Origin of the sequence: Pseudomonas sp. ME-P-057 (assembly GCF_030208975.1) — a bacterium.
Lineage (GTDB): Bacteria > Pseudomonadota > Gammaproteobacteria > Pseudomonadales > Pseudomonadaceae > Aquipseudomonas > Aquipseudomonas lutea.
In genome coordinates this window covers 1-55898 of sequence record NZ_JARVSX010000039.1, presented here as the reverse complement: position 1 = coordinate 55898, position 55898 = coordinate 1, and the positions used below count along the sequence as shown (strand labels likewise).

The window sequence follows — 55898 nt, the reverse complement described above, 5'->3', positions numbered from 1 at the left end:
GGAAGGCCAAGTACGAAATCCTTCCGGGCAAGGAGAAAGTGATCGACGAGCTGCGCCGCCTGGCGAAAGACGCCGACACCATCTATCTCGCGACGGACTTGGACCGCGAAGGGGAGGCTATTGCCTGGCACCTGCGCGAAGCCATCGGTGGTGATGATGCCCGCTACAAGCGTGTGGTCTTCAACGAAATCACCAAGAAAGCCATCCAAGAGGCGTTTTCCAAGCCGGGCGAACTCGACATCGACCGTGTGAATGCCCAGCAGGCGCGCCGTTTCCTCGACCGGGTTGTCGGGTACATGGTATCGCCGCTGTTGTGGCAAAAGATCGCCCGTGGGCTGTCCGCCGGCCGCGTGCAGTCCGTGGCCGTCAAACTGGTGGTGGAGCGCGAGCGTGAAATCCGCGCGTTCAACCCTGAAGAATATTGGGAAATCCACGCTGACCTCGGCACCGCCAAGGGCGCCAACGTGCGCTTTGAAGTCGCTCGGGAAAAGGGCGAGGCGTTCAAGCCGCTGAACGAAGCGACCGCCATGGCGGCGCTGGAGAAGCTCAAGGCTTCGGCCTACAGCATCAGCAAGCGTGAAGACAAACCGACCAGCAGCAAGCCGTCGGCACCCTTCATCACGTCTACCCTGCAACAGGCAGCGAGCAACCGCCTGGGCTACGGCGTGAAGAAAACCATGATGATGGCCCAGCGTCTGTACGAAGCCGGTTACATCACTTACATGCGTACGGATTCGACCAACCTGTCGGCCGATGCGGTGGCCATGGCGCGCACTTACATTGAGACTGAGTTCGGCAAGAAGTACCTGCCGGAATCGCCGATCGTTTACAGCAGCAAGGAAGGCGCTCAAGAGGCTCACGAAGCGATTCGTCCCTCCGATGTGAATACCCATCCGAGCAAGCTGACCGGCATGGAACGTGATGCAGAGCGCCTGTACGAGCTCATCTGGCGCCAGTTTGTGGCCTGCCAGATGCCGCCTGCGCAATACCTTTCGACCACGGTCACTGTTGCCGCCGGCGATTTCGAACTGCGCGCCAAGGGCCGCATTCTCAAGTTCGACGGTTACACCCGCGTCTTGCCACAAATGACCAAGCCGGGCGATGACGACGTGCTGCCGGACATGGCGCAGGGCGACAACCTGAAGCTGATCAAGCTTGACCCCAGTCAGCACTTCACCAAGCCGCCTGCGCGGTATTCGGAAGCGAGCCTGGTCAAGGAGATGGAAAAACGCGGTATCGGCCGTCCATCGACCTACGCGGCGATCATTTCGACCATTCAGGACCGCGGCTACGTGGCCCTGCACAACCGTCGCTTCTATTCGGAAAAAATGGGCGACATCGTCACCGAGCGCCTGTCCGAAAGCTTCTCGAACCTGATGGACTACGGCTTCACTGCCGGCATGGAAGAGAACCTCGACGACGTGGCCCAGGGGCAGCGCGACTGGAAGAACGTGCTGGACGAGTTCTACGGTGACTTCAAGAAGAAACTCGAAGTCGCCGAGGCCCCGGACAGCGGCATGCGCGCCAACCAGCCGGTGATGACAGACATTCCGTGCAAGGTGTGCGGTCGTCCGATGCAGATTCGTACGGCGTCCACCGGTGTATTCCTCGGCTGTTCCGGTTACAGCCTGCCGCCGAAAGAGCGTTGCAAGGCCACGGTCAATCTCACGCCGGGAGACGAAATCGCTGACGACGATGAGGGCGAGTCCGAATCACGCGTGTTGCGTGGCAAGCACCGCTGCCCGATTTGCAGCACGGCGATGGACGCTTACCTGCTGGATGAAAAGCACAAGCTGCACATCTGCGGCAACAACCCGGATTGCTCGGGTTACGAGATCGAAGAGGGCACCTACCGCATTAAAGGCTATGAAGGCCCGAGCGTGGAATGCGACAAGTGCGGCGGCGAGATGCAGCTCAAGACTGGCCGCTTCGGCAAGTTCTTCGGCTGCACCAACTGCAAGAACACTCGCAAACTCCTGAAGAGCGGTGAAGCGGCGCCGCCGAAGATGGATCCGGTGAAGATGCCGGAGCTCAAATGCGAAAAGGTCGACGACACCTACATTCTTCGTGACGGCGCATCGGGGCTTTTCCTGGCCGCGAGCCAGTTCCCGAAGAACCGCGAAACGCGTGCGCCACTGGTGCTGGAAATCGCGCCGCACAAGGACGAGATCGATCCGAAGTATCACTTCCTCTGTGAGGCACCGAAGAAAGACCCAGACGGTCGTCCGGCAGTGATCCGATACAGCCGCAAGTCCAAGGAGCAGTACGTGCAGACCGAAGTGGACGGCAAGCCTACCGGCTGGCGCGCGTTCTACGACGGCGGCAAATGGAAGGTTGAAGACAAGCGTTGATCGCCTGATCTCGCTGCGACTGGTCAGCCTCTTCGCTTTGCGTTAAAAGAATCCTTCGGCGTGTGCAGATGCCCCGAAGGATTTTTTTCATCCTTCGCCGGACTGATTCTCCGCTTGCATGCTGTTGATTGACTCCACTTTCAGAGGCCCCTGTATGGCTCACGAACTTTATACACGCACTAACCAGAAGCTGTTTTTCGCGGGCCTGGCTCTGGAAGCCATGGCCAAAGCCGTGGAGAGTCGCGCGATGAACGCGCAGGGACTTGAGCAGGCAGAGCGTGAGTCGGCCATCTTTCACCTCTATGGGGCGTTGCTGGGCCTGTGTCACGAAATCGCCGGCTATTACCGCCTGCCCCAAGCCGCCACGCCACGTGCCGAGGATCTGCTGTCGCCAAAGGTACTGGAAGCGATTGCCATACCGGAGATGGGTGAGCTGATCGAGCTTGCCCAGCACCGGGAAACCTGGCTGGCGCAGCTTTTAGCTTCGTACCATGCGCTGTTTATGCCGCCGAGCGCACCGCGCAAGCCTAAGGGAGATGTCACCCAGCCGTTGATTATCGCTGTCGGTGCCCAGGAGCAACCCGAGCAGGTGCTGACCCGAGAGGAAATGGAAAGCTGGCGTCAGCAGCTCAAGGGTCTGGCGATCCGCTTCCGCGAAGGCCTGAGCGAGTGCTGATACGGAGTGATCGATGGGCTAGGGGCTGAGTCGTCTGGCTGTTACAATGCCGGCCTTTCGTGGAGAACTCCCCTGATGCCAACCTCGTTTCTGGAAATTGTAGAACTGCCTGACGGTCGCATCGAGCTGCGTCGCGCCGAGGACGAAGGCTCGCTCGTTACACTGAATTTCTCGGAAGACGCCAAGGCGTTCCTGCAAGGCCAACATGTCGAGGTTGCCAAGGCGATGCTCAGCGTAGGGGTCCAGATGGCAGGCCGCCTCGCTGAAGGCGAACTGACCAAGGATGAAGAAGGGCCGCGCGTGCTGCATTGATACCGGGATTCGCTCGATGACCGCTGTCTTGCAGTCTTGATGTGCCAGATCACCGCAACCCCGCTGTTCCGCACGCCATCCCGCTTCCCGAACCTCAAGAAGCGTCTGCTCGTTGAAAAACCTCGAATAATCTCCGCCGCGCTCAGCCCAGACGAATGTTCAGGCTTTGTGCATCACCGCTGCGGGCTGCGCTGGCGAGTTGCTGACGCGCGCCACTGGAGATCGGATTGATCCAGCTGACCACGGTATGACTGCGGCCAAGCCTTAAGACCTCGCGGGTGAGTTCCAGTGGACTTTGAGTACCGCGTGGCTGCATCAAAATAATGCGTTCCCGGTTCAGACCCGCATCCCGTAGCCATGCCTGGGTGACGCTGGCAGGCGGTGCGACCAGGGTCAACCAGCGATCATTGGTGTCCTGGCTCAGCTCACGCAAAACGGGGGCGAGCAGGTTGAGGCAGTTCCCGGCAGCGCCGCGCAATGACAATTCACTAAAGACTTCCGGTTCGTTGCTCCAGGGCGACTCGACAATCTCGGCCAGCGCCGGGACCTGCAGCAGAGGAACGTCGAGCATCGGTACGCCTGGCACCATGAATGCTTCGAACAGTGGCAGTTGTGCGTGTTGCTGCGGTGTGTGTGGGAGCTGCATCTACGTTCTCCTTATCGACGTATAACGCCGACGCTCAAGCCTTCAATGACAAGATCCTGATCTTTCAGATTGACCTCGATCGGCGCGAAGTCGGCGTTCTCCGCGAGCAGCCAGACCTTGCTGCCTTCACGCTTGAAGCGCTTGACCGTGACCTCGTCACCGATGCGCGCGACGACGATCTGGCCGTTGCGAGCCTCCCGTGTGGTATGTACGGCCAGCAGGTCCCCGTCGAGAATCCCGACGTCTTTCATGCTCATGCCGTGTACCCGCAGCAGGTAATCAGCGCTTGGATGGAAAAAGGCCGGGTTGATCGCCAGGGATTCTTCGATGTGTTGCTGGGCGAGAATGGGAGCACCCGCTGCAACCCGACCAATGATTGGGAGGCCGCTGTCGTCGGGTTTGGCTTCAAAACCAGGGATGCGAATGCCGCGGGAAGCGCCCGGGGTCATTTCGATAGCGCCCTTGCGGGCAAGTGCCTTGAGGTGTTCTTCGGCAGCGTTGGGTGATTTGAAACCCAGCTCCTGAGCGATTTCGGCGCGCGTTGGCGGATAGCCGTTGTCTTCGAGGCAGCGCTTGATGAAGTCCAGAATCTCGGCTTGGCGTGACGTCAGTTTGATCATGTGCATCGCTCTGGCTTTTTATACAGTGACTGGGATTATATACAGTGCTTGCCGGTTGGCAATGCTCCTTTTCGGCCTGCTTGTGGTCAAGTGTGGGCGAGTGACGCTACAGGCCCCGGTTTGTATGGTTAAATGCCGTGACTGATCGGGCAGATTGCGGACGCTCAGGGTTGACAGTGATGCGACTGAAACGTATGTTTCAAACAAGTGTTTGTCAGGCGTGGAATCATGGCTCAGTCGGAAACAGTTGAACGAATTCTCGATGCAGCGGAGCAACTCTTCGCCGAGAAGGGTTTTGCAGAAACCTCGTTGCGGCTGATCACCAGCAAGGCGTCTGTCAATCTGGCTGCCGTGAATTACCACTTCGGTTCCAAGAAGGCGTTGATTCAAGCGGTGTTTTCCCGATTCCTCGGCCCATTCTGTATCAGCCTTGACCGCGAGCTTGAGCGTCGTCAGGCCAGGCCTGAACACAAACCCACCCTTGAAGAACTCCTCGAAATCCTCGTAGAGCAAGCGCTGGTGGTGCAGCCACGCAGCGGTAACGACCTCTCCATCTTCATGCGCCTGTTGGGGCTGGCCTTCAGTCAAAGCCAGGGCCACTTGCGTCGTTACCTTGAAGACATGTACGGCAAGGTCTTCCGCCGCTACATGCTGCTGGTGAACGAAGCGGCCCCACGTATTCCCCCCATCGAGCTGTTCTGGCGAGTGCACTTCATGTTGGGCGCCGCGGCCTTCAGCATGTCGGGCATCAAGGCGTTGCGCGCCATTGCCGAAACCGACTTTGGCGTCAACACGTCTATCGAGCAGGTCATGCGCCTGATGGTGCCGTTTCTGGCCGCTGGCATGCGTGCGGAATCAGGCGTCACCGACCCGGCGATGCTCGCCGCGCAACTTCGGCCGCGCACCAAGACGACGCCGCCGGTTCCTGCCAAGGCCTGAGCCCGGCGCGGGCTGACGCCGGCCTGATTTGCATCGCATCCTTCGATCCCTCACCATGCCGGCCTGAGCATTGGTTGTTGAAGGATTTTCCTATGAGTTCTGGCCTGCAAGGCTCCCTGATGGTGGATGTGGCCGGCACCTGGCTGACCGCTGAAGACCGTCAGTTTCTGCGTCAGCCCGAAGTGGGCGGTCTGATCATTTTCGCGCGAAACATCGAAAGCCCTCGGCAAGTGCGTGAGTTGTGCGCGTCCATTCGCGCCATCCGCCCCGACTTGCTGCTGGCGGTCGACCAGGAGGGTGGCCGGGTACAGCGCTTGCGCCAGGGGTTCGTCAGGCTGCCGCCAATGCGCGCCATCGCCGATCAGCCGCACGCCGAGGTTCTTGCCGAACACTGCGGTTGGCTGATGGCAACCGAAGTGCTGGCAGTGGGGCTGGACCTCAGTTTCGCTCCGGTACTGGATCTCGACTACCAGCGCAGCGCTGTAGTGGGGACACGCTCATTCGAAGGCGATCCCGAGCGCGCTGCCACACTGGCTGGCGCGTTCATACGGGGCATGAACGCTGCGGGCATGGCCGCCACGGGCAAGCATTTTCCCGGCCACGGCTGGGCAGAGGCCGATTCTCACGTTGCCATTCCTACCGACGAACGCAGCCTGGAAACCCTCCGCGCCAATGACCTGGTGCCCTTTCAGCGCCTGAGCAAAAGCCTGGCAGCGGTTATGCCTGCTCATGTTATCTATCCCAAGGTGGATTCGCAGCCAGCCGGGTTTTCGCGGCGCTGGTTGCAGGACATCCTGCGTGGCGAGCTGGGATTTGACGGTGTGATCTTCAGCGACGACTTGTCGATGGCCGGGGCACATGTGGTGGGAGATGCAGCCAGCCGTATCGAGGCTGCGCTTACCGCCGGCTGCGATATGGGCCTGGTCTGCAACGACCGGGCAGCTGCTGAACTGGCCTTGAGTGCGGCTCAGCGCCTGAAGATAACGGCGCCCCAGGCGCGATTGAGCAGAATGCGCGGCGCAGGTCTTGCGACCACAGAATACCGGCAGCACCCTCGCTGGCTCGCGGCGCTGACCGCACTGCGCGCAGCCCATTTGATCGACTGAGAATAAGCCATGACTGTTTACGCGATTATCGGCGGCACCGGCCTGACCGAGCTTGAGGGGCTGACGATCCGTCAGTCACTGTCCGTCAACACGCCCTATGGCGTGCCCTCTGGCGACGTTCACGTTGGAGAGTACGCCGGCCGAGAAGTGATGTTTCTTGCCCGCCACGGACACCCGCACCGTTTCCCGCCGCACAAGGTCAACTACCGCGCCAACATCTGGGCGCTGAAGCAGGCAGGGGCGCAAGCGATCCTCGCAGTCAACGCCGTTGGCGGCATTCATCCAGCCATGGGCACTGGTCACTTCTGCGTACCCCATGACCTGGTCGACTACACCAGCGGGCGGGAACATACGTTCTTTGCCGACGATCTGGAGCACGTGACCCACATCGACTTCAGCTTTCCTTATAGCGCAGCACTGCGGGCCCGTCTGATTGCGGCACTGGCGGCCGAGGGTTGCGCGTTCAGCGACTCTGGCGTTTACGCCTGCACCCAGGGGCCACGCCTGGAGACGGTGGCAGAGATCGCCCGGCTTGAGCGGGACGGCTGCGACATCGTGGGCATGACCGGCATGCCGGAAGCCGCGCTCGCGCGTGAGCTTGAGCTTGAATACGCGTGCCTGGCCCTGGTGGTCAATCCGGCTGCGGGGAAGTCGGCGCAGGTCATCACGATGGCCGAAATCGAACAGGCGCTGCGCGACGGAATTGGCAAGGTCAAGGCAACACTCGCCCGGGTTTTGAGCGCTGCCTGATCCTCGCACGGTCTGGCCTACCACTGGCATACCAAAGGGTCATTTGCCGACGGCTGCTACGCCGCGGAGGTATTTAAAGTCAACGTAAATTCGTACAAAAGTTGTCCACGGAAAGCGTGAATATCTCTGTGGATAAGTTTCTGTAAGCCTGTAAATGCAAGGCCTTAGCTGCAATGGTCGTTTAATGATCAGGTTTTGTAATGAGGCGGATGCAGTGGGTCAATCGTCCGAAGTCGCTTCGGATGACGGAGCCTAAGGCTCAAAAAAAGCAGGAGAAAAAGGGGAAGGGGTCCGGGCTGCGCGGTGTTGCAGGCGCGGCCCAGTCCACTTACCTGATGGGGAGTCAGCAGAACAAATCGCCTGGTTCAGTCGAGACTGAGGGTCAGGATTCCGCCCACTCGACATCAGTCAAGCCGAGTTGCTCGGCCTTGGGTTTAGTTACTTTGGGAACGCGATCAGAACGGTATTTGGGGATTTGGCCAAACCCCGCGTCAACTGAAGCCCAATGCCAGGCAGATGCGTTGTCCATGGCTTCGGCGCTGATGTAAAAGCTCTTGTAGCTGCCGTGCAGCAGATAATCGATTCTGAAATGCTTGTACTGTGCCACGCTTGCAAACCTCCCTATCAGTCACTCTCTTTGTAACTGAGTCGTCACCGCCAGGAAAATTCACTCCAAATTGCCGTTTAAAGCCAAATGGTTGCGTTTGGTACACAAGGGTGAGACGGCGGGTCGTTATCCGGACAAATGGATGGCAAACCCCCGGTTTTGAGCGGTCAGGACCCGTGGCGGTCTGGCTTTCACCAGTAGGTAAGCGGCAGTGCAGACCCAAAAGCCCTACGCTGCCGCTCGATCGTGCATCCAAATGGCTACTTGTTGAGGAACTTGAAGACCGTGGTCTGCGTATAGGCCTTGCCCGGGTCCAGGCGCGTCGACGGGAAGTTCGGCTGATTCGGTGCATCCGGGTAGTGCTGGGTTTCGAGTGTGAACGCGCCCCAGTGCGGATAGATCTTGCCGGCTTTGCCTTTCACGGTGCCGTCAAGGAAGTTGCCCGTATAGAGCTGTACGCCTGGCTCAGTGGTGAACAGCTGCAGCCGGCGGCCGGATTTGGTATCGACTACGTCCGCTGCCAGGTTGGCCAGTTTGCCTTTGGTGTCCAGCACCCAGTTATGGTCATACCCGCCCTGCGTCGGTTCTGCGAACTTGAGCTGAGCGTTGTCCTCGCGGATTCGCTTGCCGAACGCGACGGGTTTCAGGAAGTCCATCGGCGTGCCAGCCACGGCAGCGAGTTCCCCGGTCGGAATCAGCTTTTCATTGACCGGCGTGTAGCGGGATGCATGGACCACGGCGACCTGATCAAGGATGTCGCCATTACCCGCACCGGCGAGGTTGAAATAGCTGTGATTGGTCAGGTTGAGGACGGTCGGCTTATCCGTGGTGGCGTGGTACTGGATGCGCAGCTCGTTCTTGTCGTTCAGGCTGTAAGTCACTTCGGTTTTCAGCGTGCCGGGGAAGCCCATCTCACCGTCGACCGAAACGTAGGTCAGCTTGACACCCACTGAGCCTTTGTCTTTGACCTCTTCAGCCTTCCAGATCTGCTTGTCGAAACCCTTGGGCCCGCCGTGCAGTGCATTGGTCTTGTCGTTCAATGGCACCTGATAGCTTTTGCCATCCAGAGAGAACTTGCCGTCGGCCAGCCGATTGCCGAAGCGGCCAATCGTTGCGCCAAAGAACGCGGTGCCTTTCTGATAACCGTCAAGATCATCGAAACCCAGCACCACGTCCTCGGCCTTGCCATGCTTGTCAGGAACCAGCAGCGACTGAAGGGTAGCGCCGTAGGTGATAACGGTCGCCTGCATGCCCTGACTGTTGCGCAGCGTGTACTTCTCCACCGCCGTGCCGTCGGCAAGCTTGTCGAAAACGCCATGTTCGCTGGATAAGCCGGCGGCGTGGACTTGCAGGGCGGCCGCCATCAACGACAGACCAATGGCAGGTATAAGCGTCTTTCTCATTACGTCCTTCCTTTTGTTGTTATGGAGGTTGTTGCAGGTACCGGGTGAAACGCGCACCGCTGTTGCGGGACTCAACTCAGGAGCGAGTGCCCGAGCAGACCAGTGCGAGACGATTTGGTCATACTATTTAGGCAGTGCCGTGCCGATATTTCGAGTTATAGATCAAAAACCCTCGCTTTAAAAATAAATTGTAATACTATTTGGCGAAAGCGGACCTCAAGCCCGTGGCGGACAGGTCTAGCCTGATAGACCAAGGTTTTGCGAGTGTTTGACTCCTAATCATATGATCATTAGCCTCGATTTGCGGAAGTCACCGTAAACAGGGGCGGATCAATGAGCAGCAGTTTTCATGCGTCAACGGTAGACCGCCTCGGCGCCTGGATTGCTCAGGGCAACGTGATGCCGGGGCAGTCGTTGAAAGTTGAAGCAGCATTGGGCGAAGAATTCGGAGTCAGCCGTACAGTGATTCGCGAAGCCATCAAAACCCTGGTGGCCAAGGGATTGCTGGAGGTGGGCCCCAAGGTCGGCACTCGGGTACTGCCGGTGCGCAACTGGAACCTGTTTGACCCGCAGGTCGTGGGCTGGCTTGCGGCGAAGGGCTTGCCGCAGAGCTTTGTGCTGGACTTGCTGGACCTGCGTCGTGCCATCGAACCCATGGCGGTCAGATGGGCCTGTGAAAGGGCTACGCCTGAGCAGATCGCAGGCATTCAGGCAGCCTACGTGCGGCTGGAGGCTAGCGTTGCGGACCAGGTGGATTACAACGTTGCCGACCAGCGTTTTCACGAGGCTGTGCTGGCGGCCAGCCACAACCAGCTGATCGAGCAGATGTTACCGGCGCTCGGCGCGTTGCTGGCGATCTCGTTTGAGGTGTCGTCGGCGGTACCCGGGGAGCTGGGCAGGACACTGCCGCTGCACAAGGATCTTGCGGACGCCATCGCCAATCGTGATTCTGCGCGGGGAGTCTGGGCCTGCATGAGCCTGATCGAGAATGCCGGTGAAGTGATTACCCGCTCCCGGCAGCCTCCTTTGTCCCGCTGTTTATGATGCAACCCGCTGTGATGGCTTGACGGATTCAAGGTGAGACGCTCCAGGCGCCTCGCTGACCCACAATAATAAGCAGGAAGATTCGATGAAATGGCTGCCGGTCTGTGATCAGCGTTTCAAATTGGCCGAAGGGCCATTCTGGGACCACACCCATCAGGCCCTGTATTGGGTCGACATTGCCGGGTTCCGGGCGCTGCGCCTGAACGAGGGCAAGGTCTGCTTTTGGCAATTCAACGAGCCGGTCTCCGCGTTTATTCCCACTCATGCTGGCGACGCGCTCGTCACCCTGGCCAGCGGCGTTTATCGCCTCGACCTTGATTCCCCTTCGAGCCAGCCCGCCCTCAGACTGCTGTGCGCGGCCGATCCTGTGGCCGGCAATCGTGCGAATGAAGCGCGTTGTGACCGTCACGGCCGGCTCTGGCTCGGGACCATGCAAAACAACCTGGACGACCAGGGCGGCGACCTGCCGTTAGAGCGTCGGTCCGGCGGGCTGTTCCGCATCGATGGCCAGGCGTCGGTGACGCCTTTGTTGGCGGGGCAGGGCATCGTCAACACGTTGCTTTGGCCAGCAGACGGTGCGTCAGTGCTGACCGCCGACACGCTCGATGGCGTGATCTACCGCTACCCGATCCACGCTGACCATTCTCTGGGCGAGCGCCAGCTCTGGGCTGCCGAACACCCCCGTGGCGCACCCGACGGTTCGGCGATGGACGCGCAGGGGTTCGTCTGGAATGCGCGCTGGGGTGGCGGCTGCCTCATCCGCTTCGCACCGGACGGCAGCGTAGACCGGGTGATAGAACTCCCCGTCAGTCATCCCACCAGCTGTGTCTTCGGCGGCCCGCAGATGTCGACCCTGTTCGTCACCAGCGCGCGGCCTGCCGAAGGCGCACTCGAGCTGGATGGTTATGTAATTCAAGCCCAGGTAGGTATCGAAGGAATGGAGTCTCACCGCTTTGCCGGGTGATGCCGGCCATGGGTTGGATGGGCGTGACACTCGGTTACATAGGCGTCATTGATAATATGATATGACTGTTTTCAGTCGAGCGGCCTGCCGTTAAAAGCACGGCAAGCTGTTCCGACACTCACTGCTGAACGCTGTAGCTAGTCAATAAAAATAAGGAGTTAGCTATGTTGAGTCGCCACGGGATTCGTTCCCTGTGCTGTGCTGCTGTTGCCACCGCCATTCTGGGCATGAGCGCCGGTGTTTCCGCCGCTGACAAGGTCAAGATCGGTTTTCTGGTCAAGCAGGCTGAAGAGCCCTGGTTCCAGACCGAATGGGCCTTCGCAGAAAAAGCCGGCCAGGAACATGGTTTTGAAGTGATCAAAATCGCCGTTCCGGACGGTGAAAAAACCCTCTCCGCCATCGACAGCCTTGCCGCCAACGGCGCCAAGGGCTTCGTCATCTGCCCGCCTGATGTTTCCCTTGGCCCGTCCATCGTTGCGAAGGCCAAAGCCAACGACATGAAAGTCATGGCCGTCGACGACCGCTTCGTCGATGCCAAGGGCAAGTTCATGGAAGACGTCCCGTACCTGGGCATGGCAGCGTTCGAAGTCGGCCAGAAGCAGGGTGCCGCCATGGCCGACGAAGCCAAGAATCGCAACTGGGACTGGAAAGAAACCTACGCGATCATCAATACCTACAACGAACTCGACACCGGCAAGAAGCGCACCGACGGTTCGGTGGATGCGTTGAAGAAAGCCGGTCTGCCTGAGGATCACATCCTCTTCGCTCCGCAAAAAACCCTCGACGTCCCCGGCAGCATGGATTCCACCGGCGCTGCTTTGCCCAAGCTCCCCGCTGCCGCGAAGAACCTCATCATCGGTGGCATGAACGACAACACTGTTCTGGGTGGCGTGCGTGCAACAGCAGGCGCTGGCTTCAAAGCGCCCAACGTAATCGGCATCGGCATCAACGGTACAGACGCCATCGACGAACTGAAGAAGAAAGACAGCGGTTTCTTCGGCTCGATGCTGCCAAGCCCTGACAAAGAGGGCTACAACACCGCGCTGGCGATGTACGAGTGGGTCACCACCGGCAAAGAACCTGCGAAATACACCGCGATGGACGACGTGACGCTGATCACGCGCGCCAACTTCAAGGAAGTACTGACCAAGATCGGTCTGTACAAGTAAGCGCGGCAGTCGAGTCGGGGCGCCTGTAACCCGGGCGGATATCTGCAAGGCCTCGCTCCACCTGAGAAGGGTGGGGCGAGGTGGAGGTGGTTCATGCAACAGGCATCGGTACAGCAACACGTTCAGCAGGGCGGCAGTCTGCGCTTCAACGGGATCGGCAAGACCTTTCCTGGTGTGAAGGCGCTGTCCGACATCAATTTTGAAGCTCGGCCAGGCAGCGTTCACGCGCTGATGGGCGAGAACGGCGCGGGTAAATCGACGCTGCTGAAGATCCTCGGCGGCTCGTATCAACCCAACAGTGGCGATCTGCAGATTGGCGACCAGCGTCTGGCGTTCAAGTCTACCGCCGACAGCATCGCGGCCGGTGTGGCAGTGATCCACCAGGAGCTTCATCTGGTGCCGGAAATGTCGGTGGCGGAAAACCTTCTGCTCGGCCACATGCCCAATCGCTGGGGCATGATCAACCGTCGGGCCATGGTCCGGCGCGCACGGGACCTGCTCAAAGGCCTGGCCGACGAGATCGATCCCAACACGCGTCTGGGAGACCTGTCTCTCGGTCAACGGCAGTTGGTGGAAATTGCCAAGGCCATGTCACGCAATGCGCATGTCATTGCGTTTGATGAACCTACCAGTAGCTTGTCCGCGCGTGAGATCGACCGGCTGATGGCGATCATCACCAAGCTGCGCGATGAAGGTCGGGTCATCCTCTACGTCTCCCACCGCATGGAAGAAATCTTTCGTGTGTGTGACGCCGTGACCGTGTTCAAGGACGGCCGCTTCGTGCGCACCTTCAACGACATGGCCGAGCTGGACCACGACCGTCTGGTGACCTGCATGGTCGGCCGAGACATTCAGGACATCTACAACTACCGGCCGCGTCAGCATCAGGGGCCTAGCCTGCGTGTCACCGGCCTGATGGGGCCCGGCTTGCAGGAGCCGGTCAGCTTCGCTGTGCAAAAGGGCGAGATTCTCGGCTTTTTCGGCCTGGTCGGTGCTGGCCGCACCGAAATGTTCCGCATGCTCTCAGGCCTGACACGGGCGCAGGCTGGAACGCTGCAACTGGATGGCAAGCCGTTGAATCTGCGCTCGCCACGCGACGCCATCAATGCCGGGATTCTGTTGTGCCCCGAGGACCGTAAAAAAGAAGGCATCGTGCCGCTGTCCAGCGTTGCGGAAAACATCAATATGGGCGCGCGGCCTCGCCACGTGAACCTGGGCTGTCTGATTCAAGGGCGTTGGGAGCGTGACAATGCCGCTCACCAGATCAAGTCCATGAACGTCAAAACCCCTTCACCCGAGCAGCAAATGCTGTTTCTGTCGGGCGGCAATCAGCAGAAAGCCATTCTGGGGCGCTGGCTGTCGATGCCCATGAAAGTCCTGCTGCTGGACGAGCCAACCCGAGGCATCGACATCGGCGCCAAGTCCGAGATCTACCAAATCATCCATAACCTCGCGGCTGACGGCATTGCCGTCATCGTGGTCTCCAGCGATTTGATGGAAGTCATGGGCATTTCCGATCGCATCCTGGTGATGAGTGAAGGGGCGATCACTGGCGAGCTGACCCGCGAGGAAGCCAACGAGCAACGTCTCCTGCAACTGGCACTGCCGCGTACGCGCGGTTAAATCCGGCTATTGAAAACTGGCTATGAAAAATAAAAACGAGGTGCGTATGTCTACCGAATCCAGCCTGACGGCTCCCCGCCAGGGCATGAACATGCGTCGATTCGTCGACGACTGGGCCATGCTCATGGCCGCGCTGGGCATCTTTGTGCTCTGTGCCTTGCTGATCGACAACTTCATGTCGCCGCTGAACATGCGGGGCCTGGGCCTGGCGATTTCCACCGTCGGCATCGCCGCCTGCACGATGCTGTACTGCCTCGCCTCCGGACACTTCGACCTGTCGGTTGGCTCCGTGCTGGCCTGTTCCGGGGTCATTGCCGGTATCGTTATCCGCGACACGGACAGCGTCTTTCTGGGTGTTTCTGCAGCCCTGGCGATGGGCCTCCTGGTCGGCCTGATCAATGGCATCGTGATCGCCAAGCTGCGCATCAACGCGCTGATCACCACGTTGGCGACCATGCAGATCGTACGCGGGCTGGCCTACATCTTTTCCAACGGCAAAGCAGTTGGCGTGGGCGACGAAGCGTTTTTCGTCTTCGGCAACGGGCAGTTGTTCGGCGTGCCGGTGCCGATCCTGATTACCATCGTCTGCTTCATATTCTTCGGCTGGCTGTTGAACTACACCACCTACGGGCGCAACACGCTGGCCATCGGCGGTAACCAGGAAGCGGCGCTGCTCGCCGGGGTTCATGTTGACCGCACCAAGATCATCATCTTCGCCGTTCACGGCCTCATCGGCGCACTGGCTGGCGTGGTATTGGCGTCGCGCATGACCTCGGGTCAGCCGATGATCGGCCAGGGCTTTGAGCTCACCGTCATCTCGGCTTGCGTGCTGGGCGGGGTCTCGCTCAGTGGCGGCATCGGCATGATCCGCCACGTTATCGCAGGGGTGCTGATCCTGGCGATTATCGAAAACGCCATGAACCTGAAGAACATCGATACCTTCTACCAGTACGTGATCCGCGGCACCATTCTGCTGCTGGCGGTGATCATCGACCGGCTCAAGCGCCGCTAAGCGCGTTGACCCTATAGACGATGCGCGGCATTAGCCGCGCATCGTTTGTCAGGCAGGCATGTATACCGCTTAGGGCTGCATCGTTAAACCTCCCGCATAACACCCCTGCGCGGCTACTCGTCGCGATCATCCTTAGACCAGTTTGGACGTCTCGAAGATCAGGCGCATGGTGGCTTGCGCCAGTGACTGTGCCTCCGCCCGGACATTATCGAGCTGGGCATTTGCCTCACTGTACTGAGGATCTTTGGCACGAACGTCGACCAGCCGCGTCAGCTGCAAGGACGCGTCCATCAAGCCAAACAAGTTGCGGTGCAACTGATGACTGACTTGTGTCAGGGGCTGAGAGAGGTCTTCATTTTCTTCGGTAAGAGGGCGGTCGCCCATGCTTTCGAGGTTACGGTGTCTGCTACCCGTCAGGACGAAGTCAAGGTCCACGCCCGCGCCTGCAACCCGTAACAGGTAGTCGGCCTTAGGATAGCGTGCCCCACTTTCGTAGTTTCCCTGAGCGTTGGTTTCGACTCCGCCGACGGCGCCCAACGCGCTTTGCGACAGTTTGAGCCTGGTGCGCTCTTGCCTCAGCCGCAGGCCAATCCCTTTCATGTTATTCAACTCCTGTTGATCACGCGAGACAGGCCCTTCGAGGCGACTCGAGGGTTTTTCTTATTCCAGGAAAGCAAATCAATGCAAGCGCGTGCTTCGGCAGGCGCACAGAACGCCGTGCTGACTACATTCTGGATCCAAACTGTACATCATGTAGGAGATTTCTCAAACAGTTGTATGATCTCACTCCATTTGAATAAGAATAAACAGATAAACCACTTTTTTGAGTGATATGGCCGCCGGCTTTAAACCCGGCTGAAACGAGGGAGTGGGCACGTTATGTGCCCGTACGGATAGATTCAGGAAGGGCAGCGCGTGGAAGGTTGACGCGCCCATTGGGCGGCGGTGCGTGAGACGTTGTCGGCCAGCGTTGCAACAGCGCTCTGATGGGCCAGCACCAGATTTTCCATGCCTACGCCTGCAGGCTGGCGAATCACGCTGCTACACGTCAGCGTCTGACGTTTGCTGCCGGGACCTGCGCCGGCCCCTCGCAGGCTCAGGCTCCAGACCACGTCGATCAGCGCGTACTGGTCCAGCACCGACTCGAAGCGGCGCACGTCGGTGCGTACTGACAGCACGGGTTCGTCCGCCTGCTTTGGCAAGCCTGCCAGGTCACGCGAGCCAAAGCGCCGCTCAAGTTGCCCGGTCAGGGCATCGTGAAATTCGTCGCCCAAAGGCGCGCCCCAACGCTCGTTCTCGAGGATCGCCAGGCTGCCGTTGCCCTGACGAATGACCAGCGGCGGCTGATCGACTTGTACCGCCATCAGCACGGGCTGCATTTCAAACTGAAATGGCGCCTGGGCTGGACTGGCGGGAGATTGGCCGGCTGGCGCGATCAGCGTGTAGTAATGGGTCGGCGTTGACGCGCAGGCCGACAGGCCCAACACGCAGGCGAGTGCCAACAGGGGTTTACGCATTGTCATTGCTCAGGCTCCGGTGCGATTTCGCGGGAAGAGGATGATCCTTTAAAAGAACCAGGCGCCGCGTCGCCCGAGCGGCCGCGAATCAGGGATTCGGGGTGACGGCTGAGGAAGTCGGTCAGCACCCGCACCGAACGCGCCGTGCGCTGTACTTCTTCCATGGCCTGGCCCAGCTGCTGGCGGGCCGGCGAGTCGTCAGACAAGGTTTCGTTGGCCGTACCCAGGGTTTTCTGTGCTTGCTGCAAGGCGCCACGCATCTGTGGCAACACGTCACTGTTGACCTGCTTCATGGTTTTTTGAAGTTCGATCAGGCTGCCGTTGAGGTTCTTCGCCAAATCGTCGAGAGGGATCTTGCCAAGCTTGTCGACGAACGCCTGCAGTTGTTCCTGCAACTTGTCGAAGCTGCCGGGCACGGTAGGGATTTCCAGCGGGCGGGCTTTAGCGTCGTAGGCGACCTTCGTGGCCTTCGGATCGAAATCCATGGCGATATAGAGCTGGCCCGTCAGCAAGTTGCCCGTGCGCACCTGGGCGCGCAGGCCGCGGTCGACGAACTGGCCAATAATCTTCGACGTCTGGGCTTCTTCGTCTCCACCGCCAGCCTGCTCTTTGAGCTTGTCGTTGGCAGCGCCCAGCCGTTGCGGATAGATCACCGCGCCGACGATGCCCGGAAAGGTGCCAGTGGCCGGGTCATAGTCAAGATCCACCGACACGACTCGGCCAACGTTGACCCCCAGGAAGTCGACCGGCGCATTGACCACCAGGCCGCGGAGCGATTGGTTGAAGCGCATGCGGATGTACTTGGGCTCGCCATCGGGGGGTGCCAGTGCGGTGGCCTGATCCTCGAACAACTTGAATTCGGCGTTGGTTTCGGCAGGTTTTGCATCCGGGCTGTACTTGGGCTCGCGGAAGGCAATGCCGCCGGAAATGATCGAGGCCATGGACTGCGTGGAGACCTTGAGGCCTGAGGCGCCGAGCGTCACATCGACACCGCTGGCATTCCAGAAACGTGAGTCGTCGAGCACGTACTGATCATTGGGTGCGCCGACGAAAATCTCGACGTCTACGCCTTTGCCGTCTTTGGCCAGCTCGTAAGCCACGACTTGACCCACTTGAATCCGGCGGAAGTACACCGGCGAGCCGATGTCCAGCGAACCGAGGTCATCGGTGTGCAGGATGAAGCGCTTGCCTTTTTCGCCGAATGTCACGGCGGGTGGGGTTTCAAGGCCGGTAAAGTCCTTCTTGGTTTCCTCCGAACTGCCAGCATCGGCGCTGATGAAGGCACCGGACAGCAAGGTGTCCACGCCCGACACGCCGTGAGCGCCGATGCGCGGGCGCACCACCCAATACTGGGTATCGGCGCGGGTAAACGGTGTGGCCGACTGGTTCAGGTCGATGCTCGCAAGCACGTGGGTGCGGTCATCGCTGAGCTCGATGTCGGTGACCACGCCGATCACCACGTTCTTGTATTTGACCTGGGTTTTCTTGGCTTCCAGGCCTTCGGCGGTGAGGAACGTCACCACCACCTTGGGGCCGACGTTGAGGAAGTCGTGCACCACCATCGACAAGCCGATCAGGGCGGCGACGATCGGCACCAGCCAGACCAGTGACACACGCAACTTGCGCGCCTTGACCTGCGGTCGGCTCGGTGGGGTAGGGGGTAGGGTGCTATCGGACATCTTCAACCTCTGCGTCCCAGATAAGCCGGGGATCGAACGTCATGGCGGCGAGCATTGTCATCACCACCACCAAACCAAAAAACAGAATGCCAAGGCGCGGCTCAATGGTGCTCAGGCCGTGGAACTGCACCAGTGCCGCGACCAGCGCGACGACCAGCACATCGAGCATCGACCAGTAGCCGATCAACTCGATGAAGCGAAACAGCCGGGAGCGTTCACGCATTGCCCATGTGCTGCGACGCTGACACGTTACCAACAGCAGGCCGAGCACCAGGAACTTGATGCACGGCACGATCACGCTGGCGATGAAAATCAGGATGGCGATGTCCCACGAGCCGCCTTCGGCGAACTCGATGACCCCGCTCATGATGGTGTTTTCGCTGCTGCTGCCCAGCATGGTCGTGTACATCACCGGCAGCACGTTGGCCGGGATGTAGAAGATCAGCCCGGCGATCAGAAACGCCCAGGTGCGCGCCAGGCTGTTGGGCTTGCGCCGATGGACCGATGAATCGCAGCGCGGGCACTCGTGGGCGTCGTCGGGGCACACGTAACCGCAGACATGGCATAACGTGACGCGATGCTCGCGGGCAAGGGGGATGCCGTTCATAGAGGCTCGACCCCAAGCTCGTCCCACAGGCGACGGATGTCCTTGCCGGCAATCAGCACAATCAACACCATCAGCATCGCCATGGCCCACAACCCGACGCCTGCATGGACGTCAAGCATCCCTGCCAGTTTGACGATGGCCACCAGGATGCCCAGCAGACAGACTTCCAGCATGCTCCATGGCCGCAGGTGCTCAAGGGTGCGCATGCACATCTTGAAACCGGGCGCGATTTCGTTGCGATGGGCGTGGAACAACACCCAGAACAGCAAGGCGATCTGCAGCGCGGGGGCAAGAATAATGGCCAGTCCGGCGACCAGTGCGATGAGGGTGATCTGTCCCTGGGCCAGCGCTTGTACCGAGCCCCACAGCGTCACCTCGTTGTGCAGGCCCTGCATGCTGATGCTGATGACCGGGAACACGTTGGCAAAGACGAACATCACGAACGCGGCAATGCTCAACGCCAGCAGTTGTTCGATGGACAGGCGATGACTGCGGCCCAGCACGGCGGCGCAGCGCAGGCAATGCGCCGATTCGCCCTTGCTCAAGGGTAAGGCTTCGTACAGCGAATCGCAGTGCTCGCAAATAATCCACTGTACCGCGCCAGTCTGCATGCTGTTGGCGGTGTGTGCGGGAACGTGTGCAGGCAACTGCGTCCCGCTATTGGGCGTGTCGGTCATCGGCGCATGCGTCGTGGAGGTCATGGATGTATTCACGATAGATCGGCTTTCGTCGATTGCGCGCCGGCTCGGCGGGCGGGCAACGATACCTTGTCGCGGAGGCGCAGGCTCGTTTTAGTTGGATTGATTGCCATGAGGGACGCGCCCGCGAAAAGACTTGAGTGATTGACCACAATGCCATCATCGGGTTCGGGCTATTTTGCCCGGTGGTTGATGACAGCCCCTGCCGATTAAGTCCACCGGCACTGTCAGCCAACGCGTTCAGAGGCGGGCCCAGAAGTCTTCAGCGAAATCGCTCAGCGCCATGGCGGGTCTGAACAGGCGGATTTCCAGGGGAATGTCCCAGTGCTCGTCCAGTGCGCGGACCAGTTTACCGTTCGCCAGCTCTGGCCCCGCCAGCGTTTCCGGCAGCCAGGCAAAGCCCTTGCCCTCCAGCGCCATGGACAGCAGCACCGCCGCCAGATGCGAACTGAAAACCGTGTCCAGTGCCGGCGGCTGTGTTTCCCGAAGCAAGCGCGCCGAGACAATTCGCCCCAGCCCGGAGTCTGCGGTGTAACCCAGCAGCGGCAATGTGGCCTGAGGGTGCGGCGGCGAGTCATGCCGGGCTTGTAGAGGAATCAGCAAATCCCGACCCACGACTTTGGAGTGAAACGACTCGGCAGCAAAGCGCGGAGGGACGTCCGGGTGCTGGTGGCACAGGAGAAACTGCGCTTGGCCGCTCAACAGCATCTGTTCACAGACGCGCATGTTGTCGGAATGCAGCCGAATAGCTTCAATTGGCCCGGCCCGCTCGGCGGCCCGCACCCAGCCGGGAAAGAAGGTGAACGAGAGCGAATGCGTCGCGGCGAAGTGCAGCGTGCGCGCTTGCTTGCCTGCCACTTCTCGCGCTTCCTGACGCATTTGGTACAGGCGGCGGGTCAAGTCCTGTGCCGACTCGATCATCTGGCGTCCTGCGTCGGTCAGCACAGCGCCCTGCGTCGTGCGTTCAAACAGATCCACGCCCACCCAGTTTTCCAGCGCGCGGATGCGTCGGCTGAACGCAGGTTGGGTAACGTGACGCAGCTCGGCCGCCCGTGAAAAATTGCCGCTTTGCGCCAATACATTGAAATCTTCCAGCCAGAGCAATTCCATCGTGATGCCGTCCGCGCGCCTGAGTGCGGCGTTTTTAGCATTCAGCGCGCTCGAAGGTCCAGTGCCGGGCCGGCACTCAGGGCGTTAGATCGGCCAGGTTACAACTTGCAGGCTTTTGCGGTGGTAGACTTTCGACCACTTCAAACGAGGAGCAACAGACGTGCGCACGATGGCAATGATGGTGGCGGTATTGATGCTTGCAGGATGTGACGGCGGCAAGCCGGCTGCACCTGCCCAGGTTCCCAGCACTGATTCGGCGACCGAAGCGCCAACCCCGGCCTCACAAAAATGGACCATTCGCGTCCACTTGAAAGAAGCGCTGAGCGACATGACCTATTGGTTGGTCGAGCACCATTACCCGTCTTATGTGGTCAAGGTCGATGGCAGGGAAGTGGTCATGATCGGACCCTTCGAGTCGCAATCCGAGGCCGAGAAGGCCAAGACCGAGATCGATGCGGCCATGGCAAAGGCACACCGCCTGTCGCAGCTTGAGGTCATACCGCCACGGTCTTGAGCGCGTGTGACGTGATGGCAAACCTGCAAGGGAAGTGTCTCGGGTGACACCTTGGCGGCTTTGGGTGACACCTGTGCAGCTATAGCCGGCCCTGGCGGGTTCCGGCTATAGCGAGGGTTCAAAGGGCAGTCGGGTGAATCAGCGACGACCCAGCAGCAAACCCACGACCAGACCAAAGCCCGCGGAGACCGCCACGGTTTGCCACGGGTGGCCGCCAATGTAGTTTTCGGTGGCTTCGACAGCAGGCTTGGTGCGGTCGCGCACGCTGCTGACCGATTCCATTGCCTGCTTGAGCTTCTGACTCAGTTGGGCACGCACGGTGTCCGCTTCTTCTCCGACCAGCGAAGCGCTGTCCTTGAGCAGTTTGTCAGACTCTTCAATCAGGGCGGCCAGTTCGCTGAATGCTTGATCCTTGATCTGTTCGACAGCGGCGTTTTGGGCAGCAGTTTTACGAGCCATGGCAATTTCCTTTCAGTGGTTATGGCAGTGTGCAATGGAGTTTTGCGCGACCGAAAAGTTGCAGGGCAATTCCGGGCGCGTTCAAAGCGGGCGACGAATGTGGTCGGGAATCGGGGCGACCGGGTGTAAGATGCCGACGCTTTCGAGCCGCTCGCCGGCTCTGTTTTTTGCGTGTCGTCTGCATATCGAGGTACATACCATGAGTCACAACCTGGCCAACAAAACCCTTCCGGAACGCGCCGCCATCGAGGACGAAAAGTCCCGTCTGTTCGATCTCTGGCAGAGCAATCTGGGCAAGGCCAAGGGCGACGCTGCCCGGCTGATGGGCGAAAGGGGCAAGCGCAAAGGCAAGTGGTCGGAGTGGGTGCGTGGGGAGCTGGACGCCATGTCGCCGCCTGAGTACGCCAACATGGTGCGCGCCGAAGTCAATCGACTGGTGGCGGCGGCGCGAGGCTGATCCACCGCCCTGCCAGCTCTGGCAGGGTCACCAGCTGCCGCTGGCCGGCTGCGGCAGGCTTAACGTGCCGCTGTCTTCAAAGCGCAGGGTCCCGAACAACCCGCCGGCCAGCTTGCCGTGCAGCTCATAGGGCAGGTTGTCCAGGCGTTGCTGTTCAGTGAGGCCAACGGCCTGACGTAGCGCCGCGAACGCCGAGACCGTTACCGGGACCGTCAGCACACCTTCGGAAAACCGCGTGATCGTGCCTTTCTGGCTGCTCACACCCGAAGCGAGCAGTTTGCCGTTCACGTCCAGGTTCAAGGCCACACCGTCGTACTGGATGTCGTTGTCATTGGGGTTTTGCAGGCGCAGCTTCACCGCAAAGCGGATCTCGAGGTCCTGGCTGGGCAGCGGCTCGATGCCTACAACGTTGATGTTGAGCGGGTCGAGATTGGGAAACAGCGCGCACGCACTCAGCGCAAATATCATGGCAAGGCCCGCGATCAGGGTGCGGATCGGACGTGGCGACATTCAAGACTCCTTGGGCAGGCCGTCGGGGCGTAATACGTCCCTTGCAACGCCTTGGCGATTCAACTGTGCGACCTCGTGCGCAGTGAGAGGTTCTGCATCGCGAGTGGCAGGCGGGTCCTGAAGAACCTTTAGCGTCGCAGCTTCCGGGTCAAATTCGGTGAGCTCCGGCACCTGGTATTCCTCCGGCAGGAAGATGTTCAGAATGATCGCGCAGAATGCCCCGACGGTAATGGGCGATTCGAAAATGTTATGCAGCGCCTTGGGCAGCTCGCGCAAGACCTCCGGCACTGCAGCAACGCCCAGTCCCATGCCGAGAGAAATGGCAACGATCAGCATATTGCGGCGGTGCAACCCGGCTTCCGAGAGAATTTTGATACCCGCCACTGCGACAGTGCCGAACATGATCAGCGTGGCGCCGCCCAGCACCGGCTTGGGCATCAACTGCAGCACTGCGCCGATGATCGGAAACAACCCCAGCAACACCAGAATGCCCGCGATGAAAAACGCCACGTAGCGGCTGGCCACGCCGGTCAGCTGAATGACGCCGTTGTTCTGCGCGAAGGTGACCATGGGCAGGCTGTTGAACGTCGCGGCCAGCGCCGAATTCAGCCCGTCGGCCAGCAGCCCCGACTTGATCCTGCGGATATACACCGGCCCACTGACCGGTTGTTGCGAGATCATCGAGTTGGCGGTGAGGTCTCCGGCGGCTTCCAGCGGCGAGACCAGGAAGATTACTGCGATCGGGATGAACGCCACCAGATCGAACGAGAACCCGTATTTGAACGGCACCGGAATGCTCATCGCCGGCACCTGGGGCATCTGCGCAAAATCCACTCGGCCCATGAACCACGCCACGGCGAAGCCCAGTGCCAGCCCGATGATGATTGCACTGAGGCGCAGCAGCGGGATGTTAAAGCGGTTGAGCACCACGATGGTGACCAGCACCACGGCAGCCAGCCCAAGGTTTGCGGCCGACCCCAGATCGCTTGCGCCAAAACCGCCGGCCATGTCCGTCATCGCGACTTTCAACAGCGACAGACCCATCAGCGTGATGATCGTGCCGGTCACCACCGGCGTGATCAGCTTGCGCAGTTTGCCGATGAACTGGCTGAGCGCGACTTCAACAAACGCTGCGCAAAAGCACACCCCGAAGATGGTGGAGAGGATTTCGTCGGTGCCGCCACCGCGACTCTTGACCAAAAAACCTGCGCTGAGAATCACGCTGAGAAACGAGAAGCTGGTGCCCTGCAGGCACAACAGCCCCGAGCCGATCGGGCCGATGCGTTTGGCCTGAACGAAGGTGCCCAGCCCGGATACGAACAGCGCCATGCTGATCAGGTACGGCACTTCGCTGTCCAGGCCGAGCACGCTGCCGACGATGAGGGTCGGGGTGATGATGCCGACGAAACTGGCCAGCACGTGCTGCAGCGCCGCAAAGATGGCGGCCGTAAAGTGCGGACGGTCGTCGAGCCCGTAAATCAGATCAGCCCTGGAGGGCGCAGAACGGGTCGAGGCGCTGCGATGCGGAGCGGTCATGGTGAGCCTCCGGGTTGGCCGTGGCAAAAAGGGCGCGCAGGATGCCAGAAAACGCGGCGCGGGTCAGCGGCAAGATATCGCAAACGATGGTCGTAAAACGCTGAACGATTCTCGTTGCCCAGCCTCCATTATTCTGACTGTCATCGGGCTGTCGGGTTTTCAGCGCATTATCTGTATGTGGCGGTCATCACTGAGGCATCAGAATCATCATGAGTACGGCAGAGCAATTTCCGTTGAGTGATTCGCAAGTTGCATTGATCGCACGGGCGCTGGCGGACAGCCGTCGTTACCGGATCCTGGTTCAGATCGGCTCCAGTGAGCAGGCGTTACCGTGCGCCGAAGTGCTCAAAGCCCACCCCGTCAGCGCGGCCACCGTTTCACACCACACCCGAGAGCTTGAACGCGCGGGGCTGATCGCTACCCTGCGCGAAGGCAAGTACGCCAGCTTCATGCTTCAGCGTGAAGTGTTGCAGGCCTACGCACGTCAGCTGATGCAGCTCTAGCATTGAAAACCGGGCCGGGCGCCCTTATCTCTCAGTCTGTCCCTCAGCCGATTTCGATCGCGAGCGGCGCGCACTCGGTTTGGGTCGGCGCGCCTTTGTCCCTTCCGTCTCTTGCGAGGCGCATCCGGAGTTCCCCATGTATCCAGACGTTCAGCTGTTCATCGATGGTCAGTGGCGTGCCAGTGCAGATGGCCGCACCCTCAATGTCATCAACCCGGCCGACGGCGAAACCCTCGGCACGGTGGCGCACGCCGATATCGCCGATCTGGATCAGGCGCTGGCAGCGGCCGAGCGAGGATTTGAAACCTGGCGCAGCACCCCGGCCTATGACCGCTACAAGATCATGCAGAAGGCCGCCGATCTGCTGCGCGACCGCGTCGATCACATTGCCAACATCATGACCCGCGAGCAGGGCAAGCCGCTGGCTGAGGCGCGGATGGAAACCCTGTCCGCCGCCGACATTGTTGATTGGCTCGCCGAGGAAGGGCGTCGCGCATACGGACGTCTGGTGCCCTCGCGCAACGTCGCGGTGGAGCAGAAGGTGATCAAGGAACCGGTCGGCCCTGTGGCGGCATTCACGCCGTGGAACTTCCCGATCAATCAGGTGGTGCGCAAGCTGTCCTCGGCGCTGGCGGCCGGCTGCTCGATCATCGTAAAAGCCCCTGAAGAAACCCCGGCCTCGCCCGCTGAACTGGTGCGCGCGTTCGTGGATGCCGGTGTTCCGGCGGGTGTGATCGGCCTGGTGTACGGCGATCCGGCGCAGATTTCGAGCTACCTGATCGCGCACCCGACCATCAAAAAAGTCACCTTCACCGGCTCGACCCCGGTGGGCAAGCAGTTGGCGGCCCTCGCGGGCCAGCACATGAAGCGCGCCACCATGGAGTTGGGCGGTCACGCGCCGGCGCTGGTGTTTGATGATGCTGACATCGATCTGGCGGCACGCACGCTGGCAGGCGCCAAGTTCCGTAACGCCGGGCAGGTCTGCGTATCGCCGACGCGAATTCTGGTGCAGAGGGGCGTGTTCGATGCGTTCGCCGAAAAATTCGTTGGCCTTGCCCACGAATTGAAAGTCGGCAATGGTCTGGAGCAGGGCGTGACCATGGGCCCGGTCGCCAACGAGCGACGTATTCCGGCGTTGACGGCGTTGATAAAGGACGCCAGCGATAAAGGCGCGACGTTGCATGTCGGCGGCAAGGCGATCGAAGGGCCGGGCTATTTCTTCGAGCCCACCGTGATCAGCGGCCTGACCACCGAGATGCGCATCATGAACGAGGAGCCTTTCGGCCCGGTGGCCCTGCTGGTGCCGTTCGATACGGTCGAAGACGCGGTGAAGGAGTCCAACCGCGTGCCGTTCGGCCTGGCGTCGTACGCGTTCACCTCATCAATGAAAACCGCGCACATCCTCAGCACCCGCATCGAAGCCGGCATGCTGTCGATCAACCATCAAGGCATCGGCCTGGTTGAAGTGCCGTTTGGCGGCATCAAGGACTCCGGCTACGGGTCCGAAGGCGGCACCGAAGCGATCGAGGCGTACCTGAACACCAAGCTGGTGACCGTGTACAACCTGTAACCTCACGCGACAGCGGCAAAAGAACCCACCATTTGGTGGGTTTTTTTAAGCCTTGGGCTAAATCGCGACCGCGGACGCATCCATCCGACCACTGACCCCGAACGGTAGGAGCCGGCTTGCTGGCGGACGGGTCATGCCAGTCACCCTCACCATTGCGGTGCTATCGCGGTTCGCCAGCAAGCCGGCTCCTACAGATTCGCGTAGGCCGCAGGTTTCTTTATGCCGCAGATGCCTGAGGCGGCCTGGATCTAATGTAGGAGCGCGCTTGCCCGCGAAAAATATCAGCCCGCGATCTCGCCCAACCTGACCCATCGCATTCGCCGGCTTGCTGGCGAACGCGTCAAGCCGTTCACCCGCGCCGTAGCTGACACCGCCCATTTGTAGGAGCCGGCTTGCTGGCGAACGGGTCATGCCAGTCACCCTCACCGTTGCGGTGCTATCACGGTTCGCCAGCAAGCCGGCTCCTACAGATTCGCGTAGGCCGCAGGTTTCTTTATGCCGCAGATGCCTGAGGCGGCCTGGATTTATTGTAGGAGCGCGCTTGCCCGCGAAAAATACCAGACCGCGATACCGCCCAACCTGACCCACCGCATTCGCCGGCTTGCTGGCGAACGCGTCATGCCGTTCAACCGCGCCGCAGCTGACACCGCCCATTCGTAGGAGCCGGCTTGCTGGCGAACGCGTCAAGCCGTTCAACCGCGCCGCAGCTGACACACCTCCATTCGTAGGAGCGAACGCGGCAAGCCAGTCACCCTCACCGTTGCGGTGCTATCGCGGTTCGCCAGCTCAAGCCGGGTCCTACAGGCGCAGCGCCTGCTAGCCAGGCAGGGTTTCAGGCCCGGCTGTGGTTGTTGCGTTTCAAGGTGATCAGCTGTTCGCTGAACTCCGGGCCGCGCCATGAACTCTGAACCCACACCACTTCCGATGCGGGGATGAGTCATGGCGATCAGCGGCGTGCAGGCAGCAGCAGACCCGAAAGGGGAGGTGTTTGAGACGGACTTGCCGGCACGGCTGGACCGGCTGCCGTGGGGGCGGTTTCATACGCTGCTGGTGTTTGCGCTGGGCATCACCTGGTTGCTCGACGGGCTTGAAGTCACCCTGGCGGGTTCTGTTTCGGGTGCGTTGAAGGACAGCCCGGTGCTGCGCCTGACCAATGCCGACATCGGCCTGGCCGGCGGCGCCTACATTTGTGGCGCGGTGCTGGGCGCGTTGTTTTTCGGCTGGCTGACGGACCGTCTGGGTCGGCGCAAGCTGTTTTTCATCACCTTGGCGTTGTACATCACCGCGACCGCTGCGACGGCGTTTTCATTCAGCCTCTGGAGCTTCCTGCTGTTTCGCTTCCTCACCGGGATGGGCATCGGCGGTGAGTACACCGCGATTAATTCGACCATCCAGGAGTTCACCCCGGCCCGCTTCCGGGGCTGGGTCGACCTCACCATTAACGGCACCTTCTGGATCGGCGCCGCCCTGGGTGCGGTCGGCTCCATCGTCCTGCTGGACGCCACATGGGTCAGCCAGGAGCTTGGCTGGCGCCTGTGCTTCGGCATCGGCGCGGTACTGGGCCTGATCATCCTGCTGATGCGCCTGTGGTTACCGGAAAGCCCGCGCTGGCTGTTGATTCACGGCCAGGCCGAGGAGGCCAGGGCCATCGTAGAAAGCATTGAAGACCGACTGCGCCAACAGGGCCATGACCTGTCGGCCCCGGCGGGACCCCCGTTGCGTTTGCACGCCCGGGACCACACGCCGCTCAAGGAGATATTTCATACGCTGTTCAACGTCTACCGCCGCCGGGCACTGGTGGGGCTGACCTTGCTGACCGCGCAGGCATTCTTCTACAACGCGATTTTTTTCACCTACGCGTTGGTGCTGACCGAGTTCTATCAGGTGCCGTCCGCCTCGATCGGCTGGTACGTACTGCCGCTGGCGCTGGGCAATTTCTGCGGGCCGTTATTGCTCGGCCGGTTGTTCGACGTCGTCGGGCGGCGGGTGATGATCAGCCTGACCTATGCAGTTTCCGGGGTTTTACTGACGATCACCGGCTACCTGTTCGAGCAGGGCATTCTGGACGTGACGCAGCAAGCCATCGCCTGGATGGTGATTTTCTTCTTCGCCTCGGCCGCGGCGAGTTCGGCGTACCTGACGGTGGCCGAAACCTTCCCCCTGGAGATCCGCGCCCTGGCGATTGCCGTGTTCTATGCCTTTGGCACTGCGCTGGGCGGCATCGTCGGGCCCACGCTGTTCGGGCAATTGATCGACACCCATGAACGCGGGCCGGTGTTTTTCGGCTATCTCATCGGTGCGGTGTTGATGTTGCTGGCGGCGGCGGTGCAGGCGATATGGGGCGTGGCTTCAGAAGGCAAATCCCTCGAAGAAGTCGCCAGACCGTTGTCCCAGGCCCACGACTGACGCCTAGGCCCAAGACGCGTGACCGAGGCTGGAAACGAACAGCCGTCCTCGATGGGGCAGTTTTGTTCAATCCTCTCGTCTTGTCCGCTCCTTACACTCTCCCGACAGACCATGACGGGAGAGCGCTGCGATGAACCTGATGATTTCCATGGCGGCCTTTGCGCTGGCCGCGTCCATATCGCCGGGGCCGGTCAACGTCGTCGCCCTCAGCTGTGGCGCGCAATTCGGGCTAATGCCAACGTTGCGCCACGTACTGGGCGCAACCGTCGGCTTTGTCGTGCTGCTGATGTTCACCGGCTTCGGCCTGCATGAGGTGCTCCAGCGGTACCCATTACTCACCGAGCTGATTCGCTGGGCAGGGGTCGCGTTTCTGCTGTATCTGGCCGTGAAGCTGGCGATGGATGACGGAGAGCTCGACCTCGGCAAATCTGCCCGTCAGCCTTCTTTTCTTCATGGGGCGGCGATGCAGTGGCTCAACCCCAAGGCCTGGCTGGCGGCGGTGGCCGGCATGGGCGCGTTTGTGGCCGATGGTGAAGCACGACTGATCAGCCTGTTTGCCCTGATCTACTTCATCGTGTGTTATCTGTCGGTCGCTTGCTGGGCGTACGCCGGCGCCTTCCTCGGCCCGTATCTGCGCAGCGCGCGGCGAATCAGGGTGTTCAATTGCAGCATGGCGGCGTTATTGGCAGGCTGCGCGGTGTCGTTGTTCTACGTCTGAGGCCGCTCACTTCATAGCCCGCGCGGAAGGTGACTCAGGGTTTGTATTGACCTGGCGTTGCCGCGAGGTGCTTTTTAAATGCCCGCTGAAAATGCGCCTGATCGGCGAAACCACTCTGCTGAGCGATGTCGACAATGGCCTCGCCGCTGCGCAACTGTGCCTGAGCATGCTGGATACGGCGGTTGACCAGCCAGGCGTGCGGGGTCATGTGGTAGTGCCGCTCAAAGGCCCGAATCAGGTACGCCTCGGACAGCGTCGCCACTGCGCAGAGCTCATCAAGCCGGACAGGTCGCAAGTAGTGCTCGTCGATGTAGCGCGCCGCACGTTCAACCTTGACGTTGGACTTTCTGAACGGCGGCCTCGATCCACCCAGTTGCGCCTCGGCCAAGGCGAAAAAGGCGAGGGCCGCTTGATGTTTGGTCAGCACGTCCAGCGAGGGGTCGACCAGCGTGCGGTGGAGTGCCAGAAGGCCCTCGAAAACCGCCGGGTTCGTGCTTTGGGACGCCCCGTACGGGCGAAAGCAGCTGCCAGTGCCAATGCCGCAATCGCCTTGCAGGGCCGCCAGCCAGTGGGCGTCCACGTACAGCATGATGTAGGACCATGGCTGATCATCGATGGGATTGCAGGCGTGGACCTCGCCCGGATTCATCACCACCACGGTCCCGGTGGCGATGGTCCGGGTGGTCTTTTCATGCAGATAGGTGCTTTGGCCGGCGGTGATCGCGCCGATGGAAAACACCTCGTGGGCGTGGCGCGAGTAACAGACCTTGCGCCCGTCCTCGATGGATCTCGCTTCGATGAACGGCAGTTGTGGATCACGCCAGAACACCGGTTTATCACGCGTCTGCACCGGGTTCTGATCGCTCATTTCAACTCATCCGTTGTTGCGCTTGCAGCTGTGAAAGAGGTCCAGCGCCGGCTGGTATTCCGTGCTGGTGACGCCGAGCAAGCCTAGCACCGAATGAAACATGTAGTCATGGCTCAGGTCGGGCTGATCCTGCTTGGCAGACAGGCAGCTGCGATCCACGCTGGCATCCTCCAGGGTCGAATGACCGAACCACATCACCATCGGCACATGGGTCTGCGCCACGGGGGCGATGGCGTATGGCGCGGCGTGCAGGTAGATGCCGTTTTCACCCAGCGACTCGCCATGGTCCGAGACGTAGATCATCGAGGCATCGACCTTGTCCTGGTTGCGTTTGAGCAGCTCGATGGTCTGCGCCAGGAAGTGATCGGTGTACAGAATGGTGTTGTCGTAGACGTTTTTCAGCTCATCGGACGTGCAGCTGCCCAACTGGTTGGTGTGGCAGACGGGGCTGAAGCGCTCCATCGTCTTGGGGTAACGATCGTAATATTCCGGGCCGTGGCTGCCGTCGGAATGGAGCACGATAATCGCGTTGTCCTGAAGTGAGTCGATGTAGTCCTGCAAACCCACCAGCAGCGCCTCGTCCAGGCACGTGGTGCCGTCGCAGAAAGGGCTGGGCTGATTCTTGGGAACGTCGCTGTGGGGGACGCGCAGGCAGGTGCCCTTGCAATCGCTGTTGTTGTCCAGCCACACGACCTTCAGGCCCGCGCGCTGAAGCATGTCCAGCAAGCCTTCGTAGGTCTTGCCCTTCTTGTCGCTGTAGTCGCTGCGCGGGAATTTGGAGAACATGCACGGCACCGACACGGCGGTGGAGGTGCCACAGGAGGCCACGTGGGTGAAGTTGAGAATATCCTCTTTCTTCAGTTCCGGATTGGTCTCGCGCTCGTAGCCGTTGAGCGAGAAATGGTCGGCGCGCGCCGTCTCGCCGACGACGAAAATCATCAGGCTCTTTTTCGGCCGTTGCTGGGCTTGCGCACTCAGCGCCGCGTCGGCACCGACGGTCTGGATTTTCGGTGTCTCTTTGATGGCGACCGTCTGTTTGGTCAGCTTGCCGATGGCGTAGAGATAGTTGGTGGGGTTGATGAAATGGGTGAGCTTGTCTTCATCGCGGAAGATCGGCGCGTAGGTCGAATAGAACGGCGCGACCGCGGCAGCGATCGCCAGCAGGCAGCCGGCGCACACCACGATTTTGTTGACCAGACCCGGCAGCACACGACGATAGGTCACCGGCAACCACCAGATCACGGCGACCGGCAGCACGCCCAGCAGACCCAGGTACATAAACAACTTGCCGCTCAACAGGGCTTCGGCTTCGCCCGGGTTTGTCTCCAGCACGTTCTGCATCATCGTTGTGTCGATGCTGACGCCATAGCTGTTCATGAAGTACGCCGCGGCGGCTGAGCACAGCGCGACCACGCTCAGCATCGGCTTGAGCGTCGGGCGAAACGAAAAGGGCGTCAGCAGCAGGGTGATGGCGGCCCACAGCAGCACGGCAAACGAGCAGTAAAACGCCCCAGCCTTGAAGCCCTGGAGCTGGGCCAGCGCCACCAGTGCGCGCCAGGTCGCCAGGTTGTAAAACACCACCAGACACAGGGAAAACAGCATCACCAAACGAGTAGAAGTGACCGGTTTGACCATCGCATTCATTCCGAACAGGGGGACCACGCGGTGCCCGGCTGCGGGTGCATCAGGCAGTTCCGTCCTTCACACCGAGACGTGGTGTGGCTCAGTCAGTGGCTGGCGGACGGGGGAGGCGAGGCAGATCGCGCGGAGTTTTCCAAAAGGATTGTGAAGGCTGTGTGAAATCAACCTGTCGATGGCACCGGGAAAGCAGGCCCCGCTTTGACGGGGGGGCTGGATGCTTGCGCTTATTGCCCTGCGATGAGCTTGTCGACGGTGCCGTTCTGCTTCAGTCGGGCAAAGGCGGCGGTGATTTTTTCCACGACTTCATCCGGCGTGTTGGCACTCATGGCGACGTACAAACCCTTGGAGAGTTCGTCGAGGGCGAAGACGCTTTCCAGGTTCTCGAAGGGGATGTGCAGATCGGCGCACTGCTCCCGTGCTTCGCGCTCAGGCATCGGGATGAGTTCGACCTGACCGGTGATGAGCTTGCGCAGATTGTCGAGGTTGTTGGCGGAGACCACCATTTTGCTGAAGCCCTTGCTCTCCAGGTATTGCTGGCGTGAGTCATCGCGCACCACGCCGACCGTGTAATGCGCCGCCTCTTGCAGGCTCGCCACCCACACGTCACGGCGCTCGCGCAGCTTGTAAAACATCGGGTGGACCCGTTCCAGCTCGCCGACCCACTTGAAGGAATCTTCACGCCCACTGCTGCGAATCATCGGATAGATCAGCACGTTGGCTTCGAGCCGGGCAATGTCGTAAGCCCTTGCCCACGGGTAAAGGGTCATGTGGTAATCGGTGATGCCCGCGGCGGCGAGGGTCATCTCCACCACTTGGCTGGCAACGCCCACGACCTTGCCGTCCTCCAGTGCGCTGTATGACGAGTCCTCAGTCACCACTTGCAGCGTCGCCGCGTGGGCGCAGAGGGAGACCATCAACATCAAGGCAGTCGCCAGCACGCGGTGGTGACGATGAATTTTTCCCATGGCAGTCCTCTCGGTTCAGATCACACAACGGTCCCGGCCCTGGCTTTTCGCCCGGTACAGTGCCCGGTCGGCGTTTTGCAGCAGTTGATCGAAATGTGCCATGTTCGCCGGGTCCAGCTCCGCGACACCGATGCTCAGGGTGACAAAGGGCGAAACCGGTGAAGCGCTGTGGGCCAACCGTTGTTGAGCCAACAGCTCGCGCAGGCGATCGGCCGAAACCTGTGCCTGTTGACGGTTCTGGCCCGGGAGCACGACGGCGAACTCCTCACCGCCGAGCCGTGCGACCAACTCGCCAGAGCGAGAGAACAGTCCGCTCATGGCCAGCGCTACGTTGCGAAGGCATTCATCGCCCATGGCATGGCCATAGGTATCGTTGTAACGCTTGAAGAAATCGATATCACACATCAGCACCGACAGCGGCTGGCGATGGCGCAGGGCGCGGTTGAATTCCAGCTCCTTGAGCTCATCGAAATGCCGGCGGTTGGCAAGGCCGGTGAGCGGGTCGAAACGGGTCAGCGCTTCGAGCCGGGTATTGGCGGCCTTCAGCTCGGCAGTGCGCTGCTCGACCAGTTCGGCGAGCTGGTCGCGATTGGCCGCCAGCGCGATCTCGTCACGCGCCTGGCGCTGCAGGTGCGCCGCCAGTTTGTCCTGCAGGTCGTTGACGCCCGCCTCCAGCAGGTCGAGCTCATCACCGGCCTTGCCGCGACGATCCAGACGCAAATGGGTTCTCAGGTTGAGCGGCGTCAGGTGCTCAAGGTGGCGGGCAATGCGCCGCACATGCAGCGTCACCGAACGGTTGAACATGCCCATGATCAGCCCGGCCAGGGCGAGTGACTGGATGATCTGGGTGAGCATGATGATCGCCACCTCTTTCCAGAGGCGCCTCCACAGCAGGCCCTCGTCGCCTTCGATGGTCAACTCGCCCACCACCTCGCTGGCACCGGGGTAGGGCGCGACGGTCAGCTGCCGATGAAGCGCGGGAGCAAGCTGCGAGCCGGTGTGGCCCGGATGCTCACGGACCAGCAGTTCAGGCGCCCGCCCGGGGCGCAGGATTTTCAACTCGACCCGACCGACCGGCGCGGCCGTGGCGACGCTGCCGATCTGGGTTTGCAGCGCCTGGTCGTCCATCTCCCAGACGGCCTTGGACAGCGTGCCCTGGAACACCTGATCGATCAGCGTCAGTTCGGCGTTCATGTTGGTCAGGTTGCTGTTCCAGGCAAACCAGGTGCGCACCGCGACCGTGGCTGCCGTAAACAGCACACAGAACGCCAGCGTCGCCAGCACCAGGCGGCGCGCCAGGGAGCCGTTGCGCGGGGTGGCGCGTGCGTTCGCGGGGGTGTCTGAAGGCGGTTCCATCAGCATGCTCATTGCCACTTGCGCGCGATGGCGTCGTAAGTGCCGTTGGCACGCACGGTGTCGAGGGCTTTTTGAAACAGCTGGACCGTAGTGTCGGGGGTGCCGGCACTGAAGGCCATGCTGAAGCCGCCAGCGTCTTCGAGTTCCGGCACGCGCAATGACTGCACCAATGTGCGCGCAGGGTCGTCGCCCGCCTGCCGCGCCAGGTAATAGGCGTTGAGCTCATCGGAGATCCACAGGTCGACGTGGCCGCTCTGCAGTTTCTGGTAATTGAAGGCGTAACGGTTGCTTGATTGCAGTTGCTGGCCGATCTGGAACTTGCGCGCCATCAAGTACTGCTCGCCGACGTCCTCGTTGACCGTCGCGGTCTGCCAGTCGCGGGCATCGTCCAGGGCCAGCAGCCGGACCGGATGGCTGGCTGAGGAGTACAGGTACCAGCGGGAGGCGGCGATGGTGCCTACCCACTTGAACAGGTGCTCGCGCTCTGCAGTGCGGGTAATCGAATAAATCAGCACATTGGGGGTGTGCAGCGCCAGGTCATAGGCGCGCGCCCAGGGCATGGACTGAATGGGCGCCTGCATATTGGCCTGTTTGAGCACCGCCTGAACCACCTCGGTGCTCATGCCGGTGAGCACGCCGTCGCGGGTCATGTTGTACGGCGGCAGCTCTTCGGTCACGACGTGGATGGGTTGAGCGGGGACGGGCTCGACATGAATCGATTCAGCTCTCGCCGCGTCAGCCGTCATACACAGCAACAGCGCCACCCGGAGTGTGCTGCCCAGCGTGTGAATGAGCGAGTGAAGAGTCATCGATGGCTACCTCGTCGGGTGCAAGAGAGGCGGGTTCCGGACCCTGAATAGTCCGGCGCGACCTGACCGACTGTCTTGCACACCGTGATATCGGCTGAATAATCCGCCACTTGAGACGGCTTCCTGCCGGTCATCCTAACAGGCTTGGCAGAGGCGTCCGGTTTCCCGGCACCGTGCACCGCCACACCCTGCCCGCGAACGGACAGGGCTCTTCCCGGCTGAAGCCGGTCCTACTAAGGCACCGCGTAAAGTCCAGAAATGCAGGCGCATGCACTGGCTTGTTTCCGGCTGAAGCCGGTCCCACTAAAAAGCCGTGTGCAGTCAGCGGGACCGGCTTCAGCCGGGAAGCCTTTGATCTGCTTTTGATCTTCGTACACAAAAGGTCCAGACACCGCCAAACGCGACTTGGGTGCAGGCTGAACGCAGGTCTCGAGGAGTGGGCCGAGTGGCATGGATGCCGCGAGAGCGCCGTCAGGACATGGATGTCCGTTCGGCGCGGGCCCACGGAGCGAGACCGGAGTGAGGGAACCCCGACGAAGGAGGGGCCCAACCGGGAGCAGGCACTTTTGGTTACTTTTAGTTGGTCCGGCTCCCGGCTTTTTAAAAGTAACTCGCCGAAGGCGAAACAATCGGCCGTTAGGCAGACCCTCTCAGCCGCACCGCGAACCTCGCCGCTTTTTAAACGCACTCTCCAAGAACCGTGGCGTTCTGCCACACCCCGCCTGAAGCAGTTTCTTGACCTGGATCAACAGTATCGAAAGGGCATGTAGGAAAAATACCTCGCACCCTGACGAGTCCTCAACATGCCCGGTCCCCTCGACTTTCTCAAACACCCACTGGCCAAAGACATCGGTCTGATCCTGCTGATCAAACTTGTCCTGCTGATGGGCATCCGCAGCGTCTGGTTCGACGCCCCGGTGGAGGTCAAGGACGACGGGGTGCAAGCCGCCCTGCACGTATTGGGCGCCCCAACCGTATCTTCTGAGAAGAACCCCAAATGATTTCGGAATCAGTCGTCGACTTATCCCGGCTGCAGTTCGCGATGACCGCGCTGTACCACTTCCTCTTCGTCCCGCTGACCCTGGGCATGACCTTTTTGCTGGCCATCATGGAATCGGTCTACGTCATGACCGGCAAGCAGGTCTACAAAGACATGACCCGTTTCTGGGGCAAGCTGTTCGGCATCAACTTCGCCCTGGGCGTGACCACCGGGCTGACCATGGAATTTCAGTTCGGCACCAACTGGGCGTATTACAGCCACTACGTCGGCGACATCTTCGGCGCGCCGCTGGCCATCGAAGGAATGATGGCGTTCTTTCTTGAATCGACCTTCATCGGCCTGTTCTTCTTTGGCTGGGACCGCCTGACCCGCGTGCAGCACCTCACGGTGACCTGGCTGGTCGCCGTCGGCTCGAACATGTCAGCGCTGTGGATTCTCATCGCCAACGGCTGGATGCAAAACCCGGTCGGCGCCGAGTTCAACTTCACCACCATGCGCATGGAGCTCACCAGCTTCAGCGACCTGCTGTTCAACCCCGTCGCGCAGGTCAAGTTCGTGCATACCGTGGCTTCGGGCTACGTCACCGGCGCGATCTTCGTGCTGGCCATTTCGAGCTGGTACCTGCTCAAAGGCCGCGACATCGCCTTCGCCCGACGTTCGTTCGCCATCGCTTCGGCGTTCGGCATGGCCTCGATTCTCTCGGTGATCGTGCTGGGGGATGAATCCGGTTACGAGATCGGCGATGTGCAGAAGACCAAGCTGGCAGCCATTGAAGCAGAGTGGGAAACCGAGCCGGCCCCGGCGGCGTTTACCTTGTTCGGCCTGCCCAATCAGGCGCAGCAGCGCACCGATTACGCGGTCAAGATTCCCTACCTGATGGGCATCATTGCCACCCGCTCGGTGGACAAACAAGTCACTGGCCTCAAGGACCTGATCAGCGAGCATGAAGGGCGCATTCGCAACGGCATGACCGCCTACGACTTGCTCGGAAAACTGCGCGGCGGTGACAAAAGCGAGCAGACCCTCAACGCTTTCAACGCGGTCAAGAAGGACCTGGGCTACAGCCTGTTGCTGGAGAAATACACCGCCAGCGTCGTTGACGCCAACGAGCAACAAATCAAACAGGCGGCGCTGGATTCAATCCCCCAGGTGGCCTCGATCTTCTGGACCTTCCGCGTGATGGTGCTCAGCGGGGTGCTGATGCTGCTGTTGTTCGCCTGCGCGTTCTGGGCCTCGGCGCGCAAAAACGAGACCGGCAAGCGCTGGCTGCTCAAATGGGCGTTGTTAAGCCTGCCGCTGCCCTGGGTCGCCACGCAGACCGGCTGGTGGGTGGCTGAGCATGGTCGCCAGCCCTGGTCCATCGGCGAAGTGCTGCCGGTGCACCTGTCGGCCTCGACCCTGTCAGCGGGCGATGTGCTCGGTTCGATTGTGGCACTGGTCGGCTTCTACACCGTGCTGTTGATAATCGAGATGTACCTGATGATCAAGTTCGCCCGATTGGGCCCAAGCAGCCTGCACACCGGCCGCTATCACTTCGAGCACAGCCCGGCCATCCCGCCTGCGCGCGCCCCACAACCGGCCCTGGCCTGAGGAACGTTCGATGTTCGATTACGAAACCCTGAAGATGATCTGGTGGGTGCTGGTCGGCGTGCTGTTGATCGGCTTCGCCCTCACCGACGGCTTCGACCTGGGCGCGGCAATGTTGATGCCCTTCGTCGGGTGCAGCGATAACGAGCGGCGTGTGGTCATCAACACCATCGCTCCGCACTGGGACGGCAATCAGGTCTGGCTGATCACTGCGGGCGGCGCGCTGTTCGCGGCATGGCCGCTGGTCTACGCCGCGGCGTTCTCGGGGCTGTACTGGGCGCTGCTGCTGGTGCTGTTCGCGCTGTTCGTGCGACCGGTCGGATTCGACTACCGCAGCAAGCTGGAAAACACCCGTTGGCGGCAGAGCTGGGACTGGGGCCTGTTCATCGGCGGTCTGGTGCCTTCGCTGGTCTTCGGGGTGGCCTTCGGCAACCTGCTGCTGGGCGTGCCGTTCCAGTTCGACGACACCCTGCGCTCAAGCTATCAGGGCAACTTCTGGCAACTGTTGAGCCCCTTCGGCCTGCTCGCCGGTGTGGTTAGCCTGAGCATGCTGGGGCTGCACGGTGGCACCTGGCTGATGATGCGCACCGAAGGCGCGATTGCCCAGCGTTCACGGCGTGCGGCGCAGGTGTTGTCGTTGGTATTTGTACTGGCGTTCATCGGTGCGGGCGTGTGGCTGCTGGTCGGCGGCATTCAGGGCCTGGCGATCACCTCGGCGTTCGATGCGGGCGCGGCACTCAATCCGTTGTCGAAAACCGTGACGGCGAGCAACCACGGCTGGCTGGGCAATTACCAGCAACACCCGCTGACGGTGGCCGCGCCATTGCTGGGGATCTTCGGCGGCCTGCTGGCGTTACTGGGTGCCAGCGCGGGGCAGGGCAGGACGGCGTTTCTGGGCAGCAGCCTGGCAATCGTCGGTGCGCTGTGTACGGCAGGCTTCGCGTTGTTTCCCTTTGTGATGCCGTCGAGTCTGGACCCGGCCTCCAGCCTGACCGTGTGGGACGCCGTCTCCAGCCACAAAACCCTGATCATCATGTTGATCGCAGCGACCATTTTCGTGCCGTTGATCCTCTGCTACACGCTTTGGTGCTACGCCAAGATGTGGGGCAAGGTCACCACCGCGCACATCGACCACAACCCGCACGGCCTGTACTGAGCCGCGTCGCAAAGGAGAGACAATCATGTGGTATTTCGCCTGGATTCTCGGCGTGCTGCTGGCCTGCAGCTTCGGCATCATCAACGCCCTATGGCTGGAAGCCTCGGACGCCGCCGCGCTGGAGCATGGCCGTGACCGCTGAGGCGGGCAGTGAACCGGTCCGGTACAGCATCGGCCGGGCAGTGTCCCTGCTGATGGCGGTACCGCTGAGCCTGGTTCTCCTGATCCATCCGGCCTCAATGCTCGACGCCAATGGCCACTACTCCCACAGTGTGTTGATGCTGGTCATGTGGGGCGTGGCCGGAGGGTTCGTCCACGGGGTGGGTTTCGAGCCACGTGCCATGGCCTGGCGAGTGGTGTTTCACCCGCTGCCGGCCTGGGTGCTGATGGCGCTGGGGTATGGCATGTGGCTCACCGCGCGCCAGTGGTTTTAAGCATCTGCACGTATCAGTGGACGGCCACCCTGGCCGCTTTCACCGCCGGCACGATGGACAGCGCAATCAATGCCGCAATGACGCACAGCAGGCCGGAAATGAAAAACGCCGGCAGATACGTGGCGAAGTGCGTGCGTGTCCATCCCGCCCCGAATGCCGCGAAGGCGGCCCCTAACTGATGACCGGCGAAGACCCAGCCAAACACGATGTTGGCACGCTCGGCGCCGAATCGCTGGGCGGTCAGCTTCACCGTCGGCGGCACCGTGGCGATCCAGTCCAGCCCATAGAGCAGCGCGAACACTGACAGCCCGAATACGGTGAAGTCCAGAAACGGCAACAGCACCAGCGACACGCCGCGAAAGCCGTAGTACCAGAACAGCAGCCAGCGGTTATCGAAGCGGTCCGACAGCCAGCCGGAACCGATAGTGCCGAAGAAATCGAAAATCCCCATGACCGCCAGCATGCCCGCCGCCGTGGTTGCGGCCAGCCCGTAGTCGCCGCACAGGCTGATGAAGTGCGTCTGTATCAGGCCATTGGTGCTGGCGCCGCAGATGAAAAAGGTCATGAACAAAACCCAGAACGTCCACGTCCCGGAGACCTCGCGCAGCACCTTAAGCGGCGTCATCAAAAGCTGGGTGAAGGTCTGGGTGCTCTCGGGGACGGGCTGGATGTCGTCATCGCCATACAGCGGCAGCTGCAGGTCGGCGGGACGGTTGCGCATCAGCGCCAGTACCGCGAAACCGGCGATCACGATGGCAGCGCAAATACACGTCAGCGCCGTGCGCCAGCCAAACTGCTCGGTCAGGTTCGCCAGCAGCGGCATGAACACCAGCTGGCCGGTCGCGGAACTGGCGGACAGCAGGCCCATCGCCAACCCGCGATGGCTGGAAAACCAGCGCGTAGCCACGGTGGCGCCGAGCACCATGGCCGTCAGCCCGGTGCCGAAGCCGACCACCACGCCCCACAGCACGACCAATTGCCAGAAGCGGGTCATGAACAGCGACAGCAGCATGCCGCTCGCCACCAGCGTCAATGCCGTGAGCACCACCTTGCGCACACCGAAGTGATTCATGAACGCGGCGGCGAATGGGCCGACCAGGCCAAACAGCGCAAAGCGGATCGCCAGGGCCGAAGAAATCTCCGCGGTGTCCCAGCCGAATTCCGCTTGCAACGGACGGATGAACACCCCGGGGGCGCCCACGGCGCCGGCCATTACCAGCATGGTCAGGAAAGTCACCGCCAGAATCACCCAGCTGTAATGAATACGGCGACGCGACAGGGATGCCGCCAGAGCAGTCGAAACCATGAGAGTTCACCAAAGAAGCGGGGCTTTTGAATGATGGCTGTACTTTAAACATGAACGCTTATCCCCGGGCCCTTCGTCAAGCAGATATTTCTGAATGTTGCTGGCCGTTTGGAGGTGGCCCTTCGGAAGGGCTGTCCCGGCGCGGCAAGCCGATGTCTCATCGCTCAGCATTTCATCCCCTGAAACAGTGGATTGCTTTTTCTGGTCATTCCCCGGCCCGGCAGCAAGTCGCACACTGGCCTCCACCAGCACGGTCCATCGAAACCGCATAACCCCCGCGCTGACCCGACTCATTCGCCCAGGAGACACGCTTCATGACCGCCATCAAGCTCTATCACTTCCCGCTGTCCGGCCACTCCCACCGCGCCGAACTGATGTTGTCACTGCTGGGCCTTGAGTCGCAGATTCAATTCGTCGACCTGGCCAAAGGCGAGCAGAAAACCCCAGGCTTTCTGGCCGTCAACGCGTTCGGGCAAGTACCGGTGATTGACGACAACGGGGTCATCGTTGCTGACTCGACGGCGATCCTGGTGTACCTGGCGAAGAAGTACGACGCCTCCGGCCGCTGGCTACCCAATGACCCGGAGGGCGCGGCGCAGGTCCAGCGCTGGTTGTCCGCCGCATCCGGTGCCATTTACCTGGGGCCGGCACGGGCGCGTCTGATCACCGTGTTCGGCGCCGGCTTCGATCCTCAGGACACGATTCAGCGTGCCCATGAAGCCTTGCAGGTCATTGACCAACACCTGAATGGCCGTGAATTTCTCGCCGCTGACCACGCCACCATCGCCGATGTCGCGGCCTACAGCTACATCGCCCATGCCCCGGAAGGCAACGTGTCGCTGGATGAGTACGTGAACGTGCAGGCCTGGCTGTCACGCATCGAAAACCTCCCAGGGTTCGTGCCCATGCCGCGTACGGCGGCAGGTTTGGTCAAGTAGCCACTGATGACGCCGAGGAGCTCGCCCCATGAACCAGATTCGCACTGAAACGGCCTCGCCCTGGCATTCCGGCGAGCGCGTCCTGCAAGCCAGGGTCGGGGTTGCAGAACGCATGGAGGCGATGGGCAAGCGCGTCATTCGTGACTATATGCCCGACCAGCATCGGGACTTTTACCAGCACCTGCCTTATTTGATTGTCGGGGCGGTGGACGGCGAGGGCTGGCCGTGGGCGAGCGTGCTGGACGGCCCGTCAGGCTTCATTCAATCCCCGGATGCGCGTCGTCTGGACATTCATCGGCGCCCCGATGCCGAGGACCCGGCCAGCGCGCAGTTCGTGCCGGGCGCGGCACTGGGCATGCTCGGCATTGACCTGCACACCCGTCGTCGCAACCGCATCAACGGTCACATCAGCGAAGTGACGAAGGACGGCTTTGCAGTTGCCGTGGAGCACGCATTCGGCAATTGCCCTCAGTATATTCAGGAGCGTGAAGTGCTCGACGTCGCCCCGTCCCCTGCAGCATCGACGGGTGTAGCGTCAATGCCTGCAGCCGAACGGTCGAGCACGCTGGACGCATCGGCCACGGCCGTCATTCAGAACGCTGACACCTTTTTCGTCGCCAGCTACGTAGACCTGGACGGCGAGCCGTTCCATCGCTCGGTCGACGTTTCCCACCGTGGTGGCCAGGCCGGTTTCGTGCGGGTCGACGGCGAGGTGCTGACCATTCCGGATTTTGCCGGGAACCTGCACTTCAATACGCTGGGCAATTTCCAGCTCAACCCCCGGGCGGGATTGTTGTTCATCGATTTTCAGACGGGCGATTTGCTGCAATTGGCCGGCACGGTCACGCTGATTCTCGACGGGCCAGAGATCGCCGCCTTCCAGGGCGCAGAACGGCTTTGGCAAGTGCGCGTCGAGCAGGTCGTGCGGCGGCCGGCAGCCTTGCGCTCGCGCTGGGTATTCAAAGGCTGGTCGCCGAACAGCCTGATGACCGGTGACTGGCAGCAGACCGCTGCGCGCTTGCAGGCCGAAACCCTGCGCGATCAGTGGCGGGCGCTACGGGTGGCGCGCATCGAGGACGAAAGTGACGGCATTCGTTCGTTCTATTTTGAATCCGCAGATGGCATCGGCTTGCCTGCGTTCAAGGCTGGACAGCATTTACCCCTGCGTCTCTCGCCGGAGGGCCGTACGCCGCCGGTGATCCGCACCTACAGCCTGTCCAGCGCTCCGTCCGATGACTTCTTGCGCATTAGTGTCAAACGCGACGGCCTGGCCTCTGCCTATCTGCACGATCAGATCAAGGCCGGCGACGTGCTGGAAGCGCGGGCGCCGCAGGGTGGTTTCGTGGTCGACCCGCAGGAGCGCCGCCCTCTGGTGTTGCTGGGTGCCGGTATCGGCGTCACGCCCATGCTCTCGATGCTGCGCGAGGTGGTCTACGAGGGCAAACGGGTGCGGGGAGGGCGGGCAACCTGGTTCATCCAGAGTGCTCGTCGTCTGGCCGACCTGGCGTTTCGCGAAGAAGTGGACACACTCATTGCCGGGGCCGGCGATCAGCTGACTGCGATCCGTGTGCTGAGCCAGCCGGAAACCACCGCGCGCCGGGGTGAGGATTACCACCTGGCCGGGCGGATCGATCTGGACCTGCTAAAGGCGTTGTTGCCGTTCAACGATTTTGATTTTTATGTGTGCGGGCCCGCCGCGTTCACCCAGGAAATCTACGACGGCCTGCGCGGCATGCATATCCGCGATGAGCGGATCCATGCCGAAACCTTTGGCCCGTCCAGCCTCAGGCGCAGCGGCGACTCGCATGCGGTGGCTTTCGAGCAGCCGCCTGCCGCCACAGAAGCCGTGCCGGTGCTGTTCGAGCGTTCCGCCAAAGAGGCGCGCTGGCAGCCCGGCGCAGGCAGCTTGCTGGAGTTGGCCGAGCGCCGCGGCCTGAGCCCGGAATTCAGCTGCCGCGGCGGTTCATGCGGCACCTGCAAGACCCGGCTCATCAGTGGGCAGGTGCATTACCCGGTACTGCCCGCTGACAGGCCGGCGCCGGGCCACGTATTGATCTGCTGCGCAGTCCCGGCCTCAGGGCCGTTGGTGCTTGATCTTTAACCATCCATGCGAGTGTGGGGGAGACTGAAATGAGCCATTGGCCAGCGTTGGAGAAAGATGACCATCCGATTCACTATCCAGCAACCGAGCGGGAGAGTTCCTGGTTGCTCCCACAGTCGCTGGGTTCCCTGGCCGGCGAACTGGCTGGCGATCTAACGGGTGAATGGCCGGGCGAACGCACAGGCGATCACGCGGTCAACCCTAACCGGGCGAGCAATCGATGGTTTCTGTGGATTCGCTCAGTGTCGGGTTTTAATCGGCCGCACTGATCGACGCCATCGGTTCATCGGAAGGGCTGTGCGCAGTCGCCTTTCGGTCCGACGACGTACGGATGTCGCAGCGTCTGGTCAGATAACGGGTGCCCCGTTTACAGTACGCGCGCGGTGGCCCACCAAGTCGCTCCCCGTGCGGGCAGCGCAATGGTCCACTCAGCGCCCGTTGTCATTCACAAGGACGTCCATCTTGATCACCCGCAGAACCCTTATCGGCGCCTCGTTATTCGCAGTTCCCGCTTTTTTGAGTCTGTCCTCACTCGCCGCCGGGCCCCTTTTCGAGCCCGCCTCGGATCAGACCATCGCGCAACGCCTGGTTGAGCTGGAGCGTCGTCACGGCGGGCGGCTCGGCGTCGCTATTCTGAATACCGCAAGCCAGCGGTTGATCGACCACCGCGGCAATGAACGCTTTGCCCTGTGCAGCACGTTCAAATGCCTGGCTGCAGCCTGTGTTCTCGCCCGGGTTGATCAACAGCAGGAAGCACTTTCCCGGCGCATCGTTTATGGCCGTGAGCAACTGGTGCCGTACTCGCCGACCACCGAATCCCACGCAGGCGGGCAGGGTCTGAGCGTCGGCTCACTGTGCGAGGCTGCCTTGACACTGAGCGACAACACGGCAGCCAATCTGCTGCTGGACAGCATTGGCGGGCCGCAGGCGCTGACCCAATGGCTGCGCTCCATCGGCGACACCCAGACCCGCCTGGACCGTCGCGAACCGGAGCTTAATGAAAACCGGCCCGGAGACGAGCGCGACACCACCACACCCATGGCCCTGTTGCAGACGCTGAACACCTTGATCCTGGGCGACTTGCTCTCGCTGCCTTCACGCGATCAGCTGACGGCGTGGCTGGTCAATAATCAGACCGGAGACAAAAAACTGCGGGCGGGTCTGCCCCGCGGATGGCGGGTGGGGGACAAGACCGGTTCGGGCGCCAATAACGCCAGCAACGATGTTGCCATTCTCTGGCCTGGCGACCGGGCGCCTGTTCTGGTGTCCGTTTATTACACCGGGTCCATCGCCGGCGGCGATCAGATCAACGCGCTGATGGCCGAGATCGGGAGCCTCGCAGCGACGGTCTAGACGTCATCAGTTGCGGTGTTGCCCTCACATCGCAACGTCCCGAAACATATCTCATCGCCTTGCTTGTGCTCGGATGCTCGGGGTTGGGCAAGCCAGCCTGTCCGAGTGCGCGTTTGCACCGCACTGTTGCGCCTTTTCGAACCACAATCAGCCACCTATCGCTCGCCCGAATTGCCACAAAGTGCGATCCGTCGGCCTGGATTGTGGCGCATTGATATTAATTCTCGCGAGCTAGACAACTGCCTCTTCGTCCAATGGATACGGGTGTTTCGTATTTTACGGCTGTAGGAAAAGTCTGACAGACGGTGCCGTATTTGCCCTCTGTCTAAAGACTGTCATCAAACAGAAATGTTTCCAGTTTTAAATCTGCCTCGGGTCTTCAACTGTGACCACACATACAAAATTCTCTTGTTGAGGTATTGCCGTGATTCTGCTGACTAAAAAACGCCTGTCACTACTGCTGGCTTCGATGTGCCTGTCGGGTATGGCACACGCCGTTGACGTCACTGGCGCTGGTTCGAGTTTCGTATTCCCGGTTATCTCTCAGTGGTCGCAGGACTACAGCAAAACTGCTGACAATCGCGTCAACTACCAGTCCATCGGCTCGGGCGGCGGTATTGCTCAGATTAAGGCAGCAACCGTGGATTTCGGCGCCTCCGACGCCCCGATGTCCGCAGAAGACCTCAAGGCCGGCGGCCTGGGTCAGTTCCCAAGCGTCATCGGCGGTATCGTCCCGGTGGTCAACCTGGAAGGCGTCAAGGCCAACGACCTTAAGTTGAGTGGCCAGGTGGTTGCCGATATTTTCCAGGGCAAGATCACCAAGTGGAACGACCCGGCGATCGTAAAACTGAACGATGGTCTGAAGCTGCCTGACACCAACATCACCGTGGTTCACCGTTCGGACGGTTCGGGCACCTCCTTCAACTTCACCAGCTACCTGAGCAAAGTCAGCGACGCATGGAAAGCAGGCCCTGGTACCGGCTCTGCTGTTCAGTGGCCAGTGGGCGTGGGCGGCAAGGGTAACGAAGGTGTCGCTGCTTACGTCAAGCAGATCAAAGGCTCGATTGGTTACGTTGAGTACTCCTACGCCACCAAGAGCGAAATCGCTTACACCCAACTGCAGAACGCCGCTGGCGAGTTCATCAAACCTGACGCCAAAGCTTTCGCCGCCGCTGCTGATACCGCGGATTGGGCAAACGCCAAAGACTTCAATCTGATCATGACCAACGCCCCGGGCAAGACGGCCTGGCCGATCACCGCGACCACCTGGATCATCATGTACAAGCAGCCGAAAAACGCCGAGAAGAGCAAGGCGGCTTTCGACTTCTTCAAGTGGTCTCTGGAAAAAGGCCAGAGCTCGGCTGAGAAGCTGGAATACGTACCCCTGCCTGCATCGCTGGTCAGCAAGATCGAAGACTACTGGAAAACCGAGTTCACCAAGTAACTCGACGTTATCCGGCTAACCCCTGTCACCGAGCGCTCGGTGACAGGGTTTCCTTGCGAGTGGACCCACCATGACTGAAAACACCCAATACATGTCCGCTGTGATTCCGGATGCTGCATCCGAGAGCGATAAACGCGCGGCCCGCGATCACCGACACGACGCCTGGTTTCGGCGCACGATGCTGGGAGCGGCTCTGTTGGTGCTGCTGTTGCTGGCGAGCATCGCCGGCTCGACGCTCTGGGGCGGTGCCCTGGCGTTCAAGACCTTTGGCTTCGAATTTCTGACCAGTACCGAATGGGACGTGGTCAATGGCAAATTCGGCGCACTGGTGCCGATCTACGGCACCCTGGTCACCTCCTTTCTCGCGCTGCTGATCGCCGTTCCGGTGAGTTTCGGCATCGCTATTTTTCTGACTGAAGTCGCGCCGCCCTGGTTGCGCATGCCCATTGCCTCGGCTGTGGAACTGCTGGCGGGTATTCCTTCGATCATCTACGGCATGTGGGGCCTGTTCGTGTTCGGCCCGTTCATGGCAGAAAACATGGCCCCGTGGATCAACGACAACCTTGGTGCACTGCCACTGATCGGCCCGATATTTCAGGGTCCGCCCCTCGGCATCGGCATGCTCACGGCCGGTATCGTGCTGGCGATTATGATTATCCCGTTCATCACCTCGGTCATGACCGAAGTATTCCGCAGCGTGCCTATTGCCCTCAAGGAATCGGCCTACGCACTGGGCGGCACAACCTGGGAAGTGGTCTGGGACATCGTTCTGCCCTACACCCGCTCGGCGGTGGTCGGCGGTGTATTCCTGGGCCTCGGCCGCGCACTCGGTGAAACCATGGCGGTGACCTTCGTGCTCGGTAACGCCCATCAGTTCTCCGCGTCGCTGATGATGCCCAGCAGCTCGATTGCTTCGGTGATCGCCAACGAGTTCAGCGAGGCCTACACCGACCTGCACCGTTCTGCGCTGATCGCCCTGGGCTTCCTGCTGTTTGTTGTCACCTTCGTCGTGCTGGCGATTGCCCGTCTGATGCTCTCTCGTCTGTCGCGCAAGGAGGGTCTATGAGTAAGGCCGATAACGAAAACCTCTACCGGGTCCGCAAGATCAAGAACATGATCGCGATGGTGCTGAGCTGCGGCGCGACCGTGTTTGGCCTGCTGTGGCTGGTGTGGATCCTGCTGACCACTATCGTCAATGGCTTCGGGGCGCTGAACCTGAGTCTGTTTACGGAAATGACGCCGCCACCGGGCTCGACAGGCGGGCTGGCCAACGCGTTTTACGGCAGCATCCTGATGTCGGGCATTGGTCTGCTGATCGGTACCCCCATCGGGCTGATGGCCGGTATCTGGCTCGCCGAGTTTGCGCGTAACACCAGGCTGGGCAACGCGGTGCGCTTCATCAACGACATTTTGCTGTCGGCGCCGTCGATCGTGCTGGGCCTGTTCGTGTACACCGCGGTGATCCTGCCGCTGAGCGCCGTCACCAACCATCAGGTGGGTTTCTCGGCCTTTGCCGGCGCACTGGCCCTGGCGTTGCTGGTGATCCCCGTGGTGGTGCGTACCACAGACGAAATGCTTCAGCTGCAACCCTCGACCATGCGCGAAGCCGCACTGGCGCTGGGCGTGCCGCAGTGGAAGCTGACGCTGCAGATCGTCCTGCGTGCGGCCAAGGCCGGCGTGGTCACCGGCATCCTGTTGGCACTGGCTCGCATCACCGGCGAGACCGCACCGCTGCTGTTCACCGCGTTCGGTAATCAGTTCTGGAGCAGTGACCTGCTCAAACCGATCGCAAGCGTGCCTGTGGTGATCTTCCAGTACGCGATGAGCCCGTTTGATGACTGGCACTCTCTGGCCTGGGCCGGTGCCCTGATCATGACTCTGTTTGTACTGGTGCTGAGCCTCAGTTCCCGTCTACTTCTTTTGCGCAATAAGGCGTCCTGATGAACAACCTATCCCTCGCCGACGAAAAAACCAAAATCCAGGTCCGTGGTCTCGATTTCTTTTACGGCGGCCAGCGCTCGCTGAAGTCGGTCGACATGATCATTCCCGAAAAGCGCATCACGGCGATCATCGGGCCATCCGGCTGCGGCAAGTCCACGCTGTTGCGGGTGTTCAACCGCATCTATTCGATGTACCCGAAGCAGGAAGCCAAGGGCGAAGTGATCCTCAACGGTGAGAACATCCTCGCGCCGGGCTATTCGATGAACCGCCTGCGCAGCCACGTCGGCATGGTGTTTCAGAAGCCGGTGCCGTTCCCGATGTCGATCTACGACAACATCGCCTACGCGGTGCGTCACCACGAAAAGCTCTCCCGTCGCGAGATGGAAGAGCGCGTCGAGCAGGCGCTGCGTGGCGCAGCGCTGTGGGATGAAGTCAAAGATAAGCTCAAGCAAAGTGCCAACAGCCTGTCCGGTGGCCAGCAACAGCGTCTGTGCATTGCCCGCACCATCGCCCTGCGCCCGCAAGTGCTGTTGCTCGACGAACCGACCTCGGCCCTTGACCCGATCTCGACCGGCCGCATCGAGCAGCTGATCACCGAGCTCAAAGAGCAGTTCACGGTGATTATCGTGACCCACAACATGCAACAGGCCGCGCGCTGCTCGGACTACACCGCGTTCATGTTCATGGGCGAGCTGATCGAACACGGCGACACCGACACCATCTTCACCAAGCCCTCCAAAACCCAGACCGAGGACTACATCACCGGTCGTTTCGGCTGACAGCCGCGCATCTCAGTAGGAGCCGGCTTGCTGGCAAAGCCGATTGATCGGATACATCGACGGTGGCTGTACGGCCGCTTTCGCCAGCAAGCCGGCTCCTACAGTCGATCCGGGCAATCTCTGAAATGTTAGGCGTGCACAAATCTGTAGGAGCCGGCTTGCTGGCGAATGCGGTGGGTCAGGTTGTGCGATATCGAGGGCTGATATTTTTCGCGGGCAAGCGCGCTCCTACAGTTGACCCGGGCAACCTCTGAAATGTTAGGCGTGCGCAAATCTGCAGGAGGCAACCTCCGATATCTCGGGGTGCGCAAATCTGTAGGAGCCGGCTTGCTGGCGAACCCGATAGTTCAGACGCAGCAACGGCGCTGCACTGTCGCTTTCGCCAGTAAGCCGGCTTCTACAGGATCGGCATCTAATGAGGGGGCATTTCCAGGGGGCGGCATTTATTGGCCAACCGGTGACCCCAGGACGGCCAGGCATCAAGCCGCCGGCCAATCCCTCTCAAACACCGCTCGAATCCCCCATGAATTCCTCAAGCCGCTTGCGCAGCCAGCGTTCGGCCGGGTCGGTGTCCATCACGCTGAGCCAGACCATCGACAGCTCCAGATTCGGCGTCACGAAGGGCAGCGGATCGCCGCGCAGCCCGGTTCGGCGCATGGCCTGGGTGAGGTGGTCCGGCAAGTTGCAGAGCAGGTCCGTTCCCTCCATCAACGCCGGCAAAGTGCTGTACTGCGGCACCGACAACACGGCGGTGCGCTTGCGACCGATCGCCGCGAGCCACTCATCCGCGAAACTCGAGATATTGGCCACGTACGACACCACGACGTGGGGCCGCGTGCAATATTCGTCCAGGGTAATCGGATCGGTTCCCGCATCGGCGCGCACCACCATCGGCTGCATCCGGCGCAGCATTTTGCGTTTGGCATTGGCCGGCAGCTCACGGGTCAGGCACACCCCGACGGTGATGTCGCCTGACATCAACAACTCCGAGACATTCCAGAAGTTGACCTGCTTGATCACCAGCACGACGCCGGGGGCTTCCTCGCGGATGGCGCGCAGCAGCGGCGGCAACAGGCTGTATTCCACGTCATCGGACAGGCCGATGCGAAAGGTCATGTCGCTGCTGGCGGGGTCAAACTCCCGGGTCAGGCTCAGGGCGACTGACATTGCGTCCAGCGCTGGCGACAAATGACTGATGATTTCGTTGGCCCGCGCAGTCGGCTCCATGCGGTGGCCCACACGGATGAACAACGGATCGTTGAACAACGCCCGCAGGCGATTGAGGGCGGCGCTGATGGTGGGTTGGCCGAGGAACAGCTTTTCGGCAGCGCGGGTCACGTTACGCTCTTGCATCAAGGTCTCGAACACCACCATGAGGTTGATGTCGGCCTTGCGCAGCTCATTGCGATTCATACACCGTCCCCGTTGCCTGACATTCGTCACCCTGCTATGGAAGGCCTGCGATATTGATGGGCGTCAGTTTATGGAGCGCCGTCCTTCTGCGTCCAGCCTTCCCGGCCAAAGCCAGTCCTGCAGCGGGACGCGTGCGTGTGAGTGGGACCGGCTTCAACCGGGAAGGGGCCCGCAGTCACAAGCCGCGTTCGCCAGCAAGCCGGCTCCTACAGAGGAATACGGCTGGTCAGCTGCAATGGCGATGCCCCCTGACTTGGCAGTGTGGCTACGACGCCTTCCCGGCTAAAGCCAGTCCCACAGGTTTGCGGTGACCGCCCAAGTGTTGCCCGCCAGAGCCAGCGCCCGCAGCGGTTTGCCATGGGAGCGAGCCTTTTCCCGATGAACTTCGGCAGAGCCTCGCGAGTCAGCATTAAAACGCTCACCATGAGGATCGACATTCCATGCAGATTTCCCTGAAAGGCCAAGTCGCAATCGTCACCGGTGCAAGCTCCGGACTGGGCGCCGGGGCGGCAAAAGGGCTCGCCGCATCGGGCGCCGCGGTAGTCATCAATTACCACTCCCAGCCGGAGCCTGCACAAAAGCTTGCCGAGGAGATCATCGCCGCGGGCGGCCAGGCCATTGCCGTCGGTGCCGACGTGTCCGATGAACAGGACGTGGAGAAACTCTTCGCCGAGACGCTCAAGGCGTTTGGTCGCGTTGACATACTGGTCGCCAACTCAGGGCTGCAAAAGGACGCCCCGATCGCCGACATGACGTTGAAAGACTGGAATACCGTGATCAACGTCAACCTCACTGGCCAGTTCCTCTGCGCACGCGCGGCCCTGAGGCAGTTCGCCAGGCAGGAGATCCGCCCGGAAGTGTCGCGCGCACGGGGCAAGATCATCCACATGAGCTCGGTGCATCAGGTCATTCCCTGGGCCGGGCACGTGAATTATGCCGCCTCCAAAGGCGGCGTCGACCTGCTGATGCGCAGCATTGCCCAAGAGGTCGGCGAGCAGCGGATCCGTGTCAACAGCATCGCGCCGGGAGCGATTCGAACCGCCATCAACACCAAAGCCACCGAAGGCGACGCCGAGAAAAAGCTGCTGGAACTGATCCCTTACGGGCGAGTGGGTGAGGCGGACGACGTGGCCAACGCGGTAGTCTGGCTGGCGTCGGACGCGTCCGATTATGTGCATGGTACGACGCTGTTCATCGACGGCGGCATGAGTCTGTACCCCGAGTTTCGCAACAATGGTTGAGCCCACCGCCACCCCGGATGAACAGGCCGGGCAAGAGCCGCAGAACGCCATCGAGAATCACGGGATCATCGGTGATATGCGCAGCGCGGCACTGGTCGCCGACACCGGCAGCATCGATTTTTTCTGCTGGCCCGATTTCGACAGCCCGAGCATTTTTACCGCGTTGCTGGACACGCCCGAGGCAGGGATCTTTCAGCTGGCACCGGTACTGCCGGACGCACGCCGGCAGCAACTGTACCTGCCTGAAACCAACGTGCTGATGACCCGCTGGATTGCCAAAGACGCGGTTGTCGAAGTGACCGATCTGATGCCCATCGCTTCGGAAGTCGACAACCTCCCGCGGCTGATCCGGCGGATCCAGGTTCGCCACGGCCAGACGGCGGTGCGCATGTTGTGCCGGGTGCGCCACGATTACAGCCGCGCTGACACGGCCGCTCGGATGGAGGGGCAAGACGTATGCTTCGAGGCCGAGGGCCAGCCTGCGCTGCGCCTTGCCGCCACTACCGGCATGCGTCTTGAGGGTCAGGCGGCAGTGGCCGAATTCGAAATGAAACAGGGCGATATCGTCGAGTTCATGCTTGGCGGTGCCGAAGATCCGCTGGTCACCGCGACTAACTGCGATTGCGACCTGAAAACCACGGTCAGTTACTGGCAGCACTGGAGCCGACACTCCAACTACCGCGGGCGCTGGCGTGAAGTGGTCAACCGTTCGGCGCTGGCGCTCAAGCTGCTCACCTCGCGCAAGCACGGCGGCATTGTCGCCGCCGCCACGTTCGGTCTGCCGGAGGAGGAAGGCGGTCAGCGCAATTGGGACTACCGCTACACCTGGATCCGCGACGCCTCGTTTACCGTCTACGCCTTCATGCGCCTTGGGTATTCCGATGAGGCCAATGCCTTTATGCATTGGGTTCGCGACCGCATGGGCGACTGCTGCGAAGATGCCAACAAGTTGGGCATCCTTTATTCGCTGGATGGGCGCGAAGAACTCCCGGAAGAAGAGCTGGATCACCTGAGCGGTTACGGCGGGGCGACCCCGGTGCGTGTGGGGAACGAAGCGTACAAGCAGAAGCAGCTGGACATTTATGGCGAGTTGCTCGACGCGGTGTATCTGGCCAACAAGTACGGCGAGGCGATCTCCCACGAAGGCTGGAAAAATGTCACCCGCCTGGTCAACGACCTCTGTGAAAACTGGCAGAGCAAAGACGTGGGCATCTGGGAAATGCGCGGTGAGGACCAGCACTTTCTGCATTCACGGCTGATGTGCTGGGTTGCCCTGGACCGCGCGCTGCGTTTGTCCCTGAAACGCTCGCTTCCAGCGCCTTTCGAGCGATGGGACAAGCAGCGCCAGGCCATCCACGATGACATCTGGGACAACTTCTGGGACGCCGACCTGGGCCATTTCGTCCAGCACAAAGGCAGCAAAAACCTCGACGCCTCGATGTTGCTGATGCCGCTGGTGCGTTTTGTGGGTGCCAGTGATCCAAAATGGCTGCAGACCCTGGACGCCATTGAAGGCGCGCTGGTCCGCGATGGCATGGTGTTCCGCTATCGCAACGACGATGACTATCACGATGGTCTGGATGGCGAAGAAGGCGCCTTTGTGGCGTGTTCGTTCTGGTACGTCGAATGCCTCGCTCGCGCGGGACGGTTGGAGAAGGCGCACCTGGAGTTTGAACAGTTGCTCCGTTACGCCAATCCGCTGGGCCTGTACGCCGAGGAGTTCGACGCCCATGGCCATCATCTGGGCAACACGCCACAGGCGCTGAGCCACTTGGCGCTGATCAGCGCGGCGAGTTTCCTGGATCGCAAACTTGAAGGCGGCCAGACCCTCTGGCAGCCCTGAAACCGGGAGAAGGTAGATGCCTCACGCATTCAAAGTGGGTGATCACGTGCGCTGGAATTCCGAGGCCGGGCACATCCTCGGCAAAGTGACCAAAGTGCATACCAAGGAAGTAGAGTTCATGGGCCGCCACCGCCATGCTTCACCCGAAGCACCACAGTACGAGGTCAAGAGCGACAAGACCGGCCATCTGGCGATGCACAAGGAGGACGCGCTGGAAAAGGCGTGACCTGTCGTGGTCAAAGCAACGGCAGACAATAAAAAACCGCAGCGACGACAGATTCATCGCTGCGGTTTTTTTGTGGCACGGGCGACTGCGTTACGGAATCAAGCGCTGGGCACGGAGGGTGTCGAAAACGTCGAAGAACGCCTGGTCACTGGCCTGGAATTCCTTGAAACCCAGCGCACGGCTTTTCGACATGTCGGTCACTACCTCGATTGGCCGGCCCAGGTCCGCATCGCTGTGCCACGGTGAAATAAGGCGGGTGATATCGGCCTCTTTCAAGCCGTGGGTGCGAACCAGTTCATCCCAAGCCGGCTGGTCATTCGCCATCTGTTCTTCCAGCGGAGACGGCTTTTCCGGGAATGCTGCAGGGTGCAGTCCGAAGTACTCGGCGATCTGGCCCCACATCCACTTCCAGCGGAACACGTCACCGTTGGTGATGTTGAACGCCTGATTGGCGGCGGCCGGGGTGGTGGCGGCCCACAGTTGCTGTTTGGCCAACTGGCGAGCGTCGGTCATGTCGGTCAGGCTGTCCCACTGCACGCGGGAGCCAGGAAACACGAATGGCCGGCCGGTGGCCTTGCAGATGGAAGCGTACACCGCCAGTGTCGTGGCCATGTTCATGGCATTGCCCACCGCGACCCCGGTGACGGTGTGCGGACGGTGCACGCTCCAGGTGAAACCGTCGCGCTTGGCTGCTGCGAACACTTCGTCTTCTTGGGCGTAATAGAAGTTTTCGATGTCCAGCCGGCCTTGGGATTCACGGAATGGCGTCTGCGGCAACGTGCCCTTGCCATAGGCTTCAAACGGGCCCAGGTAATGCTTCAAACCGGTGACCAGCGCCACATGCCGAACGCTTTTTGCCGGGCTCAAGGCGTCGAGAACGTTGCGCACCATCGCGGCGTTGACCCGGATGTTCTCCGCTTCGGTTGCCTGCCGTGACCATGTGGTGAGAAACACGTGGGTGGGTTTGAGGTCGGCGAGGGCCTGTTTGACAGAGGCCGGATCGTGCAGATCGGCTGCCACGGGGATTACGCCGGGCATCGCCGAAGGACGGCGGGAGAGGGCAGCGACCTGCCAGCCGTTATCGAGCAACAGTTGAGTGGTTGCACTGCCGACGATGCCGCTGGCGCCGACGACCAAGGCGGTCTGAGTCATATGGGTCTCCTGATTGATCGAGTAGAACGGGCTCCATAAGGATGCAGCTCTAGGGTTTCAGAACGGCATCGGTGCAGATAGGTTCATCCCGATTGGCCGGGTGCGACCACAGACCGCGCTTTGCATTGAGCCTGGTGCAATCAGCCGACCAGCAGCGCCGTCCCGTACATGCCAACGGCAAAGACCACGTGCCCGAGTACATTTTGCAAGCGGGCAACGTTCGGCTTTGGCGCCTTGTTGCAGGCCACCCCGACGCCCATGCCCGGTTGCAGGATGAACCAGCCCGCACCGATGGTGACCAGCCCGACGATCAGTGCGGGAAGAAAGGTAGGCGAGTGCGCCCATTGCACGCCCCAGATCCCCAGCAGTACGGCCGCAAACACCACGCCGACGGCGTAATGCATGAACCAGCCAACCGCCAGTTCGCGATGGATAACAGGCGAGTTGCCGATGCCGTCGCGGTGCCGGAATCGTCCCTTGGGCATTCCGGCGAACCAGCGGCCGACGAGGTGCCAGGGCGGGGTCGGCAACCCCAGGACAGCCTTGAGCAGCAACGCCCAGAGGTCGAGCAATGCCGTGCCGCCCATGCCAATGAGAATTGCCAGAAAGATGAATTCAAACATGTCTGTCCCTGCAGGTGGTCTACGGGCCTGTGTTGGCCGGACACGTTAGCAGAGTTGTCAGGGAAGCGGCATTAGCGGGGAAGCGGCCAGCCCTACAATCTGGATTTTGCAGGGTTGCCGCTGACGTCTTCCCTTGCGGCCTGGGTTTATCATTGTTGCCGCTGACGCTTTCCCGGCTAAAGCCGGTCCCACAGGTGAATGCTGTCAGTGGGACCG

General features: G+C 61.0%; 56 protein-coding genes (1 of these 56 running past the window's edge). 34 read left to right on the top strand and 22 right to left on the bottom strand.

Features of this window, described 5'->3' with window-relative positions; translation table 11 throughout:
- From topA to QRN48_RS21340, 3 genes are all read left to right on the top strand, one after another.
- A protein-coding gene (gene topA, locus QRN48_RS21350) for a type I DNA topoisomerase (RefSeq protein WP_037011197.1) crosses the window boundary here: on the top strand, positions 1-2351 show its 3' portion. Its footprint begins 253 nt before the window's first position; the window shows 2351 of its 2604 coding nt (coding positions 254-2604); its start codon lies beyond the left edge, outside the window; its stop codon occupies positions 2349-2351.
- A gap of 154 nt (positions 2352-2505) precedes the next feature.
- A complete protein-coding gene (locus QRN48_RS21345; protein ID WP_285353058.1) occupies positions 2506-3027 on the top strand; it encodes a DUF6586 family protein in 522 nt (173 codons plus the stop codon).
- A gap of 75 nt (positions 3028-3102) precedes the next feature.
- Positions 3103-3339, top strand: a complete 237-nt coding sequence (locus tag QRN48_RS21340; RefSeq protein ID WP_037011193.1) for a hypothetical protein — start codon at positions 3103-3105, stop codon at positions 3337-3339.
- A 142-nt stretch (positions 3340-3481) separates the two neighbouring features.
- Here QRN48_RS21340 and sulA read toward each other — a convergent pair whose 3' ends face one another.
- Positions 3482-3985, bottom strand: a complete 504-nt coding sequence (gene sulA, locus QRN48_RS21335) for an SOS-induced cell division inhibitor SulA (protein ID WP_037011191.1) — start codon at positions 3983-3985, stop codon at positions 3482-3484.
- A gap of 11 nt (positions 3986-3996) precedes the next feature.
- Positions 3997-4605: a transcriptional repressor LexA gene (lexA, locus tag QRN48_RS21330; RefSeq protein ID WP_037011189.1), complete on the bottom strand. Its 609-nt coding sequence runs from the start codon at positions 4603-4605 to the stop codon at positions 3997-3999.
- Between the two features lie 228 nt (positions 4606-4833).
- Between lexA and QRN48_RS21325 the strand changes: the two genes are divergently transcribed.
- The 3 genes from QRN48_RS21325 to QRN48_RS21315 all read left to right on the top strand — a co-directional run bounded on the left by QRN48_RS21325 (position 4834) and on the right by QRN48_RS21315 (position 7400).
- Positions 4834-5544 carry a TetR/AcrR family transcriptional regulator gene (locus QRN48_RS21325; RefSeq protein ID WP_037011188.1) on the top strand — a complete coding sequence of 237 codons (711 nt, stop codon included), beginning with the start codon at positions 4834-4836 and terminating at the stop codon, positions 5542-5544.
- 104 nt (positions 5545-5648) lie between these two features.
- Positions 5649-6650 carry a beta-N-acetylhexosaminidase gene (nagZ, locus tag QRN48_RS21320; RefSeq protein WP_191945985.1) on the top strand — a complete coding sequence of 334 codons (1002 nt, stop codon included), beginning with the start codon at positions 5649-5651 and terminating at the stop codon, positions 6648-6650.
- Between the two features lie 9 nt (positions 6651-6659).
- Positions 6660-7400, top strand: coding sequence for an S-methyl-5'-thioinosine phosphorylase (locus QRN48_RS21315; RefSeq protein ID WP_191945920.1), 741 nt, complete (start codon positions 6660-6662; stop codon positions 7398-7400).
- A 382-nt stretch (positions 7401-7782) separates the two neighbouring features.
- Here the strand turns inward: QRN48_RS21315 and QRN48_RS21310 are convergent, their stop codons facing one another.
- Both QRN48_RS21310 and QRN48_RS21305 read right to left on the bottom strand, forming a co-directional pair.
- Positions 7783-8007: a DUF6555 family protein gene (locus QRN48_RS21310; RefSeq protein ID WP_037011182.1), complete on the bottom strand. Its 225-nt coding sequence runs from the start codon at positions 8005-8007 to the stop codon at positions 7783-7785.
- A gap of 260 nt (positions 8008-8267) precedes the next feature.
- Positions 8268-9410: an aldose epimerase family protein gene (locus QRN48_RS21305; RefSeq protein ID WP_191945919.1), complete on the bottom strand. Its 1143-nt coding sequence runs from the start codon at positions 9408-9410 to the stop codon at positions 8268-8270.
- Positions 9411-9743: 333 nt separating this feature from the next.
- Here QRN48_RS21305 and QRN48_RS21300 point away from each other — a divergent pair, with 333 nt between their 5' ends.
- The 5 genes from QRN48_RS21300 to araH all read left to right on the top strand — a co-directional run bounded on the left by QRN48_RS21300 (position 9744) and on the right by araH (position 15222).
- Positions 9744-10454, top strand: a complete 711-nt coding sequence (locus QRN48_RS21300; RefSeq protein ID WP_037011178.1) for a FadR/GntR family transcriptional regulator — start codon at positions 9744-9746, stop codon at positions 10452-10454.
- Between the two features lie 85 nt (positions 10455-10539).
- Positions 10540-11418, top strand: a complete 879-nt coding sequence (locus QRN48_RS21295; protein ID WP_285353048.1) for an SMP-30/gluconolactonase/LRE family protein — start codon at positions 10540-10542, stop codon at positions 11416-11418.
- A 164-nt stretch (positions 11419-11582) separates the two neighbouring features.
- Positions 11583-12587, top strand: coding sequence for a substrate-binding domain-containing protein (locus QRN48_RS21290; protein WP_285353046.1), 1005 nt, complete (start codon positions 11583-11585; stop codon positions 12585-12587).
- Positions 12588-12680: 93 nt separating this feature from the next.
- Entirely contained in the window at positions 12681-14210 is a 1530-nt protein-coding gene (gene araG, locus QRN48_RS21285; protein WP_037011171.1) for an L-arabinose ABC transporter ATP-binding protein AraG, read from the top strand.
- Between the two features lie 46 nt (positions 14211-14256).
- Positions 14257-15222 carry an L-arabinose ABC transporter permease AraH gene (gene araH, locus QRN48_RS21280; protein ID WP_037013092.1) on the top strand — a complete coding sequence of 322 codons (966 nt, stop codon included), beginning with the start codon at positions 14257-14259 and terminating at the stop codon, positions 15220-15222.
- A gap of 132 nt (positions 15223-15354) precedes the next feature.
- Here araH and QRN48_RS21275 read toward each other — a convergent pair whose 3' ends face one another.
- From QRN48_RS21275 to QRN48_RS21250, 6 genes are all read right to left on the bottom strand, one after another.
- Positions 15355-15822 carry a helix-turn-helix domain-containing protein gene (locus QRN48_RS21275; protein WP_037011169.1) on the bottom strand — a complete coding sequence of 156 codons (468 nt, stop codon included), beginning with the start codon at positions 15820-15822 and terminating at the stop codon, positions 15355-15357.
- A gap of 299 nt (positions 15823-16121) precedes the next feature.
- Positions 16122-16745 carry a PqiC family protein gene (locus tag QRN48_RS21270; RefSeq protein ID WP_191945914.1) on the bottom strand — a complete coding sequence of 208 codons (624 nt, stop codon included), beginning with the start codon at positions 16743-16745 and terminating at the stop codon, positions 16122-16124.
- A complete protein-coding gene (locus QRN48_RS21265; protein WP_285353042.1) occupies positions 16742-18418 on the bottom strand; it encodes a PqiB family protein in 1677 nt (558 codons plus the stop codon). The genes QRN48_RS21270 and QRN48_RS21265 overlap by 4 nt, the downstream gene beginning before the upstream one ends.
- Positions 18408-19025, bottom strand: coding sequence for a paraquat-inducible protein A (locus QRN48_RS21260; protein ID WP_285353040.1), 618 nt, complete (start codon positions 19023-19025; stop codon positions 18408-18410). The genes QRN48_RS21265 and QRN48_RS21260 overlap by 11 nt, the downstream gene beginning before the upstream one ends.
- Positions 19022-19636, bottom strand: a complete 615-nt coding sequence (locus QRN48_RS21255; protein ID WP_191945984.1) for a paraquat-inducible protein A — start codon at positions 19634-19636, stop codon at positions 19022-19024. Before QRN48_RS21255 ends, QRN48_RS21260 begins: the two co-directional genes overlap by 4 nt.
- A gap of 327 nt (positions 19637-19963) precedes the next feature.
- Positions 19964-20833, bottom strand: a complete 870-nt coding sequence (locus QRN48_RS21250) for a LysR family transcriptional regulator (protein WP_191945912.1) — start codon at positions 20831-20833, stop codon at positions 19964-19966.
- Between the two features lie 160 nt (positions 20834-20993).
- On the opposite strand from QRN48_RS21250, the gene QRN48_RS21245 reads away from it, so the two are divergent.
- Positions 20994-21347 (top strand): SPOR domain-containing protein, encoded by a 354-nt coding sequence (locus tag QRN48_RS21245; RefSeq protein WP_070356513.1) that lies wholly within the window; start codon positions 20994-20996, stop codon positions 21345-21347.
- 138 nt (positions 21348-21485) lie between these two features.
- On the opposite strand, the gene QRN48_RS21240 is transcribed toward QRN48_RS21245, so the two are convergent.
- Complete coding sequence (locus QRN48_RS21240; protein ID WP_037011157.1) at positions 21486-21806, bottom strand: ElaB/YgaM/YqjD family protein; 321 nt, start codon at positions 21804-21806, stop codon at positions 21486-21488.
- Positions 21807-22005: 199 nt separating this feature from the next.
- Here QRN48_RS21240 and QRN48_RS21235 point away from each other — a divergent pair, with 199 nt between their 5' ends.
- The gene (locus QRN48_RS21235; RefSeq protein WP_037013089.1) at positions 22006-22263 is read left to right on the top strand and encodes a hypothetical protein; all 258 of its coding nucleotides are present in this window, start codon (positions 22006-22008) and stop codon (positions 22261-22263) included.
- Between the two features lie 27 nt (positions 22264-22290).
- Here QRN48_RS21235 and QRN48_RS21230 read toward each other — a convergent pair whose 3' ends face one another.
- Positions 22291-22773 carry an LEA/WHy family protein gene (locus QRN48_RS21230; protein WP_285353035.1) on the bottom strand — a complete coding sequence of 161 codons (483 nt, stop codon included), beginning with the start codon at positions 22771-22773 and terminating at the stop codon, positions 22291-22293.
- On the bottom strand, positions 22774-24309 hold the full coding sequence (locus tag QRN48_RS21225) for a nucleobase:cation symporter-2 family protein (protein ID WP_285353032.1): 1536 nt from the start codon (positions 24307-24309) through the stop codon (positions 22774-22776). It abuts the gene before it with no gap.
- A gap of 209 nt (positions 24310-24518) precedes the next feature.
- Here QRN48_RS21225 and QRN48_RS21220 point away from each other — a divergent pair, with 209 nt between their 5' ends.
- The 5 genes from QRN48_RS21220 to QRN48_RS21200 all read left to right on the top strand — a co-directional run bounded on the left by QRN48_RS21220 (position 24519) and on the right by QRN48_RS21200 (position 29506).
- The gene (locus QRN48_RS21220) at positions 24519-24812 is read left to right on the top strand and encodes an ArsR/SmtB family transcription factor (RefSeq protein WP_285353031.1); all 294 of its coding nucleotides are present in this window, start codon (positions 24519-24521) and stop codon (positions 24810-24812) included.
- A 136-nt stretch (positions 24813-24948) separates the two neighbouring features.
- Positions 24949-26382, top strand: a complete 1434-nt coding sequence (locus tag QRN48_RS21215; RefSeq protein ID WP_285353030.1) for an NAD-dependent succinate-semialdehyde dehydrogenase — start codon at positions 24949-24951, stop codon at positions 26380-26382.
- A gap of 495 nt (positions 26383-26877) precedes the next feature.
- Positions 26878-27042, top strand: a complete 165-nt coding sequence (locus QRN48_RS21210; protein WP_285353029.1) for a hypothetical protein — start codon at positions 26878-26880, stop codon at positions 27040-27042.
- Between the two features lie 279 nt (positions 27043-27321).
- The gene (locus QRN48_RS21205; protein WP_285353026.1) at positions 27322-28788 is read left to right on the top strand and encodes an MFS transporter; all 1467 of its coding nucleotides are present in this window, start codon (positions 27322-27324) and stop codon (positions 28786-28788) included.
- A gap of 130 nt (positions 28789-28918) precedes the next feature.
- Complete coding sequence (locus tag QRN48_RS21200) at positions 28919-29506, top strand: LysE family translocator (RefSeq protein WP_285353024.1); 588 nt, start codon at positions 28919-28921, stop codon at positions 29504-29506.
- A 34-nt stretch (positions 29507-29540) separates the two neighbouring features.
- Here QRN48_RS21200 and QRN48_RS21195 read toward each other — a convergent pair whose 3' ends face one another.
- From QRN48_RS21195 to QRN48_RS21175, 5 genes are all read right to left on the bottom strand, one after another.
- Positions 29541-30374 carry an AraC family transcriptional regulator gene (locus tag QRN48_RS21195; RefSeq protein WP_191945905.1) on the bottom strand — a complete coding sequence of 278 codons (834 nt, stop codon included), beginning with the start codon at positions 30372-30374 and terminating at the stop codon, positions 29541-29543.
- Between the two features lie 6 nt (positions 30375-30380).
- Positions 30381-32009, bottom strand: coding sequence for a phosphoethanolamine transferase (locus QRN48_RS21190; RefSeq protein ID WP_244653776.1), 1629 nt, complete (start codon positions 32007-32009; stop codon positions 30381-30383).
- 230 nt (positions 32010-32239) lie between these two features.
- Complete coding sequence (locus tag QRN48_RS21185) at positions 32240-32980, bottom strand: substrate-binding periplasmic protein (protein ID WP_285353021.1); 741 nt, start codon at positions 32978-32980, stop codon at positions 32240-32242.
- A gap of 15 nt (positions 32981-32995) precedes the next feature.
- On the bottom strand, positions 32996-34336 hold the full coding sequence (locus tag QRN48_RS21180) for a diguanylate cyclase (protein WP_194734144.1): 1341 nt from the start codon (positions 34334-34336) through the stop codon (positions 32996-32998).
- An 8-nt stretch (positions 34337-34344) separates the two neighbouring features.
- Positions 34345-35145, bottom strand: coding sequence for a substrate-binding periplasmic protein (locus QRN48_RS21175; protein ID WP_244653775.1), 801 nt, complete (start codon positions 35143-35145; stop codon positions 34345-34347).
- Positions 35146-35948: 803 nt separating this feature from the next.
- Between QRN48_RS21175 and cydP the strand changes: the two genes are divergently transcribed.
- From cydP to QRN48_RS21150, 5 genes are read left to right on the top strand one after another with little or no spacing between them, the layout of a single operon-like run.
- Complete coding sequence (gene cydP, locus QRN48_RS21170) at positions 35949-36146, top strand: cytochrome oxidase putative small subunit CydP (RefSeq protein WP_037011139.1); 198 nt, start codon at positions 35949-35951, stop codon at positions 36144-36146.
- Positions 36143-37735 (top strand): cytochrome ubiquinol oxidase subunit I, encoded by a 1593-nt coding sequence (locus QRN48_RS21165; RefSeq protein ID WP_285353015.1) that lies wholly within the window; start codon positions 36143-36145, stop codon positions 37733-37735. Before cydP ends, QRN48_RS21165 begins: the two co-directional genes overlap by 4 nt.
- A gap of 10 nt (positions 37736-37745) precedes the next feature.
- Positions 37746-38888 carry a cytochrome d ubiquinol oxidase subunit II gene (cydB, locus tag QRN48_RS21160; protein ID WP_285353012.1) on the top strand — a complete coding sequence of 381 codons (1143 nt, stop codon included), beginning with the start codon at positions 37746-37748 and terminating at the stop codon, positions 38886-38888.
- 25 nt (positions 38889-38913) lie between these two features.
- The gene (cydX, locus tag QRN48_RS21155) at positions 38914-39030 is read left to right on the top strand and encodes a cytochrome bd-I oxidase subunit CydX (protein ID WP_285353010.1); all 117 of its coding nucleotides are present in this window, start codon (positions 38914-38916) and stop codon (positions 39028-39030) included.
- Positions 39020-39322, top strand: a complete 303-nt coding sequence (locus QRN48_RS21150; protein WP_285353007.1) for a cyd operon YbgE family protein — start codon at positions 39020-39022, stop codon at positions 39320-39322. Before cydX ends, QRN48_RS21150 begins: the two co-directional genes overlap by 11 nt.
- A 13-nt stretch (positions 39323-39335) precedes the next feature.
- Here QRN48_RS21150 and QRN48_RS21145 read toward each other — a convergent pair whose 3' ends face one another.
- Complete coding sequence (locus QRN48_RS21145; RefSeq protein WP_285353004.1) at positions 39336-40628, bottom strand: MFS transporter; 1293 nt, start codon at positions 40626-40628, stop codon at positions 39336-39338.
- A 314-nt stretch (positions 40629-40942) separates the two neighbouring features.
- Between QRN48_RS21145 and QRN48_RS21140 the strand changes: the two genes are divergently transcribed.
- The 8 genes from QRN48_RS21140 (at position 40943) to pstB (ending at position 49184) form a co-directional block, all read left to right on the top strand.
- Positions 40943-41566 (top strand): glutathione S-transferase family protein, encoded by a 624-nt coding sequence (locus QRN48_RS21140; RefSeq protein ID WP_285353002.1) that lies wholly within the window; start codon positions 40943-40945, stop codon positions 41564-41566.
- 28 nt (positions 41567-41594) lie between these two features.
- On the top strand, positions 41595-43667 hold the full coding sequence (locus QRN48_RS21135) for a 2Fe-2S iron-sulfur cluster-binding protein (RefSeq protein WP_285353000.1): 2073 nt from the start codon (positions 41595-41597) through the stop codon (positions 43665-43667).
- 29 nt (positions 43668-43696) lie between these two features.
- Positions 43697-43936: a hypothetical protein gene (locus QRN48_RS21130; RefSeq protein ID WP_285352998.1), complete on the top strand. Its 240-nt coding sequence runs from the start codon at positions 43697-43699 to the stop codon at positions 43934-43936.
- A gap of 193 nt (positions 43937-44129) precedes the next feature.
- Positions 44130-45020 carry a class A beta-lactamase gene (gene bla, locus QRN48_RS21125; protein ID WP_285352996.1) on the top strand — a complete coding sequence of 297 codons (891 nt, stop codon included), beginning with the start codon at positions 44130-44132 and terminating at the stop codon, positions 45018-45020.
- 424 nt (positions 45021-45444) lie between these two features.
- Complete coding sequence (gene pstS, locus QRN48_RS21120; RefSeq protein ID WP_037011125.1) at positions 45445-46464, top strand: phosphate ABC transporter substrate-binding protein PstS; 1020 nt, start codon at positions 45445-45447, stop codon at positions 46462-46464.
- A 70-nt stretch (positions 46465-46534) separates the two neighbouring features.
- The gene (gene pstC, locus QRN48_RS21115) at positions 46535-47530 is read left to right on the top strand and encodes a phosphate ABC transporter permease subunit PstC (protein ID WP_285352994.1); all 996 of its coding nucleotides are present in this window, start codon (positions 46535-46537) and stop codon (positions 47528-47530) included.
- On the top strand, positions 47527-48405 hold the full coding sequence (pstA, locus tag QRN48_RS21110; RefSeq protein ID WP_037011120.1) for a phosphate ABC transporter permease PstA: 879 nt from the start codon (positions 47527-47529) through the stop codon (positions 48403-48405). Before pstC ends, pstA begins: the two co-directional genes overlap by 4 nt.
- Entirely contained in the window at positions 48405-49184 is a 780-nt protein-coding gene (gene pstB / locus QRN48_RS21105) for a phosphate ABC transporter ATP-binding protein PstB (RefSeq protein ID WP_037011117.1), read from the top strand. The genes pstA and pstB overlap by 1 nt, the downstream gene beginning before the upstream one ends.
- A 501-nt stretch (positions 49185-49685) precedes the next feature.
- On the opposite strand, the gene QRN48_RS21100 is transcribed toward pstB, so the two are convergent.
- Positions 49686-50597, bottom strand: coding sequence for a LysR family transcriptional regulator (locus tag QRN48_RS21100; RefSeq protein ID WP_037011114.1), 912 nt, complete (start codon positions 50595-50597; stop codon positions 49686-49688).
- 440 nt (positions 50598-51037) lie between these two features.
- Between QRN48_RS21100 and QRN48_RS21095 the strand changes: the two genes are divergently transcribed.
- From QRN48_RS21095 to QRN48_RS21085, 3 genes are read left to right on the top strand one after another with little or no spacing between them, the layout of a single operon-like run.
- Entirely contained in the window at positions 51038-51838 is an 801-nt protein-coding gene (locus QRN48_RS21095) for a glucose 1-dehydrogenase (protein ID WP_037011111.1), read from the top strand.
- On the top strand, positions 51831-53681 hold the full coding sequence (locus QRN48_RS21090; RefSeq protein WP_285352990.1) for a glycoside hydrolase family 15 protein: 1851 nt from the start codon (positions 51831-51833) through the stop codon (positions 53679-53681). Before QRN48_RS21095 ends, QRN48_RS21090 begins: the two co-directional genes overlap by 8 nt.
- Before the next feature lie 16 nt (positions 53682-53697).
- Positions 53698-53907 carry a hypervirulence associated TUDOR domain-containing protein gene (locus QRN48_RS21085; protein ID WP_037011108.1) on the top strand — a complete coding sequence of 70 codons (210 nt, stop codon included), beginning with the start codon at positions 53698-53700 and terminating at the stop codon, positions 53905-53907.
- Between the two features lie 90 nt (positions 53908-53997).
- On the opposite strand, the gene QRN48_RS21080 is transcribed toward QRN48_RS21085, so the two are convergent.
- The gene (locus QRN48_RS21080; RefSeq protein ID WP_285352987.1) at positions 53998-55059 is read right to left on the bottom strand and encodes an SDR family oxidoreductase; all 1062 of its coding nucleotides are present in this window, start codon (positions 55057-55059) and stop codon (positions 53998-54000) included.
- Positions 55060-55199: 140 nt separating this feature from the next.
- The gene (locus QRN48_RS21075; RefSeq protein ID WP_285352985.1) at positions 55200-55682 is read right to left on the bottom strand and encodes a DUF2938 family protein; all 483 of its coding nucleotides are present in this window, start codon (positions 55680-55682) and stop codon (positions 55200-55202) included.
- Positions 55683-55898: the final 216 nt, after the last annotated feature.

Bases quoted from the DNA above. Each gene is read 5' to 3' on its own strand.
- QRN48_RS21345 (WP_285353058.1), top strand. From the start codon at position 2,506: ATGGCTCACGAACTTTATACACGCACTAACCAGAAGCTGTTTTTCGCG.
- QRN48_RS21340 (WP_037011193.1), top strand. From the start codon at position 3,103: ATGCCAACCTCGTTTCTGGAAATTGTAGAACTGCCTGACGGTCGCATC.
- sulA (WP_037011191.1), bottom strand. From the start codon at position 3,985: ATGCAGCTCCCACACACACCGCAGCAACACGCACAACTGCCACTGTTC.
- lexA (WP_037011189.1), bottom strand. From the start codon at position 4,605: ATGATCAAACTGACGTCACGCCAAGCCGAGATTCTGGACTTCATCAAG.
- QRN48_RS21325 (WP_037011188.1), top strand. From the start codon at position 4,834: ATGGCTCAGTCGGAAACAGTTGAACGAATTCTCGATGCAGCGGAGCAA.
- QRN48_RS21315 (WP_191945920.1), top strand. From the start codon at position 6,660: ATGACTGTTTACGCGATTATCGGCGGCACCGGCCTGACCGAGCTTGAG.
- QRN48_RS21305 (WP_191945919.1), bottom strand. From the start codon at position 9,410: ATGAGAAAGACGCTTATACCTGCCATTGGTCTGTCGTTGATGGCGGCC.
- QRN48_RS21300 (WP_037011178.1), top strand. From the start codon at position 9,744: ATGAGCAGCAGTTTTCATGCGTCAACGGTAGACCGCCTCGGCGCCTGG.
- QRN48_RS21295 (WP_285353048.1), top strand. From the start codon at position 10,540: ATGAAATGGCTGCCGGTCTGTGATCAGCGTTTCAAATTGGCCGAAGGG.
- QRN48_RS21290 (WP_285353046.1), top strand. From the start codon at position 11,583: ATGTTGAGTCGCCACGGGATTCGTTCCCTGTGCTGTGCTGCTGTTGCC.
- araG (WP_037011171.1), top strand. From the start codon at position 12,681: ATGCAACAGGCATCGGTACAGCAACACGTTCAGCAGGGCGGCAGTCTG.
- araH (WP_037013092.1), top strand. From the start codon at position 14,257: ATGTCTACCGAATCCAGCCTGACGGCTCCCCGCCAGGGCATGAACATG.
- QRN48_RS21275 (WP_037011169.1), bottom strand. From the start codon at position 15,822: ATGAAAGGGATTGGCCTGCGGCTGAGGCAAGAGCGCACCAGGCTCAAA.
- QRN48_RS21270 (WP_191945914.1), bottom strand. From the start codon at position 16,745: ATGACAATGCGTAAACCCCTGTTGGCACTCGCCTGCGTGTTGGGCCTG.
- QRN48_RS21265 (WP_285353042.1), bottom strand. From the start codon at position 18,418: ATGTCCGATAGCACCCTACCCCCTACCCCACCGAGCCGACCGCAGGTC.
- QRN48_RS21260 (WP_285353040.1), bottom strand. From the start codon at position 19,025: ATGAACGGCATCCCCCTTGCCCGCGAGCATCGCGTCACGTTATGCCAT.
- QRN48_RS21255 (WP_191945984.1), bottom strand. From the start codon at position 19,636: ATGCAGACTGGCGCGGTACAGTGGATTATTTGCGAGCACTGCGATTCG.
- QRN48_RS21250 (WP_191945912.1), bottom strand. From the start codon at position 20,833: ATGGAATTGCTCTGGCTGGAAGATTTCAATGTATTGGCGCAAAGCGGC.
- QRN48_RS21240 (WP_037011157.1), bottom strand. From the start codon at position 21,806: ATGGCTCGTAAAACTGCTGCCCAAAACGCCGCTGTCGAACAGATCAAG.
- QRN48_RS21235 (WP_037013089.1), top strand. From the start codon at position 22,006: ATGAGTCACAACCTGGCCAACAAAACCCTTCCGGAACGCGCCGCCATC.
- QRN48_RS21230 (WP_285353035.1), bottom strand. From the start codon at position 22,773: ATGTCGCCACGTCCGATCCGCACCCTGATCGCGGGCCTTGCCATGATA.
- QRN48_RS21225 (WP_285353032.1), bottom strand. From the start codon at position 24,309: ATGACCGCTCCGCATCGCAGCGCCTCGACCCGTTCTGCGCCCTCCAGG.
- QRN48_RS21220 (WP_285353031.1), top strand. From the start codon at position 24,519: ATGAGTACGGCAGAGCAATTTCCGTTGAGTGATTCGCAAGTTGCATTG.
- QRN48_RS21215 (WP_285353030.1), top strand. From the start codon at position 24,949: ATGTATCCAGACGTTCAGCTGTTCATCGATGGTCAGTGGCGTGCCAGT.
- QRN48_RS21210 (WP_285353029.1), top strand. From the start codon at position 26,878: ATGCCGCAGATGCCTGAGGCGGCCTGGATTTATTGTAGGAGCGCGCTT.
- QRN48_RS21205 (WP_285353026.1), top strand. From the start codon at position 27,322: ATGGCGATCAGCGGCGTGCAGGCAGCAGCAGACCCGAAAGGGGAGGTG.
- QRN48_RS21200 (WP_285353024.1), top strand. From the start codon at position 28,919: ATGAACCTGATGATTTCCATGGCGGCCTTTGCGCTGGCCGCGTCCATA.
- QRN48_RS21195 (WP_191945905.1), bottom strand. From the start codon at position 30,374: ATGAGCGATCAGAACCCGGTGCAGACGCGTGATAAACCGGTGTTCTGG.
- QRN48_RS21190 (WP_244653776.1), bottom strand. From the start codon at position 32,009: ATGGTCAAACCGGTCACTTCTACTCGTTTGGTGATGCTGTTTTCCCTG.
- QRN48_RS21185 (WP_285353021.1), bottom strand. From the start codon at position 32,980: ATGGGAAAAATTCATCGTCACCACCGCGTGCTGGCGACTGCCTTGATG.
- QRN48_RS21180 (WP_194734144.1), bottom strand. From the start codon at position 34,336: ATGGAACCGCCTTCAGACACCCCCGCGAACGCACGCGCCACCCCGCGC.
- QRN48_RS21175 (WP_244653775.1), bottom strand. From the start codon at position 35,145: ATGACTCTTCACTCGCTCATTCACACGCTGGGCAGCACACTCCGGGTG.
- cydP (WP_037011139.1), top strand. From the start codon at position 35,949: ATGCCCGGTCCCCTCGACTTTCTCAAACACCCACTGGCCAAAGACATC.
- QRN48_RS21165 (WP_285353015.1), top strand. From the start codon at position 36,143: ATGATTTCGGAATCAGTCGTCGACTTATCCCGGCTGCAGTTCGCGATG.
- cydB (WP_285353012.1), top strand. From the start codon at position 37,746: ATGTTCGATTACGAAACCCTGAAGATGATCTGGTGGGTGCTGGTCGGC.
- cydX (WP_285353010.1), top strand. From the start codon at position 38,914: ATGTGGTATTTCGCCTGGATTCTCGGCGTGCTGCTGGCCTGCAGCTTC.
- QRN48_RS21145 (WP_285353004.1), bottom strand. From the start codon at position 40,628: ATGGTTTCGACTGCTCTGGCGGCATCCCTGTCGCGTCGCCGTATTCAT.
- QRN48_RS21140 (WP_285353002.1), top strand. From the start codon at position 40,943: ATGACCGCCATCAAGCTCTATCACTTCCCGCTGTCCGGCCACTCCCAC.
- QRN48_RS21135 (WP_285353000.1), top strand. From the start codon at position 41,595: ATGAACCAGATTCGCACTGAAACGGCCTCGCCCTGGCATTCCGGCGAG.
- QRN48_RS21130 (WP_285352998.1), top strand. From the start codon at position 43,697: ATGAGCCATTGGCCAGCGTTGGAGAAAGATGACCATCCGATTCACTAT.
- pstC (WP_285352994.1), top strand. From the start codon at position 46,535: ATGACTGAAAACACCCAATACATGTCCGCTGTGATTCCGGATGCTGCA.
- pstA (WP_037011120.1), top strand. From the start codon at position 47,527: ATGAGTAAGGCCGATAACGAAAACCTCTACCGGGTCCGCAAGATCAAG.
- pstB (WP_037011117.1), top strand. From the start codon at position 48,405: ATGAACAACCTATCCCTCGCCGACGAAAAAACCAAAATCCAGGTCCGT.
- QRN48_RS21100 (WP_037011114.1), bottom strand. From the start codon at position 50,597: ATGAATCGCAATGAGCTGCGCAAGGCCGACATCAACCTCATGGTGGTG.
- QRN48_RS21095 (WP_037011111.1), top strand. From the start codon at position 51,038: ATGCAGATTTCCCTGAAAGGCCAAGTCGCAATCGTCACCGGTGCAAGC.
- QRN48_RS21090 (WP_285352990.1), top strand. From the start codon at position 51,831: ATGGTTGAGCCCACCGCCACCCCGGATGAACAGGCCGGGCAAGAGCCG.
- QRN48_RS21085 (WP_037011108.1), top strand. From the start codon at position 53,698: ATGCCTCACGCATTCAAAGTGGGTGATCACGTGCGCTGGAATTCCGAG.
- QRN48_RS21080 (WP_285352987.1), bottom strand. From the start codon at position 55,059: ATGACTCAGACCGCCTTGGTCGTCGGCGCCAGCGGCATCGTCGGCAGT.
- QRN48_RS21075 (WP_285352985.1), bottom strand. From the start codon at position 55,682: ATGTTTGAATTCATCTTTCTGGCAATTCTCATTGGCATGGGCGGCACG.